Here is a 52,728-nt window from a genome sequence, read left to right as displayed (position 1 = left end):
CGCGTTGTCCGTAGCATTTGCTACGGACGCAAAAATTGGTAGGCTAAGCCTACCGGGCTGGCTGATTCACGTATGAAATACGGAGCTAATGACATTGAACCCCTTTGGGGTTGGCAAGTCTGTATTGAAGTGGCTCTTTCGGATTGGCAATCCGAAAGCGGTCTGGAAAGGATTTGTAATCCTGTGCATTACAAATCTGCAACAGCGAATGTAGCGAAGTAGGAGGGTGCCAGAGGCAAACGGGTAAAAACAAAAAGCCCTGACCAGATTATCCTGATCAGGGCTTTTCAAGAGGGATTGAAGCTTATTCGCCTACGATTACGAATTTCACTTTGTGCTTCACTTCTTTGTGGAGGTCAAGCGTAGCAGTGTATTCGCCGAGTGATTTTACTTCAGAATCCAGCGTGATTTTCTTACGATCTACGTCAAATCCTTTCGTTTTCAGCGTGTCAGAGATTTGCGTGTTCGTTACACGACCGAAGATGCGTCCGCTCTCACCTACTTTAGCAGGGATTTCCAGCGTCAGATCGCCGATTGCTGCGGCTAAATCTTCAGCATCTTTCTTCAGCTTTTCAGCTTTGTGAGCGGCTTGCTTGATGTTTTCAGCCAGTACTTTTTTGTTGGTTTCGCTGGCCATTACCGCGAAGCCTTGGGGAATCAGGTAGTTACGTCCGTAGCCAGGTTTAACCGTTACCAGATCGTTTTTATAACCCAATCCCGCGATATCGGTTTTGAGAATAACTTCCATTTCTTTCGTAAATGAGTTTAAATAAGTTTTCTGTTTACAGCTTTGAGTTGTTCGTTAAATCAGGAACGACAACCAAAAACGGAAACCTACTTCAGTGAATCGCCAACGTAAGGTAACAAGGCAATGTGACGAGCACGTTTCACAGCCTGAGCCACTTTGCGTTGATTTTTGAGCGAAGTACCCGTCAGACGGCGGGGAAGGATCTTACCTTGCTCGTTCAATAACTTGAGAAGGAAGTTAGGATCTTTGTAATCGATGTATTTAATGCCGGCTTTCTTGAAGCGGTCATATTTTTTGCGGTTCTGGTTTTTATCCAGAGGTTCGTTCTGCAATGACATAGTCGTGAATGTTTGAGTTTTCAGTGTTTGGTTTACTGTTTTCAGTTTAACTGACAACTGAAGACGGTAAACTGTAAACTACTAAATTATTCAGCGGGAGCTTCTTGTTTCTTGCCCACCAGACCTTTACGCTTGCGTTCGTTGTACGCAATGGCATGCTTGTCCAGAGCAATCGTCAGAAAACGCATTACCCGCTCATCACGACGGTATTCCGTTTCAAGCGTAGCGATTACGTCCGGGTTCGCTGTGAATTCTACCAGGTGATAGAAGCCCGTTCCTTTTCCCTGAATCGGGTAGGCCAGTTTTTTCAGACCCCAAGATTCTTCGTGGATCAGTTCAGAACCGTTATCGGTCAGAATTTTTTTGAATTTGTCGACAGCATCCTTCGTCTGGACGTCAGACAAAACGGGAGTGAGGATGAATACTGTCTCGTACTGTTTTTGTGACATGTGTTAGTACGGAAAATGTGATAAAAAGGATAATACTCGAAAAATGAGCCGCAAAAGTACGTAAATTCTATGATATGCAAAAACATTCCCTGGAAAAAAGCAGCACTGGATACAAAAAAAGCGTCCTGACCTCTACGGTCAGGACGCCTCAGGTTGAGCAGTAAAACGCGGGTTACCTAAAATAAACCAGAACGGACCTCAAAGATTCCATCGCCAATTTTCACACCCTCGGCGTACAGCTCAATCGTATGCTTTCCTTTCTTAAAAGGAATATTACGTTTATAGATCACGTCTACTTGCTGATTATTCCCCTGGTAAGTAATATCCTTTTTAACGGTATAGATCATTTCCTTACTCTGGTACATAAACGTTCCCGAACCGGTGGCCATATCGGAGATAACCGCTCCGGTAGGGTCAAGGACGCGAACGAAAATTTCCTTGCCATTACGTTCAGTCAGGGTATTATCGCCCAGCCCGAAAGCAATTCGAATCTGATCAATTTTGTCGGCTTTGATTTTTTCACGCTCTTTACCTTTCGAATTAATGGCGTATACCATGACATTCTGAGCTTTCAGAGCCGCCGCTACGCTGATCCGATCGTTTAATTCTTTGTTGTTGACTTTAAGAGCATTAACGGAATCGTCGTACGCCTGTCTGGCCGAATTTAGCTCCGTTTTTAGTCCCTCATTACTGGTAGCTAGCTCCTGATTCTGAGTCGTTAACGAGCCGTTTTCTTCTTTCAAACGAACAATATCCCGGTCTTTCTGCTTCAGTAAATCTTTATACTGTTCCAGTTTGGCTTCAAACTTTTTGACTTCATCGGCCGTTGCGTTTACCAGTCGCTGCTTGTCAATTTCCAACTGCGTTTTTAACTGCATCAATTCGTCGATATTGCCGCCAAGCATACGTATTTCGGCAATTTTGGCGTCGAGCTGGGTTGCAATGGAATCGAGTTTAGTATTCGCCTTTAAAATCTCTCGTTTCTGAACTACTGAGCGAGAAGATAATGTTTCACGTTCATTACGTTCTTTAAAGTACAAAAAGCCTAATACTGCGACCAGTCCGGCCATCACGACGAGAGCTGCAATGAAGTAACCTTTCTTGTCAGAATCTTTTTTCGGTGTTGATCGGGTGTAATCGTATGGTTCCATATAGAGTAATAATGATGGAGGTACGGGCAGACAAAACTACGCCTAAGCGTGGAGAAGTCAACCACTTACCAGAGAATTAGGCGGACAATCACTCGTAAAAGTAGTACATAGCCTAGATAAGCACTACTTTTGTATAAACGTTTTACGAATGAACATCGTTGAAAATCTGAATAAAATTACCAAAAACATGGCTGGCTACCCGGCCCGTTTGATTGCCGTTACCAAGACTCACCCCGTAGAAGTACTTCAGGAAGCGTACGATGCCGGATGCAAAACCTTCGGCGAAAATAAAGTACAGGACATGGTAGCGAAGTGGGAAGTGTTGCCGAAAGACATTGAGTGGCACATGATTGGCCATTTGCAAACCAATAAGGTAAAACCCATTGCTCCGTTTGTATCGTTGATCCATTCCGTTGATAGCTTTAAACTACTGCTTGAAATCAACAAGCAGGCAGCCAAGGCGAAGCGGGTGATTGATTGTCTGCTGCAAATTCACATTGCTCAGGAAGAGACCAAATTTGGTTTCAGCCAGCAGGAAGCCGAAGCAGCCCTCCACTCCGAAGCCCTGGCTGGATTAAAAAATATCCGCATCGTGGGTTTAATGGGTATGGCTTCTAATACCGATGATCTAATTCAGGTTCGGCTTGAATTTCGGGGATTGAAGCAATTTTTCGAACGCATGAAAGCTACCGTTCCCGTATCCGAGCGTTGTGAACTCAAAGAATTGTCGATGGGCATGAGCAGCGATTACGAGACGGCTTTGCAGGAAGGTAGTACCTTGTTCGCGTAGGCAGTGCTATTTTTGGAGCTCGCGAATACGCCTAAGATCCAGGGATTCGGCGTTTAAACCGGACGCCGAATCCCTGAAAATGTAAAACGGCATGCACTTTCGCACCGAATTTTCCATTCCTCCTTCTTCCTGGAAACTAGGTTTACAATCCCGGGTCGTTTCGATGGGTTCCTGCTTTGCTGAAGTACTCGGAAAGCGGTTACAGGCTCATAAAATCGAAGGGATGTACCAACCTTTTGGTACCTTATTCAGTCCGCTGGCTCTGTACCGAATTTTGCAGTATGCTCTGGCCAAGGAGCCCGTGGATGATCGTTTATTTCTGGAACGAGACGGCCGCTGGCTGCATTACGATACGCATTCCTGCGTAGCCGCTGCGAGTCAGCAGGAATTGCGAGTACGGATGCAACGGGAGCTGGATCAATTAGCCGAAGAACTCCGTCGGGCCGATTTACTGGTACTAACCCTGGGGTCAGCCTGGGCGTATCGATTGCTGGAACCGCCTGCGTACGTGGCGAACTGCCATAAGCAACCCGGCCGCATCTTTGATCGCGATTTATTGAGTGTCAAGACCATTTGCAAAGAGTTTGGCACCGTGTATGCCTTATTAAAGGCGGTAAATCCTGGTTTACGTGTACTTCTAACCGTCAGTCCGGTACGTCATGCCAAGGATGGGATGATGGATAATTCAGTGAGTAAGTCCATTCTCCGGGCGGCCTGTCATTACCTGGTAAGCGATTATGCCGATGTCATGTATTTTCCGGCGTATGAATTCCTGCTGGATGATTTACGGGACTACCGATTTTACGCGAGTGATTTAGTTCATCCCAGTGAAATGGCCGAAGCGTATATCTTCGAAAAATTTCAGCAGACGTATTTCGATGTCTCGCTTCAACAGTTTACAAAAGACTGGGAGAAGATTACCAAAGCCCTCAATCATCGTCCCTTTCAGGAAAATTCAGTGGTTCATCTTCAGTTTCTTACTAAACTGCTGACCGATCTTGAACGGATGCCCGTAAATGTAAGTCCGGAACGGGCGGAAGTAAGCGAGCGAATACAACGCATTACGCAGGCTCTGGGCCACTGAACCAATCGATTACAAAGAGATTGCGATAAGCTGGGTCGATAAGAAACTTACTAGTTACCTTTGTGGTTAGCAAGGAACGGTCGGTAACGCGGAATTAGCCCGTTCACTCCCGTTTGATTATCACTATGGGCGAATTACGAATCAAAAAAGAAGATATTATACGGGCTCTGAGTACCGTAGAAGAACCGGACTTGAAGAAAGACCTGGTTACGTTAAACATGATTAAAGACGTAGAACTGGGCGTTGGTGAGGTCCGGTTTACGGTTGTTTTAACGACTCCAGCCTGTCCCCTGAAAGAACTCATTCGTCAACGTTGTGAGGATGCCATTCATACCCTGGTGGATCCGGAACTACGCATCGTGGTAAACATGACGGCGGATGTAACGACTACGGCTTTCGGTAACAAAACCATTTTAGCGTCGGTTAAAAACGTCATTGCCATTGCTTCGGGTAAGGGCGGTGTGGGTAAATCAACGGTTACGGCAAATCTGGCCATTGCCCTGAAAAATGCAGGTGCTCAGGTCGGAATCCTGGATGCGGACATCTACGGACCTTCCATTCCGGTCATGTTCGGAGCGGAAGATCTCCAACCGACTGTAACCGTAATAGACGGAAAGAATATGATTAATCCCATTTTGCAGTACGGGATTAAGATGATTTCCATGGGCTTTTTAGTACCGGCGGACAGTCCGATGGTATGGCGGGGCCCGATGGCGAGTCAGGCACTTAAACAGTTGATGGGCGACGTAAACTGGGGCGAATTGGATTACTTGCTGATTGACTTACCTCCGGGAACGGGCGACGTGCACCTAACGCTGGTACAATCGGCTCCGGTCACGGGGGCAGTAATCGTAACCACACCGCAAAAAGTAGCCCTGGCGGATGCCAAAAAAGGATTGCAGATGTTTATGCAACCGCAAATTAATGTGCCGGTATTGGGAATCGTCGAGAATATGGCCTATTTTACACCCGCCGAGCTACCCGAAAATCGATACTATCTGTTTGGTAAAGGGGGTGGCAAATGGCTGGCTGAACACTACGAATTGCCTTTTCTGGGAGAAATTCCGTTAGTACAGGGCATTCGCGAAGCCGGAGACGAAGGTCGCCCCGCCGCTACGTATACCGATTCGCTAACGGCTCTGGCCTTCCAGAAAACCGCCGAAGCACTGGCTCAGCAGGTAGCCATTCGGAATGCAACGCTTGAAAAAACGAAACCGGTTGAAATGACCGTCTAAGAGCAAAGAGCAGGAGTATTTATACAATTATTCGAACACACTGTTCCTGGCGGTATTTTAACGCAGGCAGATTAAAAGCATGATCACACACGCATGGAAACGAATCTCGAACATCCCTTGATGGAAAAAGTCGAACAGGCTTTGAATAGCATTCGTCCCTACCTCGAAGCGGATGGAGGCAATGTTCGTATCATCGAAATTACGGACGATAAGGTAGTGAAGCTGGAGTTGATGGGAGCCTGCGGTTCCTGCACGATGTCAGCCATGACCTTCCGCGGAGGCATCGAAGACGCCATCCGTCGGCAGGTTCCTGAAGTAAGTAGTATTGTAGCGATTAACTTATAGTCGCTTAGTATAAAATTGCTGAAGGTACGACTTCGACTGAAGTCTCCAGAGCAGATTCGGCAGGTCCGGTATACGTTCCGTGTACCGGACTTATCATTTCCGGGAAGGCCGAAACGGCCAGTACCAAATGAGAATCAGCGGCCAGACAATTCTGCGTCGGATCAAAGCCTCGCCAACCCGCTCCGGGCAAATACACTTCCGCCCAGGCGTGCAGGTACTGCGTTTCATCCGCATTACCAAAATAATAGCCACTTACAAAGCGAGCCGCCAAGCCCAGGCACTGGCAACAGGTTACGTACAACGTAGCGTAGTCCCGGCAGGAACCCCGTCGGTTTTGCAAGGTGTAATCCGGCGTTTGCGGAAATCCTTCTTCGCGAATTTCGTACGAAAATTCTTCGTGAATGCACTCATTCAAACGAATGAGAAACTGCAGCGTATCCCAGCGGGATTCCGTAGCGATGAGTCTCGTAAACTGTTCAACGGCCGGCGTAATGCCTTCCTTTTCCAGATACAGTGTCAGGAGTCGACGTTCTTCGTCACTATACTTGATGGGCAATTTTTGATGTTCAAAGGGATAAAGAATGAAATCAAAAGGATTGGACAGCTTAGACTCAATTTCACTTTCAGCCAGAATCTGCAATTGTGTGGTAGGCGTACTGAAAAACAAGAGATGTTGGGTATTTCCTTCGCTGTCGGTAATGCCAATCATTTTGTCCGGCTCGGGACTCACCTGTATTTTAATGCTTTTAATCTGCTGGTAGGAACTGGAACGAGCCTGAAGATACAGGCGATGCGGACTCAAAGTAACAGCATTCGAATAGTTGTACGTAAGCTGATGACGGACACGATATTGCATTGATTTTAAATGGTTTTAAGGCAGAGCCAATGAAGAAAAAACCAATCTTACGCGGGGGAGAGCGACGAACAAAAACGGGCGAATTGGCCCACCTTGTTTATGCAATGTATGGAAAAAGGGCAAAATTTCCAAAACTTATACCGTATCGGAGGCCAGTAAAAGGTGAAAAAAGAAACGGTTTCGATGCTTTACCACGGGCGTCAATAAGCAAAAAAGCCGCTACCGGTAGCGGGCTTTTTTGCTTATTGATCAGTTAAGATTTGCTGTTCGTGATTTTCAAAAACGGGCTTCATCCAGTCACTGGGAAGTCGTTGTACCGACGACACCAGCAGGGCTCCCCACTGGTGAGCAATCTGTTCGACGTCTTCTTTTTCAAAGCGATGTTCCGTGATATGAAAACTATCGCGTTCATACACGGCAATGTCAATGGGGAAATCGACGTCATTGGCACTCACCCGCGTTGAATCAAAGGAAAGGAAACCAATTTTCAGGGCATCCTTCAGCGGAGTTTCATACCGTAAGCTACGTCGTAGAATGGGCGTACCGTAACCCGTATTGCCAATAATAAAAAAAGGCGTATTTGGGCCTACTTCAATCCAGTTACCTTCGGGGTACAGCATGTAGAGTTTATGCTCATCGTCATCCTGTAACTGACCGCCCACAATGGCATACAGGTTAAAGGAAAGTCCGGCTTCTGCCAGAGCACTTTTATCTTCCAGAGCTACCCGTCGAACCTGTTCACCAAAGGCATTCACAGCCTTATAAAGCTTATTGAAATTGGCATCCCGTTCGGCGATCACTTCCCGGAAATAGGTTATGGCTTTGTCCCGGACCGATCGTAACCCGGAGGTCATGATAAACAGGGAATGGTGCTCTACCTGGTGAATGGAAATTTTCTTGTTCGTAGTCACTTCCGAACCCGAGGTAAGGCGGGTATCTGCCAGAGCGATTAAGCCGGTCTTTGTTTTGATGCCAAGGCAATACGTCATGTGTAATAGAATTGGATTGGGGAGAATGAATCGAATAGCTTCCCCTGCAAATGTAAAAAAATAGCTATATGCTAAGGGCTTAGAGCTATGATCCTTTCCTAATTATTTGAAAAAGGGCGTTCATGTGGTCCGCAAGGGGATGAGTAATGCTCTCTAAATGACGGGTTTCAAGTCGAAATAGGTCTCAAAAATGGCTGCTCCTGCGGCGTTGTTTTTGGACTGGAAATTGTCCAGAAATTCGTGCAGACCCGTACTGAAGATGTCTTCAATCGTCATGAACTCAATTTCGCTTCGCAGTTTGCTCAGGACGCGTTCGGCCTTGTTTGTATAGCTATTGCCGATGAAACCGCCAGAAATTTCGTACAGGGAAAGTTCCGCCCGCTTCAGGGAATGCATAACCGAACGGGGAAAGTTCTTTTCGAGAATCAGGAACTCCACAATATGAGCCGGGGACATATTCCGGAACCGCTGGCGATACATGTTGTAGGCCGATACGGACTTCAGAACCGATGACCACAGCAATAAATCCAGGGGCGAACCAACGGCACCGACGTCGGGTAGGAGGGTGAAATACTTTACATCCAGAAAACGCGTGGTCTTGTCGGCCCGCTCCAGCATCCGGCCCAGCCGGGCGAAGTGCCAGCCTTCATTCCGGCTAATGGTCGATTCTATGATACCGTAAAAAGTCTGACACCCGAGTTTGATTTCTTCGTAAAAATCCTGGAAATGCCGCATTTCCCAGTGCTTCGACTGCGAGGCTGCTTCCTTGACTTTCCAGTACAGGGCATTAAGCTGTTCCCACATTTCCCGCGAGATGGTTTCCCGAATGGTACGGGCGTTTTCGCGGGCATACTGTAAGGTACTGAGGATAGAGTTGGGGTTACGGGAGTCAAAAGTCATGAAGAAGATAATATTCTCCCGACTTGGTTCCTGAAAGTGCTCGTAAAAGAGTTTGTTATCGGCAGTCGCAATAATCAGGGGTTCCCATTGTTCTTCTACATCCGGCGGTAAATCCAGCATTAAGTTAAAGTTCACATCCACAAACCGCGAATAATTTTCGGCTCGTTCCACATACCGATTCATCCAGTAGATTGAATTTGCAACGCGACTCAGCATACTTTATACAGCTTAAATGGGAATAATATTTGCTAAAAATAAAAAATAATGCTTCAATATGGGGTAAAGTATTTAACGAACAAAATTTCGTTTGGAATAACTTTGGAATGTATCAATACGAAATGTTGATGGATGGACAAGTTAGATGAATACCCTAATAAAAAACCCTCATTCCCGAAAGAATGAGGGTGCAAAGGGGAAAATCAATGGGTATTAATTGCCAGCAAGGGCTTCCGCACCTGCTACAATTTCAAGAATTTCCGTTGTAATCGCAGCCTGACGTGAGCGGTTGTATTCAATCCGCAGGTTTTTCAACAGTTCACCCGCGTTGTCCGTTGCTTTATCCATGGCCGTCATACGGGCTCCGTGTTCGGATGCGTTGGATTCCAGAACAGCCCGGTACAACTGAATTTTCAACGATTTAGGAATCAGCTCCTTAATGATTTCTTCTTCCGAAGGCTCAAAAATGTAGTCGCCGGGAGTAGCCGATTCCTGCGTCATATTTTCAACGATAGGCAGAAACTGCTCCACGCGAACAATCTGCGTAGCTACGTTTTTGAATTCGTTGTAAACAATCTCTACGATGTCGTATTGATTATTTAGAAAAGCGTTCATGATTTCGTCGGCAGCCTGACGAACGACACCGAAGCTCAGGCGAGTAAAGGTATCTTCATACAGAGCGTTGACTTTATAGCCACGGCGGGTAAAAAATTCGCCGCCTTTTTTGCCGATGGAAAGAATATGAACGTTGCCCGCCCGTTTCTGGGCGGCGTATTTCTCATTGATTACCGCCGTTGCCGCTTTGCTTACGTTGGCATTGAATGCACCGCAAAGACCGCGATCGGAGGTAATCACCACCATGAGAACTTTCTCGATGGGGCGTTCCTGTTTGAAAGGATTTTCCTGGGCCGCTTCTGCTCCCGCCGATACGGTCCGAAGCATTTCGCCCAGTTTCTGAGCGTAAGGCCGCATTTGAAGGATGTTATCCTGTGCTCTCCGCAATTTAGCCGCGGCCACCATTTTCATGGCCTTGGTAATTTGCTGGGTAGAGTTCACGGAGGCAATCCGGTTACGAACTTCTTTTAAGTTAGCCATGGTGTTGGATGATGAGATGTTCGATCATGAGCGAAAAAGGCCCGCTGCCTAAGGCAGCAGCGGGCTACCGAACATCAGATCAGGCGACAGCCAGGTTGTACTTGATGGCTACTTCTTTCGCTACTTTCTCAAGCGTAGAGGTAATCGTATCGTCGTACTTCCCTGCTTTCAATTGTTTTAATACGTCCGCGTGTTGAGCACGGAGTAAGTTGATAAAGTCAGCTTCGAACTGGCGAACCTGATTTACCGGAACCGTATCGATCAAGCCCTTGGTAGAAACGTGGATCATGGCCACTTGCTCTTCTACGCGTTGGGGAGCTCCTTGTTTCTGAATCAGAATTTCCAGGTTACGACGACCCCGTTCGATGGTCAGTTTCGTAGCGGCGTCCAGGTCTGAACCGAACTTCGCAAAAGCTTCCAGCTCACGGAACTGAGCCTGATCGAGTTTCAGCGTACCGGCTACTTTCTTCATCGACTTGATCTGGGCGTTACCACCTACGCGGCTTACCGAGATACCTACGTTGATGGCAGGACGGATACCAGCGTTGAACAAGTTGGATTCGAGGAAGATCTGACCGTCCGTAATCGAAATTACGTTCGTTGGGATATACGCCGAAACGTCACCAGCCTGGGTTTCGATGATGGGAAGAGCCGTTAATGAACCCCCACCTTTCACGATCGGCTTGAGGCTTTCGGGAAGGTCGTTCATGTTCGCTGCAATCTCATCATTGGCGATAACCTTGGCAGCACGCTCCAATAAGCGGCTGTGCAGGTAGAATACGTCACCAGGATAGGCTTCGCGTCCGGGCGGACGACGGAGCAGCAGAGACACCGTACGGTACGCTACGGCTTGTTTGGACAAGTCATCGTAAACTACCAGGGCGGGGCGGCCCGTATCCCGGAAATATTCGCCGATCGCTGCTCCCGTAAACGGAGCGTAGAATTGCATCGGAGCAGAGTCAGAAGCAGCGGCTGCCACGATTACAGTGTAGTCCATCGCTCCAGCTTTACGCAGGGCTTGTTCTACTTGCTTAATCGTAGAAGCTTTCTGACCGCAGGCTACGTAGATACAATACACAGGCTGACCAGCGTCGTAAAATTCTTTCTGGTTAATAATGGTATCGATCGCAACGGTGGTTTTACCCGTTTGACGGTCACCGATGATCAATTCCCGCTGACCACGGCCAACAGGGATCATGGCGTCGATAGCCTTGATACCGGATTGCAGAGGCTCGGTTACGGGCTGACGATAGATTACCCCCGGAGCTTTACGCTCGATGGGCATATCGTACAGGGTTCCACTAATCGGGCCGTTGCCATCGATAGGCTCGCCCAGGGTATTGACTACCCGGCCAAGCATGCCTTCACCTACGCGGATGGAGGCAATTTGACGCGTCCGTTTTACGGTGTCACCTTCCTTAATATCGGAAAATTCACCTAGTAATACGGCCCCGACATTATCTTCTTCGAGGTTTAGGGCCAGGGCTTTTACGCCATTTTCAAAGGCGAGCAGCTCACCGGCTTGAACGTTGGATAGTCCATAAATACGGGCCACACCGTCACCGATCTGGAGAACCGTACCCACTTCTTCGAGCTCGGCGGCTGACTTTGCTCCGGAAAGTTGCTCCCGTAGTATTGCCGATACCTCGTCGGGTCTAACTGATGCCATACAGCAGTCTTGGAAAGTTATATTGAATTCAGAGTAATACTAATGCGAAAAATTCAGAGCTGGAAAGCGAACGTACTCTGAAAATTTTCCCGCAAAATTAGCGACGAAATTTGATTTTCCGTAGGTATTTGCAACTTTTTCCTGTTAGTTTTTATACTATTTTCAGAAAGGCTGTCTTACGTGTCTTTTTGTCCCACAAGAGTCTGATGGGATCAATTGGAGAACAATTTGAATAAATCCAATACCGTGAATTAATTAAAGAATTCTTAACCTATCTTCATAAAAACCGCCTTTTCTTCTTTCCTAGTTTTGTAAGTCTTTTTTGTTTTTTCATCTCAAACATTTGTATGAAGCACTTTCTACAAACTCTATGCTGCATAAGTTTGCTCTGTGTCCTTTGGATAGGACCTGCATTCGGGCAGATTTCCATTACAAGTTCGCTCACGTACACGGAAAATTTCAATTTTCTGCCGACTAGTGGAACAGCCCCCTGGTTAAATAATGCGAATGGCAGCGGTTCTTCGTATGGCAAGACAGGGATCTACGGCGTTCGTACCGGAACCGGAACAACGATTGTGGCAGGTACTGGATCCAGTAATGCTGGAGGACTGTATAGCTTTGGGAACACTACCACTGACCGGGCCTTAGGTTCTCTTGGCTCCAGTAATGCGGCAGTTGGTAGCTTCGCTTATGGGATCCGTTTTGTCAACAATACGGGAAAAACCATCACGGGCTTTACCCTCTCGTACGCAGGTGAGCAATGGCGGGTTGCTTCGCCTACTCCTAATACGGTTGCTTTCTCGTATCACACCGGCGATAGTACTGCTCTATCACCCAATGTAGAGTTGCCCGGCGGATTTATCCCAGTCCAGGACCTGGATTTCACTTCACCTGTTGTGACTTCTGCTCAGGTTGCAGCTGGACTTTTAGATGGAAATGCTGAGGCCAATCGGAAAGTTCTCGCTAAATCGGTGGCCAATTTAACCGTATTGCCCGGAAAGGAAATTCTGCTTCGCTGGTATGATCCTGACCATTCGGGAACGGATCACGGGATGTCTATCGATGATGTATCCATAACGTTCGTGACGCAGGATTCGAACACGCCTTTAGTCTCCACTTCAAAAACGACGTTGACTGGCTTTACTTACGTTGAAAACACCACAACCAGCCCTTCGCAAAACTTTACCGTAAGTGGAGCAAATCTGACGGGTATTCCTGGCGAAATTTCGGTGACGGCTCCGACCAACTTTGAAGTATCGCTGGATAATGCAACGTTTGCTAATCAGGTAGCTCTTACCTATACCGATTCGATCCTGACGGCTACACCCGTCTATGTTCGCCTGAAAAGCGGTTTGGCTGCGGGTCAATATCCTGCTACTGGGACGAGTACTATCGCAATTGCCGGATCGGGACAATCTACTTCTGTGACCGTAAGCGGCTCGGTAAGTCCTGCCCCAACAGGCAATGAACCCTGCTCGGCACCTTCTGCCACGATTTCATCCGTTCGTAGCGGTATTGTTGGAAATGCTTTTACGGTAACAGGACGAGTTACGGGAATTTATTCCGGAACGAACATCTACATCCAGGATGCAACGGGCGGTATTCTGATTTACGATCAGGCGGGTATTCAGCCGGAAGAACTTCAGATCGGCGACGAGGTGCAAGTGACGGGTACGCTGACCTTGTACAACACTGAAAAAGAATTAGCAACGCTGACCTGTTTTCAGAAGACTACGGCGGGCAATAGTCCCGTAACGCCACTCGTCATTGCCAGCAGTGACCTGTGCAACCATCAGGGAGAACTGGTAATGATCAACGAAGACGTAACCATTACGAGCCCGGCGGGGGCGACCTTCGCTGGAGCCAATACGAACTATACGCTGAGCAACGGCCTGATCATGCGGGTATTGTCTTCCACCAATCTGTCCGGTGCAACTCGCCCTACGACTGCTTTTAAACCCACTGGAGTGGTTACCATTTTTAATAATGGCTGTCAGATTCTGCCCCGTTCTACAGATGACGTGCCCGGTTCAACACCTTTGCAGGGCGGCAGTTGTGGTACAGCTTCGGCACCCACGGATGAAGCAAAGCTGGAAGTTACCAACTGGAACGTAGAGTGGTTGGGTAATACCGGTTACGGGCCTACCAACGAAGCCTTACAACTGGCTAATGTAAAGACGGTATTGAACGGTATTGGTTCGGACGTCTTTATGTTACAGGAAGTCTGTAGCTATAACGCCAGTAACCCTGCCGACCCCGCAACGTCTTTTGGTTCCATTATTCAGGGACTGAACCAGACGTATCCTTCCCGTCAGTACGCGGGTGAGTGTTCGTCGCGTTATTCGTATTCGGAGGTTGCCAATCCCGATCCGGCAGGGCAACGGGTGTGTATCATTTATCGTACCGATCAGATTACGAAGATTTCTTCCCGCCCGATGCTGACGCAGGCTCCCGTGACGGGCTATCCGACGGGCAATAATTCACAGTTCTGGGCCTCTGGCCGTCTGCCTTTCCTGTTAACGGCTGATGTAAAACTGAACGGAGCTACGGAAGCTACGCGGATGCATTTCATTGGCCTGCACGCTAAATCGGGTTCGGATGTACCTTCGTACAATCGTCGGGTTTACGACTATAAAGTACTGTATGATACGCTGCAGAGTCAGTTTACCAACGAGCGAATCGTGATGGCGGGTGACTTCAATGACGACGTCGATCAGTCCATCACCGGTACCGGCCAGATCAGTAGTGTGAAGGCTTTTCTTTACGCCAATCCCAATACAACCAATATCAGCGATACGCGTCCGAATGCGAACTGGAACAGCGTGACCCAGATTTTCAGCAATTCAGGTTGTTCAAGTACGGCAAGCTATCCTGATTTCATCGATCACGTATTTGTGTCGAACGAGATTCTGTTGCCCGTAAGCAGCGGTCGTGCCATGGCTACTTCAGTAGCAGTTGCTGGTGTCTATTCCTTACGCCCCAGCATTAGTGGCTATCGGAACAATACCTCTGATCACTACCCCACGTTTACCCAGCTTTCAATCGTAGAAGAAACGCCTACGCCCGTAACCTGGCTGGATTTCAAAGGCAAGACTACGGAACTGTCTCAGGTGGAACTGATCTGGTCGACAGCCAGCGAGAAGAACAATGCCTATTTTGAAATTCAACGCAGTGCAAATGCTCAGGACTTCGAAACGATTGGTACCGTAAAAGGTCAAATCAACGCTACGCAGCAGACGGCTTACGTATTCACGGACGTTACCCCTGCCGAAGGCCTGAACTACTACCGGTTAAAGCAAATGGATAACGACGGAAAATATAGCTTCTCCCGTTCCATTGCCGTTGAACTATTTGGGGTGATCAAGGTAGGCCCAAACCCAACGTCGGGCTCCTTGAAGATCGATGGCAAACAGGTACAGAGCATTCAGTTACGTACACTGACGGGCCAGTTACTGAAAAAGAGCAGTGTAAATGAGCTAGAACTCGGGGATTTACCCGCAGGAACGTACCTGCTTGAGATTCAAACGAAAGGTCATTCTACGGTCCGTAGAATGATCATTAAGCAGTAAGGGTAATTACTCACCGTTTAGCTGGATTACAGCAGTTCACTTGCTGAAGGGTTGGTTGACCAGGGGACGGTTAGTCGATTGAGCATCAGATTTATAGTTTACGTAAGCCGTACTACAGCATTTATTGCATGGGTACGGCTTATTTTTTTTAAATAATTCAGCAGAGATTAGGTTTTATAGTAAAATTCCTCGTATCCTTGTGTATTAACTCCATCTTGCATTTAAAGCTATATACTAGTGAATTACCCTTTTTAATGCGATTATTGAGAGCATAAAAGGTACGGTTGCCGCCAAAATTTTACCTTATCATATTATCAATGAAGAACTTTTGCCCGTTCCTCAAAGGATTTCTGTTGACTGCCACAATGGGAATCACTTCATTTGCACATGCTCAGATTAGTGTTTCTTTTCCGGTCACACGTACCGTCATCCAACGCGATAACGCCAATCAGGCCGACCTGTACATAACAGGTAAAATCAGCCAGGCCGTTAGTGCGGTGCAGGCTCGCCTGGTGCCTCGTTCAGGCGAAGGAGGTACAGCTACCAATTGGCAGACGATTCAAAACAACCCGCAAAATGGCGTATTTAGTGGAGCCCTGAAGGGATCTGGCGGTCGCTATGATCTTGAAATTCGTGGGGTACAGGGACAAACACAAGTAGGTTCCATCGCTAAAGTCGAAAAAGTAGGGATTGGAGAAGTCTTTCTTGTGGTAGGTCACTCCAATGCACAGGGAGGGGATGGGTATAGCCCTTCCATTCCGTACGAAGAGTCAAACCAGGTATTTCGTGATCAGGTAAATACGATTGATTTTCGGGAAACGTCTCCCAACTGGAATGCATACTGGTATCAGACGGCCAGTGCAGACCTGTTACCGCCTCTGGCTCCTTCGCAGCTTTGCGAACAGTGTGGAATGGCTCCCGGAGCTCCTCGCTGGTTCTGGGGACGACTGGGCGAAATGCTGGTTCAACGCCTGCAAGTACCCGTACTTTTTTACAACGCAGCTATCGGGGGAACTAATATTGAACTGACCTATAAAGCAGCTTACAACATTCCCTTCCAACACGGTTTTATCAATTACAATCTTCGGCATCCGTACATTAATATCCGCAACACCCTGAAAAAGTATGTTCCGCAATCCGGTATCCGGGCTATTCTATCCGGACATGGGGTGAATGACCGGAGTAGCGTGGGTAAATCGTTTGAAGATGATTACATTAAACTCATTGCAAAAACCCGGGAGGAAGTAGGCGAGGGTCGCCTAGCCTGGCTGGTTGCTCAGGATTGCTGGATAGGGGGCAAATGTTACGGGAGGTACAATCCGGGAGATGCTGATAACTCGTCAGAACACATTACGCGGGCTCAGCTTAACCTGGTGGCCACGGTCAGTGACGTATACGCGGGCCCCGATCTGAATACCATCGAAAGTGATGGACGTATGGATAACCTGCACTTCAATCAGAATGGTCAGAAAAGAGCCGCTGAAGGCTGGGTAAGTGCCATTACGGAACCGCAGAAAAATATTTCGTTCCTGACCAAATCGACTCCAGTCATGGCTAAAGCTCCGGTTTCAGCAACGCCTGATCCGGTAAATGTGACTTCCCTTAAAAGCGGTGCCTGGTCAGATCCCTCAACCTGGAATTGCAACTGTATACCCGCGTACAGTTCTGAAGTTACCATTCAGAAGGATCATCGGGTTTCGGTCAGTGGCCTGTTTTATGCAAAAACCATCAAAAACCAGGGTGAACTGGTACACTTGATAAACTAGAGCTATCAATGAGTCCGAAAAGCCGTGCTGGTCATACCAGTACGGCTTTTTTTATGGAAGCTATCAAAGGGCCTGAAAGGGGCGTAAACGTATTTTTTGTCCGTTCATCTCATAATTTTTGCCGTTGATTTGCGTTTAAGGAAATAATAGAAAGTAATTTATATCTTCGTTCATTCTAATCATTTCAAATCCTCATCCTTTTCAGGAATTCGGATGTTTTCCCCGAAAGTATTCTTTCATGAAAAAAAGTAGTATTGCAATTCTGCTGGTGTCATGTTCCATGACGGCCTTTGCCCAAGCTAAGAAGCCCGCCCCTAAACCTGCCGTGAAAAAGCCCGTCCCCGCGGCGGCTGCCGCCGTAGGCTTGAAGACGCCGATGGATTCGGTGAGTTATGCCATCGGTATGGACATGGCCCGCAGTTTGAAAAACCCGATGCTGAAAGGTCTTAATCTGGATCTGGTAGCGAAAGCTATCCGGGATTCCAAAGACGAGAAATTTACCCTTACCCAGGATCAATACCAGGCTACCTTATCAAATTTCAGTCAGCAGATGCAGTCCAAGCAAGCCGAGGCACAGGCACAAACGCAGGCTGAAAACGCTAAGAAATACGAACCAAATCGCTTGGCTGGTGAAAAATTCCTGGCAGAGAACAAAACGAAAGATAGTGTTGTTACTACAGCTAGTGGACTGGAATACAAAATATTGAAATTAGGTACGGGACCCAAACCGGCCCTGACGGATAAAGTAAAAACCCATTACCACGGAACTCTCATTGACGGAACCGTATTCGATAGCTCCGTTGATCGGGGTGAGCCCATCAGCTTCCCGCTTAATGGCGTCATTCAGGGATGGCAGGAAGGGTTGCAACTAATGCCGGTTGGTTCAAAATTCCGCCTGTTTGTTCCGTATCAACTTGCGTACGGAGAACGGAATGCCGGTCAGATTCAGCCGTATTCAGCTTTAATTTTTGATGTTGAATTATTAGAAATTGAAAAGTAAAAATCGTTGGGCCCAACGCCGACTTTCTATTCTGACGAAAAAAGAGGAGCCAAGGCTAGAGTGACGATGTAGGCATTATTTTTTTTCAGGAATACGTACTTGAAAAGTCCACGAATGTCCCGCATCTCCGACGATTAACGCCTCAAGATAACATGTCTATGAAAAGCTATTTGCTCGCCTTTGTGCCGCTGGTGTTACTGGGGTTTCAGCCTGAACGTCCTTCAGTAGCTCAGAAGCTTAGTACCGATCAGCCCGTTGTTTTAGCTCCCACTGCTTCTCAGAAAGAGGTCGAAAAGATTGTGACTACCATTCTTTCGTCCTACCACTATCGTCGGGTACCGCTGGATGATTCGCTTTCGACCAAAGTTTGGGATAACTACCTGAAAGAAGTTGATAATGGTAAAGCCTATCTGCTGGCTTCGGACGTAGCCTCGTTTGAAAAGTATCGCTACCAGATGGATGATTACCTGCAAAGCGGTAATCTAACGCCCGCGTATGATCTCTTCAATCTGTTCCTGAAGCGTTTTCACGAACGGATGCAGTTCGTAACTAAACTGACGGATAAACCTTTCGATTTTACCAAGGACGAATCGTACGAAACCAATCGCGATAAAGTATCCTGGGCCAAAACACCTGCCGAATTGGATGAACTTTGGCAGAAAATCGTGAAAAGCCAGGCTCTGGATTATAAGCTTCAGGGTAAGAAGGATACGGCTATTTATCGTCTGTTAAAAGAACGCTATACCAATCTGGACAAACAGACCAGCAAGGTAAAAGGCGACTACGTTTTCCAGACATTTATGAATTCATTCGCCGAAGTGATTGACCCGCACACGAGCTACATGGCTCCGCCGGATGCTTCGCGTTTTAAGGATGAAATGGCTCAGTCTTTCGAAGGCATTGGTGCTACGCTAACGCCCGAGAATGATTATACGAAAGTACGTGAACTGGTACCGGGCGGACCCGCCATGAAGAGTGGTCTGATCCACGAAAATGATCGTATCGTGGGTGTAGGGCAGGGAGCTTCGGGTCAGATGGTCGACGTAGTGGGCTGGAGTCTGGACGATGTAGTGAAACTGATTCGTGGTCCGAAAGGAACGACGGTTCGACTGAATATTCTGAAGTCGGATGCGTTGCCGGGTAGTATGCCTCGCGAGATTAAAATCGTGCGGGATAAGGTAAAGCTGGAAGAAGGCGTGGCAAAAGCCGAGGTAGTACCGATGACGTTCGAGAAGAAAGAGTACCGCATCGGAATCATTACGCTGCCGGGCTTTTATCAGAACTTCGAAGAAATGCGGAAGGGCGACAAGGACTATAACTCAACCAGTCGCGACGTACAGCGTTTCCTGGAACAGTTTAAGCAGGCTAAAGTAGACGGTGTGGTACTGGACTTACGCTACAACGGCGGTGGTTCACTGGATGAAGCTATCAAGTTGACGGGTCTATTTATTAAAGACGGTCCAGTCGTACAGGTAAAAGATGCCATGGGCCGGATTGATGCGGACGATGATCCGGATCCGCAACAGGTATACGCTGGGCCGCTGGCCGTACTGGTAAACCGCTTCAGTGCTTCTGCTTCCGAGATTTTTGCCGGAGCTATTCAGGATTACAAACGCGGTATCATCATTGGTGGTACGACCTACGGAAAAGGTACCGTACAGCAGCTGCTGGATCTGAATCAGTTCCTGCCGAAGGAAACGGATAAGGTAGGTTTACTGAAAATGACCCGGGCTAAATTCTACCGGATTACGGGTAGCAGTACGCAACATAAAGGGGTAACGCCTGATATTGAGCTGCCTTCTCGTTTCAGTGCCGAAGAGTTTGGCGAAAGCTCACAACCTACGGCTTTGCCCTGGGATCAGATCAAGCCGAGCGTATTCACGGAATACACGAGCCTGACGCCGAATGTACTGGATAAACTCCGGGGTCGGTATAACGAACGTTTCAAAGCTGATCCTGACTTGTTACGCCTTTCGGCAGAGGTTGGAGATTTCCTGAAAAACAAGGATAAATCAATGATTTCTCTTAATGAAGCCACTCGGCGGAAGGAACTGGAAGAAGCTAAGAAACGGAAAGAGGAACTGGCGAAGCTAGGAACGGACAAGCAAAACCCTTACGAAGTAGTATTGCTCAACGACAAGATTGCTCAGTTGGGAGCTTCGGGTGGAGGAATGCCTGGTCAGGATGTAGCCTCGGCAGATACCCGCCAGAAGATGAAAGAAAATTTCATCAGCAAATTTAAAGAAGATGCCGAGTTAAAAGAAACCACGCGTATTCTGGCTGACTGGATTTCGTTGAAGTAAACTTCGTATAGATCGTATAGTTAAGAGAGCAGAACGTTAAAATTCTGCTCTCTTTTTTTATGATCGTACGCATCTAATTACGGATTTCAGCAGACCTTTGTCTGCTTTCTTTCTTATTTAACCTCTAACGTCATGCGTTCTGCTGTACTTCTGCTTTGTTGCGTAGGTTTATTTGCTGCTTTTATTCAACCCAATACGCCAGCTCCTTTGGATACCCGTCTGTACGAAATGCGGGTCTATTACTCACCCGAAGGTAAACAGCCCGACCTGATGGCCCGTTTCCGTAATCACACCATGCGGATTTTCGAAAAACATGGCATGACGAACGTGGGTTATTTCGTACCCCAGCACAAGCCGGATAGCTGTTTGATTTACTTCCTGTCGTACCCAAACCGGGCAGCTCGGGATTCGAGCTGGAAAGCGTTTGGCAGTGATCCGGAATGGAAGAAGGTCTCTTCCGAGTCCGAAAAAAATGGCCGTATTGTTTCAAAAGTGATCAGTAAGTTTTTCCATACGACTGATTTCTCTCCCCAGCTTCAGATTGATCAGAAGGGCAATCGGGTGTTCCAATTACGAACCTACAAAACGACGTCCTATAACTTGCCCCTGTTGCTGGCTCGCTTCCGGAATCATACCACCAAACTATTTGAAAAGCATGGGATGACGAATCTGGTGTACTGGACCGAAGACAATACCGACAACATCCTGATGTACCTGCTTACCCAAAAGAGTAAGGAGGCCGGAGAAGCGGCTTTCAAAGCCTTTCGGGAGGATCCCGAGTGGGTATCGGTACGGACGGCCTCGGAGAAGCTAGCCAACGGCTCACTGACCGAGTCTGTAACATCGGTATACCTCGTCCCAACGGACTTTTCACCTTTGAAATAAACGGCTTAGATCTCTGAAAAAAAGAGCGGCTTCCATTTGGGGAAGCCGCTCTTTTTTATTCCTTGATTTGTAAACGACGTTCTTTAATCTCCCGCCAGGTTGTCAATATAATCTGGTTGTCCTCAATGTAGCGTCGGAGTTCCGGGTTTAGCATTGCCAGTAAGTCACCTTTCCGCGTAGGCCCCGAATCCGAGATCCGATTGAATACAACCGTGGGATCGGTACAGTGCATGATAATCATGGTGAGGCCAGGTCGGCAGGACTTCAGCAGCTCCACGTATTTCTGCGTTTTGAAAGCTCTCAGATTTTGATCAGAAGGTTGCTGACCAGCGGGTAAATTCCACCCATACGTATCGCTGAACAAATCGTCAAGGACGGGTAATTTAGCCGCCCACAGTTTTTGTCCAATGGCTTTAGTCAGGTTAGCATCCAGACTCCGACTAGCATTGATGAGCGTGTTGTGGCCGCCAGGAAACATGACCGGAATTTTTTCCTCAATTCCCACTTTGATGTACCGTTCTATAAACTTGGGCTGAAACAGCGTACCCATGTGTGAGTCAAGGTGCGAAGGCTCCAGACCAAAAGCCCGGAACTGGGCAATCTGGGCTCGTATTTCGGCTTCTACTTCGTCGGCCATTGCGTGGCGATCTACTTCTTCCACACTCGGATAAAAACATCCCTGGGTGTCGTACAGGCCCGGAGCCTTTTCTTTACCTACCAGCGGTTGCCAGCGATAACCCGCCCATTCGGACGTAAGCGTCAGGTGTACGCCTACGTCCCAGGTAGGGTTTTGACGGGCCAGATTCATGAAATGCGGTACCCAGCTACAAGGCATCATTACACTCGTGGAATTGGCTACACCTGTGGTAAGGGCCTTACGGGTACCTTCGTTCGAGTCGTAACTCATTCCGGCGTCATCCACGTGTAAAATGATGACTTTTCGGTCTTTGGGAAATCCGAGTTTTTCAGCGTAAGTCTGGGCGTGAGTACCTTGATGAAGGCCAATAAGACCTATTGCAAGCAAAAGTGAACGATACAGCATAGCAGGAGAGAGGTGAAAATAGTTGACTGTACTTGAATCCGTTAAGTTAAGCATCCTTTAAAAACAAAAAGCCGGTAACCCTTAGGCACCGGCTTTTATTACCATTCGTTGATTACAGACGTATAATTTCTGCACCGATGGCATTCAGTCGCGTATCAATGTGCTGATAGCCACGATCAATCTGCTCAATGTTATCAATAATGGAAACGCCATTGGCTGACATGGCAGCAATGAGCAACGATACGCCCGCCCGGATGTCCGGTGAAGTCATGCGGATGCCGCGTAACTGAATATGCCGGTTCATGCCCACGACTGTAGCCCGGTGGGGATCGCAGAGGATGATTTGAGCCCCCATTTCAATGAGTTTGTCCACGAAGAACAGGCGGCTTTCGAACATTTTCTGGTGAATGAGTACCGTTCCTTTCGCCTGGATGGCCGTTACGAGCACAATACTCAGCAAGTCGGGCGTGAAGCCGGGCCAGGGAGCATCGGCTACCGTTAGCATGGAACCATCGATGAAGGTTTCAATCTCGTAATGATCCTGAGCGGGTACGAAAATATCGTCACCACGAATTTCCAGTTTAATGCCCAGCTTCTGAAATACGGCCGGAATAACTCCCAGATCAGGTACGGAGCAGTTCTTGATGGTCAGCTCCGACTGCGTCATGGCAGCCATCCCAATAAAGGAACCAATTTCAATCATGTCTGGTAACATCGTGTGTTCCGTACCATTCAGTTCGGATACGCCTTCGATGGTTAACAGGTTAGAACCAATGCCGGAGATGTTCGCACCCATGCGTACCAGCATTTTGCATAACTGCTGTAAATAGGGCTCACAGGCGGCATTATAAATGGTGGTGGTGCCTTCTGCCAGTACGGCAGCCATCAGAACGTTGGCCGTACCCGTAACAGACGCTTCGTCCAGCAGCATGTACGTACCCTTGAGGTTGGAGGCATCCACTTTATAGAAACCGCCGTCTTCGGGATCAAAGTCAAATTTTGCACCCAGGCGTTCGAAACCCAGGAAGTGCGTATCCAGGCGACGGCGGCCGATCTTATCACCACCGGGCCGGGGGATTCTTCCTTTTTTGAAACGAGCCAGCAGCGGTCCGAGCATCATCACGGAACCCCGCAGCGAGGCTGCTTTGGTTTTATACGATTCCGTTTCGAGGTACGACAGATTGACGTCATCGGCCTGAAAGCGTACGGACGTTTCGCTCAAATGCGTAAGCTTCACACCCATATCACCCAGGAGGTCAATCAGGGCGATGACATCACGAATGGCGGGGATATTGTGAATCGTGACGGTTTCTTTCGTGAGAAGTACCGCACAGATAATCTGAAGTGCTTCGTTTTTTGCACCCTGCGGGATGATCTCGCCCTGCAGTTTTTTTCCTCCTGTTACTTTAAATGAAGCCATTAGCTGATGAACCGTTTATGGGGTGAACAGTCTCAGGCAAAAGGCTACGTACAGCCCTTGCTGAGGAACGGTATCCTATAAACTATTTTTTGCGGTTATTACGATTGAAGTGACTGTTATTGTTATTGCGATTGTTGCTCGGCGGTCCGTTGCGGCGTTGGAACGACGAAGAGCGTTCATTTCGCTCATTTCGATCCGGCCGTTCGTTTCGCTCATTGCGATGCGGACGATTATGAGGCGTATGCGAGTAGGAGTGGTGATGACCGCCACCGCTGTTTCCACCGCCCGTATTGCTTGAATACCGGTCGCGGGGAGCAATATCGAGGTAGCCTTCTTTTTTAATACGATCAATTTCGGCGTTCAGGCCGCCTTTAGAGATGATACGCAGGTGTTCCCATACCGTCGAATCGTCGGCATTGTCCTTGTTCCAGGCCGTATAGAAACTCTTCATCATTTTGGCGATGTAACTGGCGAAAGCCCAACGCTCGTACTCATTCGTCAGCGAAATGGCCTTTTCGACCATCACTTCCAGGTTACGGCCGTAATGACGGAATTGTAAATTATGCGTATTATAAGGAACACTGTTCGGTTTCTTTCCAATGGCCTCGGGCGACGGCGGAGGGAACGGACTGTCTACATCGAGGCGGAAACCCGACATGATGTACAAGTCGTCCCAGAGCTTATTGGTATAATCCTGCCCCTCTTTCATATTAGGGTGAATTTGCCGCATCAGCTCAATAAGAACGTAAGCTTGTTTGGTGCGTTTCTCGCGTTCCTGAATCGTTACGAGATAGTCCACCAGTTTTTGGATATTACTTCCGTATTCTTTCAATCGAATGTGTTGTTTTCAGTGGACGAGGTAGATGGGTTGTAGAATGTGGCAAAGCCCTGACCAAGCGTCTGGCGTAACCGAGCGAAGAGTCAACCCAATGTACTCGTGAAGTTTTGCAAATGTAAAAAGAAGGATACAAGTTCCAAGGTTATTTCACCTCTGAACTGGTAAAATAATTACGCTTTAAAAGCAGAAAAATACCACTAACCGGTATCCCTGAATCAACCGGACGCTTTTGACTACACAAGTAATGTACCAGAAGTCTTAGTGAATTAAAAACGCTTTACGGGGACAATACTTTCCAGTCGTACGTAAAAAACCATACGAGCCGAAAGATAAAAGCACGCATTTACGCCATTTACCAAACGTCCTCACTGGATTGACTATTCCAGAGATCACGCAAGCATCTTTCTACCGTTCATGGGTACTTTCCAACGATTCTTCCCCCGCATTTACCTCTAATACTTTCGGAGCATCGTGACTTTCAGTTTTGCTCAAAAAGTGATAGTATTGTAATATCATTTTAATATCAATATACTATGGAAGAAAAAGTTATACGACCGTTGTCCGGGGCAATCATGGCTCTGGTAGTACTGCTCCTCGTGGGGGTATTTCTGGTATTTATGCAAACGAATGAGGTCATGGGCATTGGGGCTTTGATTCTGGCGGTTCTTTTGTCGCCGGGGTTCTTCATCGTAAACCCTAATGAGGCGAAATTGCTGGTTTTGTTCGGTAATTACGTAGGTACAGTCAAGGAATCAGGCTTTAAATGGTCGAATCCGCTGTACACCAAAATCAAAATTTCCCTGCGAGCCCGGAGTCTGGAAGGTGATAAAATTAAAGTAAACGATCATCTGGGTAATCCCATTGTCATTGGAGCCGTAGTCGTTTGGCAGGTGGCAAACGCGGTGCAGGCTAAATTTGAAGTAGACAATTTCGAGCACTACGTCAAGCTACAGAGCGATACCGCCCTGCGGCATCTGGCGGGCAGTTACGCCTATGATCATTTCGACGACGATCAGCAGGAAATTACGCTTCGCTCGGGTGGCGATTTGATCAACGAAAAGCTGGAAGCTGAACTCCGCGAACGGCTGGCCCGGGCGGGCGTACGCGTACTGGAAGCCCGCATTACGCACCTGGCTTATGCCGAAGAGATTGCCCACGCCATGTTACAGCGGCAACAGGCAACGGCGATGGTCGCTGCCCGTACGAAAATTGTGGAAGGTGCCGTAGGAATGGTAGATTTGGCCCTGAAACGCCTGACCGAGGATCAGATTGTCATGCTTGATGAAGAGAAAAAAGCCGCCATGGTCAGTAATTTGCTGGTGGTGTTGTGCTCGGACAAGTCGGCAAATCCGGTGATCAATGCGGGTACCTTGTATCATTAATGCGAGAAGCACGGGAGGCAAGGAAGAGGGTAGGTTTTCCCAGAATGATAACATGGCAAAAGAAAAAGAAGCGAAGAAAGCATTTGTACTGCGGATGGCTCCGAATGAACTGGAGGCCTTACAACGCTGGGCCGACGATGAATTTCGCAGTTTGAACGGACAAATTGAATATTTACTACACGAAGCTTTAAAAGCAAAAAATCGCCTTCCCAGAGAGAAAGGGGGACAGAGCGACTGAGCCGATTTCCAGACATTAAATCATCTTATACGGCAACCTCTAATGGCTCACGTTTGCTTGACTACCAATAAAAAAGACCCGAACGGATGAGCCGTTCGGGTCTTTTTTATCGATAGCCAACACTTCCGAAAGCTACACCGCTGATTGATCCAGTCCTTCGTATTACTTCGCTGAAAGCATTTTAGTTTTTACGTAGAAGTTGGGATCGACTGCAATAGAAGTCGCGTCTTTTACTTTTAGCTTCTGCCAGTTTGGGCTTGGTTTCAGTAGCGTTAGCGTTTCTGATTCGCCGATTTTTACCTTGACGGGCATATCAAAACCAGCTACGCAATCTTCCCAGCGGTATTCCAGCTGATGATCTTTAATGCGGTATACCAGCGTCGGGATACGGATGTCGCGGAGGTACTGGTCAAACACTTTGGTTAAATTCAAACCTAATGATTGACCCACGAACGCTTCTACCTGAGCACCCGTTACGGTTTTGTGGTAAAACGTTTTATTCAGGCCCAGCAACATCTGATGCCAGCGTTCATCGTTGTTGACGATCTGACGAATGGTATGTAACAGGCTTCCACCTTTGTAGTACATATCTCCCGAACCGGAATGGTTTACGTTATACGTACCTACGACCGGCCGATCATTCCGGATGAGTTTCCGGCAACCAATGATGTAGGCGGCGGCAGCCTCTTTGCCGTGATAGTATTCAATAAACAGTGATTCAGAATAGTTGGTAAAACTTTCATGAATCCACATATCGGCGACGTCGTAATTGGTGATGCTATTCGCAAACCACTCATGTCCCGACTCGTGGACAATGATAAATCCCACTTGGAACCCCAGCCTGTACCCGACAAATCGCGACCCAAATAGCCGTTTTTAAAGCCATTTCCGTACGTAACCGAACTCTGGTGTTCCATACCCAGGTACGGCACTTCCACGAGTTTGTACCCATCTTCGTAAAAAGGATAGGGGCCAAACCAGTATTCAAAGGCTTTCAGCATTTGTGGAACCTGCTGAAATTGCTTTTTAGCGACCTCCAGATGTTCCGGTAACACGTAAAAATTCAAAGCCAGCGGGCCTTTCAAGCCCTGATAGGTCTCAGACCAGTGACTGTAATTGGCCACATTCAGGTTTACGCCATAGTTGTTGATGGGGTTAACGACGGCCCACTCAAAGGTTCTGGTTTGATCAGAATTGTCAATCACCCTTCTGAGCTGTCCGTTGGAAACGTCCATCAGGGGCTTGGGAACCGTAATGCTGATCATCATGCTGTCCGGTTCGTCGTAGGGGTGATCTTTGTTGGGCCACCACGAGCTGGCTCCCAGTCCCTGACAGGCCGTTGCAATGTAAGGTTGGCCGGCTTTGTCTCTGGAAAAAACAAAACCGCCATCCCAGGGAGCATTCCGGGCTACATGCGGCTTGCCCTCGTAATAAACCGTAAGGGATTCCGTACGATTGACAACCTGTGGTTTGGTAAGTTTGATAAAGTAAGCATCCCCGTCCTGACGGTAGGTTAGGGGCTTTCCATCCTGTTCAACGCGGGTAATGGTCATTGCCCGCTGAAGATCAATTTGCAGTACCTGAGCGGGTTTGAGTACCCGGTACAAAACCTGGTTACTGCCTTTGATGGAACTGTCAGAAGGGTTGAATCGAACGTTTAACCGATAGAAATTCAGATCCCACCAGGAACGTTCGGGTGTGATTGTACCCCGAAGGGTGTCATTGCGGGTAAATTCATACGTCTGGGCATGGGCTGGGTACATTAACCCTACAAGCAACAAGGTAAATAAGGTAAATCGCATAGAAAATTTACAAAACGTATAGCGTATTGGGTAAGGGAGTAAGACGTAATTTACTCGAAAGATAAGGCTATGGAAGGTAAAATAGCTACTGGGTAAGGCATAATTCCTATAGCATAACGGTTGATAAGCCTATAACGTCAAAGTATAAAAATGAGATACATAAATTTCTGACTTTTAAAAATTTATGTATCTCATTAGCTGGTCTTAAGCTCCGATCAGTCGGGTAAGCGGCGTACCTGAATATCTTTAAAATATACCACACTCTTCGGATCATGGCCCTGTAAGGCAAACGTCCCCGAACTAATCACCCGGCCTTTCATGTCGGCGGGTCGATCGGCATTATCGGGTTCGGTATAATCAACGACCGTTTTATCGTTAATCTTGATGGTTACGTGTTTACCCTCTACGGTAATTTGTTCCGTGTACCACTCCCCATCTTTGACGTACACTTCCTTCACATCCTGTACGTTGTACAAACTACCCGTGCGTTTCCAGTCGGTGTGTGAATTGTTGACCTGCACTTCGTAGCCTTTAGCTGGCCAGCCCGATTCCTGGTAATCCGTATGAAAGTAAATACCGGAATTGGAACCCGGCATCGTTTTTACTTTGGCCTTGAATTCAAAATTTTTGAAGGGTTGTTCAGGCCCTTCGTAGAACAGGTGAGCCACTGGTCCGGCTACTTTGATGGTACCGTCTTCGACGTGAAAAGTTTCAGCGTTTTTACCGACTTTCCAGCCATTAAGGGTTTTTCCATCAAACAATGAAATCCATTTGGGTTTGGGAGGCGTAAAGGCCGTACTCAGGCCAGCGAGTATCGCCAGGCCTAGCAGTTGTTTTTTCATACGATTATGAAAGAAAAATAGAGGTTTATGAACTCAGAACTGTAAAGCTAATCGTTTGTTGAAACAAACGGATGCCTTACATACGTAAAACCAATGCCGGTTGGCTGAATCGCTAGTGAATACTGGCATACATTATTTACAATACTGGCACAAAACGACGAAACAACCTATGGATTCTTTAGCAGCAACTACCAGCGGGTTTGTGGGGGCCTGTACGCTCACACTCCTGCACGAAACCGCTCGTAAAACCGTTCCCAATGCTCCGCGTATTGATATACTGGGCAAACGGGCTTTGTCTAAACTTTTGCCTTCGGGTATTTCGCCTTCCGAGGAAACGCTTCACAAAGCATCCCTGGCGGGTGATATTGCTTCCAATGCTACCTATTACGGCCTTGTCAGTCTGGACTCGCCCAAAAATGGCGTTCGAAACGGAGCCATTTTAGGCTTAGCCGCTGGGTTAGGAGCCGTCTTTTTACCAGGTCCGCTGGGATTGGGTGAAAAACCCAGTAACCGCACAACGGCCACGCAACTGATGACCATCGGCTGGTACCTGGCTGGCGGACTCGCTGCGGGCCTGACTTACCGCTTGTTGGGAAAGAAATAGGAGGCAGAAATTCGTGCTTCCAAAGAGTTGCCAGCCTTTGCTGGCAATTTTTGTTTTCGGCCTACTAAGCTTCATACCATTGCTCGTAGACTTCATTTTTAATGAGCAAGGTATACGCCAGAAAATCAGCTTCATTGAGTAAGTGTGGGGCTGACATGATTTGTAAGGGGAACGTTTCCCCGCCTCGCTGGTACGGAGGCTGAAAATACGTGTGACGATTGAGGTGCAGGCCCAGTCGCTGGTAAAATCGAATTCGGGCCTGATTCGGGGCGTCCGTACCCGGTTGTACTTCCAGCAGGAAAGGTTTTTCTAAGGACGCCAGTAAGGCCTGCATTAGCGTGGTACCCAAGCCCTGGCCCCGCAGGCTGGGATCCACTGCCAGGTATTCCAGAAAATTAAATTCCCCGAATTTCCACAATACGGCTACTGCCTGTACCGATTCTCCCCAAACAAGCAAGTGCATTTGCTCTTCTAGTACGACTTGTTTCAGGGACGCCAGCGAGCGACGTTCGCCCGGATGGAAGGCCGTTTCCAGCAACTTCCAGATTTGTAAAAACTGAGGATGATGGCTATCCTGTACGCGAGAAAATGACATGACAGAAAAAATTAATGAACCGAACGTGCCTGAAAACAAGAATGAATGTGTTCGTACACCTGCCTTATTTTAATTCCAATTGAAGTCAATTGCATTGACGAACCAATTAATTAGAATATTTATAGAATTGGAAACGTTTTTTGTACTTTTTTAATTTAACTGGAATCATTTACTGAACTTTGTATCGTAATGATCAATCTATCCTACTGACTGTTTCTATCTATGAATCAGACCCTTGCTTTTATACTGGCTCGTCTGGCCCTGGCCATGAGTATGCTGGGCCATGGATTGGTACGAATACCTAAATTAAACGGTTTCAGTGCCTGGATGCTGGGGAAATTTAAAGATTCCATGTTACCCGAAGTACTGGTGCTGCCCTTTAGTTACGCGTTGCCAGTGGCTGAGTTGCTGGTAGGAGTGTTGCTGTTGATCGGCTGGATGACGCGTCAGGCTTTAGTGGCAGGTGCGGTAGTGATGATTTTATTGATTTTTGGTTCGTCGATGATTGAAGACTGGGGGGCCATTCCCAGCCAGCTCATTCACGCGGCGTATTGCTGTATTTTGCTGGTTTTTGTGGATACGCATAATGCTTATGCGGTCGACAAACGACTACGCTAATAGTTCCCCTTTGTATACGTTGGTTCGTATTCCCTTTTGAAAATTTTATGAAAAAAAGTTTGTTTTCACTCACCGTAGGCGGCTTTGGGATCGGAATGACCGAGTTCGTCATGATGGGAATTTTACCGGATATTTCCCGTACGCTTAACATTTCCATTCCCGTAGCCGGGCACCTGATTTCGGCGTATGCTCTGGGTGTCGTACTGGGAGCTCCCTTGCTGGTAGGCATCGCGGGCAATTACCCGCCCAAAAAGATCCTGTTGGGCTTGATGGCTATGTTTACCTTCTGTAATGCCTTGTCAGCCTTTGCCCCAAATTACGAAATCATGATGCTGACCCGTTTACTTTCGGGTCTACCGCACGGAGCCTTTTTTGGCGTAGGTGCCGTAGTGGCGAGTCGACTGGCTACGCCGGGAAAACAAGCTCAAGCGATTTCCATGATGTTTGCCGGACTGACCATTGCCAATATCATTGGCGTGCCGCTGGGTACGTACATTGGCCATACCATGAGCTGGCGGATTACCTTTCTGATTATCGCGGTCGTTGGACTGATTACGGTCCTGAGTATTCAACAGTTACTGCCGGCTATGCCACCCGTCAGTGAGTCTAGTATCCTGAAAGATCTGAAACTGTTTACCCGGGTTGAACCCTGGCTAATTCTCGGTATTACGGCAATTGGTACGGGCGGACTGTTTGCCTGGTTTAGCTATATCGCTCCGTTATTGACGGAAGTGGGCGGTTTCAGAAGCGATCAGATTACCTGGATTTTAGTACTGGCGGGCGTTGGAATGGCCGTAGGAAATCTCATCTCCGGGATGGCTGCCGATTCCATTTCACCGATCAAAGCTACGGCTTTATTCTTATCCTTAATGGTGGTTTGTTTGATCGTGGTATCCTTCGTAGCTCCCTTCAAAATACCATTACTGGTCATGACCTTCGTAACGGGAGCCATTTCGTTTACGCTTGGAGCACCCATCCAGATTCTAATGATTCGGGCCGCCAACGGTTCCGAAATGCTGGCTTCGTCGGTTAGTCAGGCGGGCTTTAATATTGGTAATGCTTTGGGTGCCTATCTGGGTGGCCTTCCCATTGCTGCGGGTCTGGGTTATACTTCGCCGCAGTGGGTAGGAGCGATGCTGGCCTTTACGGGCTTCCTGATGGCCGTGATGATGTATTTCCGTCAGAAAAGTGTAGCAAAAACCGAAGTATTGGCTTAACTCATACGAGTACAAGAAAAAGCCTCATCCATTCGGATGGGGCTTTTTCTTGTACAACGAAGGCATCTTAAAGTCAGTACTTAGGTCAGGTTTTCCCGAACCTGCCGTTTTAAATACGTACTGTAGTCGGTCAACTGCGATTCGTACTCCTGATGCATGAAGGGAGAAGTTAGCAGAAAATCGGCGGTAGCCCGGTTACAGGCCATGGGAATGTTCCACACGACGGCCAATCGTAAAAGAGCTTTCACATCCGGGTCGTGCGGCTGTGATTCCATGGGGTCCCAGAAGAAAATAATTGCATCAATTTTTTCCTCGGCAATCATGGCTCCAATCTGCTGATCACCTCCCAGCGGACCCGAAAGCAGTTTGATAATCGGGACCTTCAAGGTCTCTTCCAAAAGCCGGCCCGTAGTACCCGTTGCAAAAAGCTGGTGTTGACTTAAAAAATCACGGTTTTTAATCGCCCAGTCTAAGATTTCAGCCTTTTTATGGTCGTGAGCCACCAGGGCAATGCGTTTATGGGGGGTAAGGTGTCGGTTTGGCATTTCAAATTACTAGGTTAGGGCTGGCAGCAGGCCAGGTGAAAGGTTTAAAATCAAAAGTAGTTTTTAACTCCTGCAGGAAGGCATACTGATGAGCAATGGCATTGGCTCCCACGGAGTCGGGTCGTAGGTGATCTCGTTCCTGACAAACTTCCAGGGGTGGATCAAACAGTTTATATTGCATCTCAAAGGCCGGGACGTTACGCAATAACAAGGTTTTGTACGTGTCGAAATAAGCCTTTTTCAAATGTGTATTGTCCATGATGACTTGCCAGCCATCGCGTAAGGCATCCAGCAACAACCGCGTATGTAGTCGATCGACCAGCCGCTCAATCCGGTCCTGATCTTCTTTGGGCCAGTGCCAGTAGGCTCCCAGGGATACGGGGATCAAACTGCGGCGAAGTTCATCCCGACTGATCCGTAACCAGTTCGGTTCATTCTGACAGAATTCTTTGGCCCAGGTCGATTTCCCGCTTCCGCTGACGCCCACTAAAATAAGGACTTGTTTCATGGATCGGGTCACTAAAAATTTCGTGAAAGCAAAAATCTATAAAAAGCGAAAACCGTAAAGCAGAAGCCTTACGGTTTTTCATATCGGGAAAGCCTGCAAAAGTTTATTTCGCAAACGCGTCCGCCAGTTTATTCAGTTCGGCATCCGTGGGTTTACCCGAAGTAATCACCATGCGATAGCGAAAGACAACGGATTGACCTTTCTTGAGTTGATAATTCAGCTCTTTCTTTCCTTCGGTAAAGACCTTTTCACCTAGGGGATTCAGAGCAAACAGGCCGTAATCGCGGGCATGCCAGTAGGTCGGATAGCTTACGTTTTTCGGGTGATCGATCAGGACAATGGAAACATCTTCTTTACCAATCTTTCCCGTCAAATTCATCCAGCGACCGCGGGTACTCCAGACTTTGGCTCCTTCTACGCCCTCGCTCGAACGATAATTGCCGGTTACTCCGGTATTGTCAAGTTTGGGAACCGCAGTTACAACACCGTTGGCATCCGTATACTTTTCGGCTTTCGTCGAGGGAAGTTCCAGTTGCCGGGCTACCCGGATGGCAAACATACCATCTTTAACATCTTTGAAGTGGGCATCTTCCACGGCTTTCAATACCGTGATGCGATCGATGATGCGTTGTTTGTCCGAAGCCGTAAAGAAATAAGTAGTTGTTTCCTGTAGTACTTTTTTGCCTTTACCATTGTCTTCCACCCAATCGGCGGTTACCGTCAACTCGGCCCGTTTGCCGTCCTTTTTGGATTTAATGCCCGTATGACGGATGGTACCATATTTGGCATTCGGGTTGGGCGGCGTGTTGGAATTGTTCCAGTAATCGTAACCGTTGACGTCCTCGTAGTTGAACCAGACACCCACGTGGTGCGGATGGTCTACCCGTTCGCCCGGCCGGGGATCCAGCGGCCAGCCCCGGGTAATCAGATTGCCCTGGGGCGAGTATACAGGATACAATACCGCTTTTTTTAGTACTGCCTCGCCGGGGTAGAAATAACTGGTAAAAGGTTTGCCGTCCACGACTACATCTATTTTGTTAGCCTTTTCGTTGGACTTTAATTCAATCAATTTCTGGCCTGAAGCATACGTGCCCGTAAGCAGCAGGGCGGTGGTGATAAGTCTAGAGACGTGATTCATACCATCGGTTTTGTAAGTACTGGTCTAAAAAAGACCTTTTCCGGGCGTACGACCCCTCAAAGGTCTTTTTATTTTTTTGTTTTGAACCGATGATCTACTGCCTGACATAAGGGAATCCGTTAGTAATATACGTCTTTGACAGCGAAAGCTAAAATAGGAAAGATTCAAGAATTAACCGTAGGAACAAATACTCGTTCCTACGGTTAATTCTGAGTTTAAAAGTAGATTTAATAAGATAAGATCCAGGAAAACAAAAAATTAATTTGCATTTATTTAATAATGACATCTTTTCTAAACCCGCTTCTCCATTCACTATCCAAAATAGGTTCTTAACAGCCTGTACCGGCATGTTTACCTACATTTAGCTACTTTACACTTCCTGAAGCTATATACTTGCATCACTTTCTGACCGAAATTTCCGCCAAAAGGATTTCTGGCAAAGCAGCCTTAGTGATACAGAGCTCAATTGAGTATGTTTTGAATAAGAGCCTTGATTCCGGTTTGAATTAACCCATGCATGATACTCTGAGCGAAGGGGGGAGGTTTTTTATAAGAGGGCAAACGAGTAAGAAGCTGAACCCTTTCAATTAGAGTATGGTCCGTACAATTGGGGTCACAACCCGCATTCATCAGTAGCTATAGACTTCTGGTGAACGAGCCTTCGTAACAGTTCTACCCTGGTTACCTGATTTACTGTTTAAATGCTTGCCTATGACCGCCACCACCACCCGTTGTCCGTATTGCAAGGCTACTGAAATCGAACGTCGTCGTCGCCCTGCCCTGGTTCGCACTGTACTTTTTTTCATACCAATTAAATGGTTCCTGTGTTTAAGGTGCCGCCGTTTTTTTACCCGCCTATAGTAAAGATTATTTTTGTAATATTATGTGCACGAAACGGGGCCCCTTCGGTCCCGTTTATTAGTTTTACACCTTTAAGAAACCACCAATAATTTAAACTTAACCTGTAGAAATTCAATTTTATTCAGATAGATTCGTAGATGCTTAAGCGATAGAAATATTAAGTAGTAGTAAATACCTAAATTCAAGTCTTATTTGACATTTGTTTAGTAAAAATTGACGAGTATGTCAGAGAATCAAATCCGTGTATTGATTATTGAAGATGAGGCAGTACTGGCGATGGATTTGTGTGATACCCTTGAGGCTGAGGGTTATGAAGTAGTAGGAATGGCCAACAATGGTCGGAGAGCCCTGGAAATCTATCAGAAAAATCAGGTTGATTTAGTGCTTTGTGATATTAATATCAAAGGTGAGTGGGATGGCATCGAAACCATTAATCATCTATTGGCTTTTCGTCCGGTTGCTGTTATTTACATTACTGCTTTAGCGGATAAAGAAACCCGCGATCGGGCTAAACTTACCTTTCCAGCAGCGTATCTTTTTAAGCCTGTTAATACGGCAAATTTGAATATTGCTATTGAACTGGCCATTCAAAACTTCTCCGTTCGTGAAGGAAATAATTCGCTCAAAGATGCCGTTAAAGCATCGGAAAAAGACACCCTGTCCCGCGAAGTTATTCTGAAAATAGATCAGTCTATTTTTATCAAACATAATTATCAGTTTGTGCGAATTGATGCCGCAGATATTCTGTACCTGGAAGCGGATAATACGCATACCACCATTGTAACGAATGAGCGAAAATATTCCATTCGATTAACGCTAAGTATGACGCTACACCGATTAGCCATCGAAAAGCTTATTCGGGTTCATCGCTCGTACGCTCTGAACATTCGTAAAATCAAGAGTTTTAATGAACGCGAAGTGATGGTGGATATGATTGCTATTCCGCTGGGAAGGCAATACAAAGATGAATTTATGCGGATTTTTCAGATTCAGTAAGTTTCTACACCCCTATCTACCCGCCAGGAAAATGTCCCTTTTGAAAGTAGTATTACTTTTTTGCCTCGGAAGTGTATCGCTTGCCGGGTGGGCCCAGTCGTCCGTTGATCAATCCTACAACGAATACTTAAAAACGGTTGAGAATTTACCAGCGAAAGCTCAGTTTGACTCGCTTTCTGAGTACGAAAGCAGAATGCGAAATCGTACGCAATTCGCGGAAGCAAAAATGGCGATTGAAGCATTAGTACGCATTGCTGAAAAAACGAAAGATTCTGTTCAGCTGGCACGTGCCTATTTCTCTTTTGGTATGCTTGAAATGGATAAAAGCAATCCTGCTGAAGCTATTTTGTATTATCAAAAAGCACTGGAGATTAGCCAGCAAATGAAACAGGTAAAAAAGCAAACCATTATGCTGGACTATATTGGGTTTGCTTACGTTTCACTGAAAGAATATCCCTCGGCTGAAAACTATTTCAAGAAAGGGCTGAAACTGGCTGAGCAGATCAAAGATAAAGAAATGATTGGTCAGTTTAATATGGAGCTGGCAACGGTAGAGGACATGCGTAAAAACTTTGCCAAGGCTCTTCAATATAATCAGAAAGCCCTGGATTACAGTGAAGGGGAAGCGAAGAAGAGTACCATTTTGTTAAACAGAGCCATTATCTATAAAAATGCGGGTCAATTTGAGCAATCTGAACAAACGTATCAGGAATGTTTACGGCTCGCCGATAAATTGAACATGGATTATTTAAGAGGCTATGTTTACATTAACTATCCCAATACACTGATTAAATTAAACCGCATTGACGAAGCAGAAAAATACGCACATAAAGCCTTAGCCTGGTCTAAAAATCAGCCGGAAAAATATCGATTCTACGTTGAGGTTTACGATATATTGACGCGTATTGCAGAACACCGGAATCAATATAAGGAAGCCCTGAATTATCATAAGGAATGGGTAGTCGCCCGTGACAGTGTAACCAGTTTCGATAAGAAGCAGCAACTGATAGAAGCGGAAACCCGCTTTCGTACGGAAGAAAAAGAGTTGGAAATCAAGCGATTGGATGATGAAAATGAATTAAAGTCCCGGCAGTTCTGGTGGTTATTGGGAGGAATGAGTATTCTGGTATTGTTGCTGGGCGTGGCGGTCGTTCAGTACCGAACGATTCGACGGGGTAATCAACAGTTAGAGCGAACGAACCGGGCCTTGTCGGAGCGAAACACGATGGTCAGCGAACAGTCGGAACAACTCAAAAACCTGATGAAGGAACTGCACCACCGGGTTAAGAATAACCTCGCTATTATTTCCAGTTTGTTACGTCTGCAATCAACCCGACTGGAAGATGAAGGAGCCGTCCGAGCCGTTCGGGAAGGGCAGCAGCGGGTAGAGGCGATGTCATTAATTCACCAGCGTTTATACGAAAGTGATAACGTAACGAAGGTCAATATGAAAGAGTACATTCATGACCTCGTACAGGGCCTCTTTTACGCGTATGGATTCAAGGAAGAAAACTTTGATCTGGAAGTAGATATTGTATCGGTAGAGCTGGACGTGGAAGTAGCAGTACCCCTGGGTCTGATCATGAACGAAATCATTACCAATGCTTTCAAACACGCCTTTGATCAGATTTCAAAACCCAGTTTGAGTATCATTCTCAACGAAACCGATCAATTACACCTGGAGATTAAAGATAATGGTCCGGGTATCGATATGAATGCCTGGAAGAAACCTACCGGATCGTTTGGTAAGCGGTTGATTTTGTTACTGAGCGAACAAATTGGGGCGATTCTCAATGTACGCAACGAGAATGGTACCCGTTTTGATTTAATCATGCCGGTACAAGGCTGAAAAGGAACGTCCCTACCCGGGTAAATTACCCAAGCAGGGACGTTTTATTTTTAATCCTCCAGCCGTTTTCCAGCGGTCTCTTTAATGTAAATCATTCCGACAATAAAGGTCATAGCGGTCAGGAAAATAGGGTAATAAACACCGGCAAATTTTGAGCCAGTTAAACTACCCAACCAAGTCGCAACAAAAGGAGAACAGCCACCAAAAATACCGTTTGCAACGTTATACGGAATGGAAAGCGACGTGTACCGGATTTTAGTTGGAAATAACTCTACCAGAAATGCGGCAATCGGTCCGTAAGCCATGGTGGCAAATAATACCTGAATGAACACCAACAAGCCTAATAACCAGAGAGTTTGCGTGGGGAGACGAACTTCCGTTCGTTCATCTACTTGTTGATTAGGTAGTTTTACAGTAGTCTGCGTAATCACTTTGCCATCTTCAAAGGTGGTTACTTTCGAAGTATCCTTAATTACGGTCTGAAGTATGGTACCGCCATTTACAAGTCGATCCATACCTTGGTAGAGAGGGTACAAAAACAGACTAGCCCCCAACAGTCCGGCCATCATCACTTTCTTTCGGCCAATTTTATCCGATAAAGCACCAAAGATGACGAAGAAAGGCGTAGCACAGGTAACGGCAATGGCCATGACGGTTTGAGCCGACCCGTACTCGACATTCAAAATTTTTGTAATAAAGATCTGAGCGTAAAACTGACTCGTATGCCAGATGGCACCCTGTCCAATGATCGCCCCGAACATCGCAATCAGCATGAGTTTGACGTTGTCGCGGCTCTTGAAACTATCGCGGAGGGGTGTTTTGGATAGATTTCCTTCTTTTTTAAGTTTAGCAAACGCGGGCGACTCATCCATGTTTCGCCGGATGAAGTAGGAGAGTACTACTAAAGCTCCCGATAAAGCGAAAGGCAATCGCCAGCCCCAGTCATTGAAAGCTGATTTACCGAGGGCATACTGACAACCCAAAATCACCAGAATGGAAACGAAGAAGCCAATGGAAGCCGTCGTTTGAATGAAACTGGTATAGCGTCCCCGTTGGTTATCGGGCGAATGTTCGGCTACATAGGTCGCCGCTCCGCCGTATTCACCACCTAAGGCCAGTCCTTGTAAAACGCGTAAAACCAGCAATAAAACGGGAGCCATCAAGCCAATGGAACCATACTGAGGAATGAAGGCAATGGCAAACGTACTGCCCCCCATGAGTACCAGCGTCACTAGAAACGTGTACTTGCGGCCAATCATATCGCCTAATCGACCAAATACGACCGCTCCAAAGGGGCGGGCCACAAAACCGGCTCCATGCGTAGCCAGCGTACTCAAGAAAGCGGCGGTAGGGTTATCCGGTGGGAAAAACTTAGTGGAAATAATAGCGGCCAGACTGCCAAAAATGTAGAAATCGTACCATTCGATGACTGTACCGGCCGAAGAGGCAAAAATAACTTCCCACAATCGACGCTTTGTAACGTTTGGGCCGTTTGGTAAACTTTTGGTTTGCATGAATAGAGGTTTAAGAAATACGGGAGGCTGCGTTTTTCCCAAAATAATGTTATTTCGTTGAATATTGGATGTAAAAGCCCCGATTGGTCGCTGATTTACGTCTGCTTTTTATCTTATGTCACTGATTACCACTCTTGCCCGACCCGAAGTTCAGGCATTCATTCAGCAACACCAGAATGACGACTGGCAGAAATTACTGCTCGGGGCTTCCCGGTACCCGGATCTGCCCATTCGGGAAATAGCCCAGCAGATTCAATGCGGCCAGAAAGCCCGGACAAAATTGCCCCACTGGGCCGCTCAACCGGGGGTTCTTTTTCCGAGTATACTTTCACTGGAACAATCTTCTTCCGAACGAACCGCTCGCTGGAAGGCAAGTCTCATGCAGGGCGATCGGTACGCCGATTTAACAGGGGGCATGGGCGTCGATTTCTGGGCGGCCAGTGCCCGATTCAAGCGGGCTACGTACTGCGAACAACAAACGGAATTAGCCGAGTTGACGGAATACAATTTTAGGCAGTTAAGTAGGACTGAGGGTATTATGTGGGTAAGGGGAAACGGAATGGACTGGCTCGAACAAAGTACCGAAACCTTCGACTGGCTTTATCTGGATCCGGCTCGTCGAGACCGCAGTAGTCAGAAGGTAGTCCAGTTAGCCGATTGTGAACCGAATGTACTGGAACATAAAGATTTATTACTGGGGAAAGCAGCCGATGTATTGGTGAAAGTGTCACCCATGCTGGACATCGATCTGGCAGTGAAACAATTGGATTGCGTAGCCCACGTCTACGTGGTAGCCGTGGATGATGAAGTGAAAGAATTATTACTACACTTGCGGAGGGTACCGCAGGAACCTGAAATTACGGCGGTACACCTGCTACGAAATGGGCAGGAGCAGCGGTTCTCCTTCCGACGATCGGAAGAGCAGTCGTATACCGCTCCCTTTTCCGAACCACTGACGTATCTCTATGAACCCAATGCGGCTCTGTTGAAAGTCGGAGCTTTTAAACGAATCGCTCAGGGAGGCTTGTATAAATTGGCTCCGAGTAGTCACCTGTATACTTCGGAGGCACTCGTACCCGGTTTTCCCGGTCGAACGTTTCGAATAACGGCTGTAACGAAAGCTGATAAAAAAGAGATTCGGCGATGGGTGCCTGAAGGGAAAGCGAACCTGACGGTACGTAACTTTCCCATGAGTGTCGCGGATCTCCGTAAAAAGCTTAACCTGAATGAAGGGGGGAACCAGTACTTATTTGCCACCAGTGATCAGCGGCAAAATAAGCTTATCCTGATCACGGAAAAAGTACAGACCGTACCCTAAGTATTTTTATTTAATTTTTTCGCATCAATTGTTTTTTAGCATACATTCGATGGGACGATAATCCAGCTAACGCAGGCTCTGTCCTTTGTTCTATTCCATCTTAGTTTTATAAAAAATGATACGTAAGACCATGAAAATGTTACCTGTATTGGGCTTGTTATTGCTGGGATCAGTAGTCTCCGCTCAGGTTTCGGTGAAACCCGTTGAACAGGAAATTGCCAAAGTAAAGCGGACGGGTTATGTGACGACATCGTCGGTTGCGGAGAAAATTATTGAAGAAGCCTGGAAGAAGAAACTCAGTCAATATGGACGGGTACTGAGTGAACGGGGAGGGGTGTACAAAGTGGAATATGCCAAGGTTCCGTTTTACGATAAAAACGTACTGATCGTCAGTCAGCTGGATACCCGGCGGGGCAGTACGTCAATCTTCATGTCCGTTGATCTCGGCAATTATGAATACGCTTCGAGTACCAACAATTACGGACGGGAGGTAGAGGATATTCTGCGGGATTTCCACAAAGACATTGATTACCAGTCGCAGGTAGCCGAGGCGGATAAAGGCCTCAAAGAAGCCAGCGACAAACAACGGGAGGTCGTACGGAAATCAGATCGGAACCTTCGTAATCTGAAAGATAATCACTCCGAGAAAATCAAATTACTAAAGCGACTCGAAGACAATGAAAAAGAGCTGATTCAACTCCGGGCCGATAGTGTGCAGTTATACAGCGATGTACAACAGGTAAACCAGCAGGTAGAAGATCAAAAGAAGAACGTAGATACGGTGAAGAACCGAAAACCTTAACGAGCTAAAAGCGAAGGCCCCCGGCAATGTTGCCGGGGGCCTTCGCTTTTAATTACCTTCCCGGTAGAAAACCCGGCTGACCCGCTCGCCTACGTTTGTCAGAATTTCGTAGGGAATGGTACCACTCCAGGAAGCCAGATCACGAATGGAGGGGTAATCCCCAAAGATGATCACTTCGTCCCCTTCCGAGCAGTCAATGTCCGTAACATCCACCATACTCATATCCATGCAGATATTGCCGACGATAGGGCATAACTGACCCTGAATCAATACCTTACCGGTACCCCGACTGAATTTACGATCAAAGCCGTCGGCGTAGCCAATGGCAATGGTGGCAATCCGGGAATCCCGGGATAATACGCCCCGGCGACCGTAGCCAACCGTTTCGGTTTGGGGGACTTCCTTAATCTGCGAAATCACCGTTTTAAGCGTACCTACGTTTTCAGGTTTTCCTGATCCTCCGGTAAGACCGCCGTACCGTACAACCCTTTGCCAAGCCGAATCATGTCGAAGCGGGCTTCGGGAAAACGGGCCAGTCCCGGCGAATTCGCCAGGTGCCGAATGGGCTGGTAGGGGAGAACAGCCGTAATGCGGTCGGCCATAAACGTATACCGGGCAATTTGCTGATGCGTGAAAGCATCGTGCTCGGCTTCGTCGGCGGCCGCCAGGTGGCTAAAAATGGAAGCAATGCGAATTTCCGGATGCTGACTGATTTGATCGGTTAGCCAGTCCAGATGTTTTTCTTCAAAACCCAGTCGGTGCATCCCCGTATCCACTTTGATGTGAACGGAAGTGGAAAGCTGACGGTCGCCGAGAAAATCAACAAATTCCTGCCAGTGGCGGGGACTGTAAATTTCCGGTTCCAGCTGGTAATCGAGTACCTGCTGAAAATTTTCCGGCGAGGTATTCAAAACCAGAATGGGCAGCTGAATACCAGCTTTACGCAAACGAACGCCTTCGTCCGGATACGCTACGGCAAGGTAATCGACGCGGTGGAATTGTAAGAGATTCGCCACTTCCTCGATACCGCTTCCGTAGGCAAAGGCCTTCACCATGACCATGATTTTGGTCTGACGACCAATTTTTTCCCGGAAATAATTCAGGTTATGGGATAAAGCATCCAGGTTTACTTCCAGAATGGTTCCGTGCGTTCGCAGCGAAAGCTTCCGAATAATATCTTCAAAATGGAAGGTACGGGCCCCTTTGACCAGCACGACACTGTCACTGAAATCAGAAGTACGGTATTTCGCCAGAAAGGCTTCGGTACTTTCAAAAAACTTCGCGGGCAGAGCAAAGGCCATCTGGTTGCGTTGCAGGGCTTCGCCGATGCCAATCAGCTGATTTACGCCTTTGTCTTTCAGCAACTGGGCAATCTGCGTATACAACTCGCTCTCGTTTACCCCGCTTTGCAGGAGGTCGGAAAGTATGACCACTTTGTGCGGACGTTCGTGCTGATTCGACAGAAAATCCAGGGCCATTTTCAGACCAGCCAGATCATTATTGTAACTGTCATCAATCAGATAACAATCGTTGATGCCTTCTTTCAACTCCAGCCGCATCGATACGGGACGCAGGGCGTAAATGCGTCGCTGAATTTCATCTTCTGAAATTCCAAAATGCCGTAAGAGGACAATGCAGTGGTTAAGGTTTTCCCACCAGGCCTGACTGATGTTACTCTGGGTAGTGAAGGAATGCCAGGCTTCGGTTTTCGACCAGCCGAGAATCTGGCAATCCGCGGGCAGAAAGTCGGGCAATTCCGCCTTGATTTCCGTAAAGTCGCGGCAGTACACGAAAGTTTTGACGTGACGGAATAACTCCAGCTTTTCCCGGATTTTCTGTCGGCGATCCTGAAATGCTTCGTCGTGGGCCGTACCAATGTTGGTGAAAATGCCAATGGTAGGCTGGATTACCGCTTCCAGATGAGCCATTTCACCGGGCTGTGAAATACCCGCTTCGAAAATGCCCAGCGTATGATGAGCGTCAAGCGACCACACGGACAGCGGTACGCCCAACTGGGAATTATAACTCTTGGGACTTCGGCAAATCACAAAGTCCGGACTAAGCAACTGAGCCAACCATTCTTTTACGATGGTTTTGCCGTTAGAACCCGTAATGCCAATCACGGGAATAGAAAAAGCCCGACGATGCCCGGCAGCTACTTTCTGCAAAGCATGAATGGCATTGGGTACTACATGAAACTGAGCCTCCGGAAAAGCCTGCGTCTGAAATTGGGCCTCTTCAATAACGAATTCCCGAACGCCCTTTCGGTACAACTCAGGAATAAAGGTATGTCCATCGTGGTGCGGCCCCCGAATGGCGAAAAATACAGAATCAGCGGGACTGGTAATCTGACGGCTGTCGGTAAGTAAATAGCGAGCAGAAATGGTCATGTACTGCGAATAAAAACGATACGATAATGAAATTCCGGCGTTACTACGGGTCCGTAATGTATAAAGAAAGCAACGAAGGAACCAACAAAAACGTTGCTACAACCAGCGTTTTCGCCGGAACCAGAGTAGCATGATCACGACCATCACCGCCATCAGACCCATCGCGAAGGGATAGCCGTACCGCCAGTGTAATTCCGGCATGTATTCAAAATTCATCCCATAGATACCGGCTACGAAGGTCAATGGCATGAAGATGACCGAGATGATGGTCAGTACTTTCATTACATTGTTCAGCCGGTTACTAATGGTCGAATTGTAGAGGTCCATCAAACTGGTCATCTGGTCGCGGTAGAGTTCTACAGTTTCGTTTACCTGATTGATGTGATCGTACAAATCCCGCAGATAAATTTCCGTATTGGCTGAAATCAGCGACTGCCCGTTCAGGGGAGCTTCCCGCGAAAGACTCAGGGTAATTTCCCGTAGTGGCGTAACCACTTTCCGCATCACGCCCAGTTCGCGTTTGACAGTATAAATCTCTTCAAGGTGCTTCTGTTCGGCATTTTTAAACAGGGCCTCTTCGAGCCGATCCAGGTTTTCTTCCACGCAATCCAGTACCCGGAAATACTGATCTACCACCACATCTGCCAGGGCGTACAGCAGATAGTCCGCCCCATTTTGCCGCGTTTTGCCAGCACCGGCTTCAATCCGTTTTCGAATGACTTCAAAAATATCCCGGCTCCGTTCTTCCTGAAACGAAAGCACCCAGCGAGGACCCAGTACCAGGGCTACGTGTTCGGGTTCTACCTCACGCGTGTGAGGATTATATTCCAGCCACTTCAACACGATGAACAGAGTATTTTCCCCGAAAAACTCAAACTTGGGTTTTTGCAGCGTGTTTAGAATATCCTCCTGCATGAGCGGGTGAAGCTGATACAGGCGACCGATTTCAGCAATGACTTCGGGTTTATGAATGCCGTCGATATTCAGCCAGGTGATCCCCGTTGTCGAAGGGCTGGCTTCGGAATAGTTCTGTACAATTTTCTTTTGATGCCCTTCCAGCGTAAAATCAATCCGGGTAATTTTAATTTGATTATCAAGGGGCAATCCTATGTATTGAAGCGTACCGGGTGAAGTTCCCAGATTTTTACGCTCGATTTTATGCTTACGTGAAGACATGAAGATGCGATAGTGAGTGGACCGTTTCTCTAAAAGCGGTGTCCCATGGTACGGAACTATAAACGTAAAACTTCGGGCTAGGTTTAGTATGGGGAGGGATATTTCAGGGCATCAAAAAACTTACGCAGTCCCGAACGTTGCCCTATCGTTTAGGGTTTAAGTACTAAAGGCATAACATTTTTCTAAAACCGGCTATGAAAGCAACGCTGCTGAGTTTGTTTATGGTCTGTACCATGGTTGTTATGGGCAGTTGCCAATCTCAATCACAGGATAAGAAGCCCAAGAAAATGGACGTAAAAACGAAGAATCCCTATTATTCCCGCACCGATACCACGAAACTGAACGTATCCGATGCCGAATGGAAAAAAGTACTCGAACCCGAAGTATATGCCGTAGCCCGGGAAGCGGCCACTGAATGGGCCTTCCGGGGTAAGTACTGGAACTTTACGGGCCGTGGTACCTACTACTGTGCGGCTTGCGGCAATGCCCTGTTCAAGTCAGATGCGAAATTTGCCAGCAGTTGCGGATGGCCCAGCTTCTTCGAAACGATGCGGCCGCACAGCGTTGAGTACAAGGAAGATCGTTCCCACGGGATGAACCGCATTGAAGTTTTATGCGGACGTTGCGGCGGTCACCTGGGTCACCTGTTTGATGACGGTCCGGCTCCTACGCACAAACGCTATTGCATGAACTCCGTTGTGATGGATTTTGAACCGGATGATAAGAGTCAGCAGGCGGTGAAGTAGGGGGAAGGTTTGAACGTTTGAATAAGTAGAGCCTTCTGCGGATGATACTACCAACAAAAAGGGCGGTAAACCAGAGTTACCGCCCTTTTTGTTGGTATCGATCAGTACCGATTAACGCATGTTGTGATACACGTTCTGAACGTCGTCGTCTTCCTCGATACGTTCAATCAGTTTATCCATGTCAGCGGCTTCTTCTTCGGAGAGTTCTTTCGTATCGTTGGGAATACGCTCGAAATCGGCTCCCTGAATTTCGTAACCGTTCTCTTCTAAGAAATGTTGTAAGCCACCAAAAGCGGTAAATTCGCCGTAAATAATGACCTGATCCGTTTCTGGATCCAGAAATACTTCTTCTGCACCGAAATCAATCAGTTCGAGTTCCAGCTCTTCAATGTCCAGGCCCGGCCTATTGGCAATCTTGAATACGGATTTACGATCAAAGATAAAATCCAGCATCCCAGACGTACCCAGACTACCACCCAGCTTGTTGAAGTAGCTACGGATGTTGGCTACCGTCCGGTTGGTGTTGTCGGTCGTGCATTCAATCAAAACGGCGATACCGTGCGGGCCGTAGCCTTCGTATACTACCTCTTTGTAGTCTTCCTGATCTTTCGCCGTCGCTCGTTTAATGGCCCGATCTACGTTGTCTTTGGGCATGTTCGCCGCTTTCGCGTTTTGAATCATGGCCCGCAGGCGTGAGTTGGAGTTGGGATCAGAACCACCACTTTTTACCGCCAGCGTAATGTCTTTACCGATTCGGGTAAAGGTTTTGGCCATTTGGCCCCATCGTTTGAACTTACGGGCTTTTCGGAATTCAAAAGCTCTTCCCATACTAAGTAGTTAATCGTTATTGAGTTGTCCGTTACAAATTATTCCAGCGAACCTATTTTTTGCAAAAGTACAAAAGTAGCCTCACTTCCGAATGCATAGGGGCGGGAAGCTGGAATAGTCTTTTCGTTTTCTTAGGGAAACGAACTATTGATATTGTCATGAATACGAATCAGGAAGAAAATCCCCGCAAAGAACCCCAGCATGATCTGGAGTGGCAGGAAGATAATCAGCACAAGCATCATTACCAAGCTCTGGAAAAACGTGACCCGGAAAAAGGCTATAGCACCGACCCCGGTCAGGGTGATCCGGGCGTAAGCTATCCCCTTCGCGATGAGGACATGGACCGTCAGGTACAGGATCCGGTAGCTGAAGCCGAAAACCTCAAGGAAAGCTACGAAATGGCCCACGATGAGGGCGGCGAGGAGCAGGAAGTGAAAAATGAAGAACCCGTCCCGATTGCCGATACTGTAATGACCGATCGAAAGGAATCGGCTGACCGGAAGGAATAAAAAAAGAGGCTTCTAATTACTAGAAGCCTCTTTTTTTATGAGTCTGAACGCCCCTCAGAGCGTTGGCAGATATTCTTATAGGTTAACGTATTTCTAAGCAATCCCAGTCCAAAAGAAAGACCAAACAATTACTTATTCCCAATCAAGATCAATGTGACGTTGTAATCCTTCATTTTCGCTGAAAGGAAGGAATACTCGCCAACGTCCGTTGCGGTAACGAGCCGAAATATGTTCGACGTCTACGTCACTCGGAATCAACAGATCGCCCACCGTGTAAGGTAAGAAGCTTTCTACTTCTTCCTCTTCGTTTACTTTCAATACAGGGTGCAGGGTGTACAGCCATAAGTGGCCGTTTTCAATATCAACCTGTAAGTCATCAGGATCAACGCCTGGCATTTTTACAAATACTTCATAGCCCGCCTCGCCGCGGTTTACCCAGACTAATGATTCAGTCCGACCACCGTTCAACGTATTTGCAAAGTCTATATTAGCGAGAATTTCTTTCGGTACTGAGATTTGCGGTTTCATGGCTTTATGGGTTTTTCCCTTATATAGAAAAACACCTTTCCAGAAGAAGACTCAAGCCAAACTGGCAGAATTATGTAGACCTATTTCTACGATTTCTGTTATTTTGACAGGGAAAATGGAGCCTGTAGCGTCATAAACCTATTTTATAGCGGATTAGTACAAGAGCTGTTCAGGCGACTTACCAAAAGAAAAGACGAGTGAATTGGCGAATAAAGGTCTAAAAAAGGGAGGCTGATTCCACGAACCAGCCTCCCTAAAATATAGCTTCTTAAACCCTTAATTGTTTCGACGTTGTTGCCGGATGTATGAATCCCGGTTGGTATTCAGCGTAGGAGCGTCTTTGTAGATTTCCTTCCAGGAGTTGTCTTTCAGGGCTCCATCCTTCACTGATTTAATCCAGCTCGCCCAGGCCAGCGGATTGAAGAAAGGGATGGTACTCGCAAAACCTTTGTTGGCGTTGTAGTTGCTAATCTGATTCTGAGAAGCCTGGAAGCTAGAGTTTACACCTGAGCCCTGCATGGCTCCCATTCTGCGTAAGTAATCGGGATCCATGTTGCGAGCCAGTGCTTCGCGTTCCTGCTGATCGGGTAAGTTCATGGTCAGGAATTCCTTCTTGAACTCTTCGAAATTGCGGAAAGGATAAACTTTCACCTCCCGCAGGGTAATGGCATCCTCCCGTAACTGAATCTTGGCCGAGTAGGAGGGCTCGTTATAGTTTTTCGGAATGACCAGGTATTGTCTGCGATAACCCGTATAGCTAAAGATGATACTATCACCCGGAAAAACAGGAATGTTAAAGAAACCATTATTGGAGGTAACCGTACCCCGGCCCGTGTTGGCAATATTGATCGTAGCGGAGGGCAAAACTTCGGATTGCTTTCCACCCACAACTACGCCGGAGAACTGAATCGCTTTAACTTGCCCCTGGGCCATGCCGTGCTCTGCGGATAAACCCACAAGCAGAAGGGCCGAAAGTGCTATGATTAATCGTTTTGTCATGCAGAATAAAGAATTGCCCTTGGCAAATGTTACTGTAAACAAATGTATTGCTTTTCGACGAGTATTCATGGCTAGTATCAGATTTTAGAGGATGAAACCCCGTATTTCCTCTCCCAAAATCTACAATCGTACCAAACGCGTGCCATTGCTGAAACGCAGGCGGAGGCTCCGGGGGGCAGATGTAAAAAGACGCTCGCAGGTTGCATCCTACGGGCGTCTTTTTTATTCTTTTTATTTTCCTGAATAACGACTACTCTTTGTAAAAATTATAAATCAGCGAAATCTGAACGGCCTGATTGTAGAAATTTACACCGGGTTCGGTCGTAATCACATTATTAAAACCACGGCTATAGCGTAAGTTCAGGCTAATCTTGTCGGCAGCATCCATGAAGTCATACCGAAGACCAGCGGTAAATCCGTAGTCACTGCGGTTGTTAGGTCCACGGGGCGTACTTTCCGGGCCGTTGATGGCGTAGGCATACTCCGGACCCGCTTCCAGGGTCAATCCTTCGGTGATAACGTAGCCAAATACGGCGGCTCCGGTGGCATAGTAGAAGGAGTTACGGGTGACGACATTATTGGCTTTCAGAGCACCGCCACGTTGCGTTAAAACCACTTCTGGTTGAATCACAAATTTATTGAAACGCTGGCGGTAAAACCCACCAAGGTGCAGGCCTGAATTAAAGCGGGAAACAACGTCGCCTTTCGGACTGCGAATGGTATAACCTGAAGTAAGCCCGGCTTTTAAACCATAGTGAGGCTTGAGGTGTAGCACCTGAGCAGAAGCTTCTGTACCAAGCAACGTAATGAAAATCAGGGACAAAAGGGGGAGAATTCGTCGAAGCATCGGCCGATGTATGTTCTAAATTTATTCACAAAACAAAGCTAAAACGGCCAGACGGTCAAATTCTATATGAATGAGCCTTTCTTTCGATGGCTCGAGTTGGTATACTTCTTTCGTTTTCAGCGAATAGAATGGCAGGATCAGTATGAATATTTTATGGTTTCAGCGAGATTTACGATGGTCGGATCATCTTCCGCTACAGGCGGCTCTGGCAGAAGGACAGGCAGTAGTATTGCTGTTTTGTTATGAACCGCTCTTGCTAAAAGATCCGCATTTTGATAAACGCCACGGGCGATTTATCCGGGAGTCACTTCAGGAGTTGTCGGCGGCTTTTCAGCAGCAGCATCACACCCTGCACATTATTCGGAATGACTTCCTGGCCGTACTGCAGCGGCTGCACCGCCGGTACGGCGTAGAAACTATTTTCTCGTATGAAGAAACCGGACTGCCGGTGCTTCACCAACGCAACCAGGCCATTCAGGAATATTGTCACAACGAAGGAGTAGAGTGGGTACGCTTCCCGAAAGTCTCGGGAGCGGACCTTCAGGAAGCCGACGGCAAACGCCGCTGGCAGCAGGTGATGCGAAAACCCATACCACCGCTCGACTTATCGCAACTGAAAACCGTATCACTCGGGGCTGGCTTTACGGAACATCTGTCCGCCGTGGATGACTTGCATCCCTTTCATATTCGCGACTTCCATTTCCAACGTGGCGGCTTTACGCAGGCTCGGGAGTGGCTGACGAGTTTTATCAAAATCCGGTCGGTGCAATACAGCCGGGCGGAAGATAACCCGTACCTGAGTCGGTATAATGCCAGCCGGTTGTCCGCTTATTTGTCCTGGGGAAACCTTTCGGTTCGGGAAGTGTATCAGGCGTCGTCCAAAGCCATTAAGGAGGGCTTTTACAGCCATGACCTGAAACTGTTTCAGCAAAACTCTGGCTACACGATCGGTTACAGGCTCGCTGGTACGAACCTGCTGTTGCTTCCCTTCCGGAGCGACGGGAGGATGACGACCGGTTCGAAGCCTGGAAAACAGGGCAGACAGGTCTGCCGCTGGTAGACGCCGCGATGCGTTGTTTGCTCGAAACGGGTTATCTCATTCCCCGGTTACGAGAGCTATTGACTTCGGTACTGCGGCAACGCCTGCCTGAGTTCGAAGCCGAAGGCTGGCAGTGGATGGCCCGGCAATCCCTTGACTTTGATCCGATGCTTATGGATGCCTATCGAAGTAGGCGTGCGAATAGGAAATTTCTAAATCCAGTAAAAGAGGCTCGTACCTTACCGGATGTCATACACTTTCTGCGGATCTGGTTGCCGGAACTGGCTCATCTGCCGCCACGTTTTCTGTACGAACCCTGGCGAATGCGACCTGCCGAGCAGCGACAGTACGGCGTGTATTTGGGCAGATCGTACCCAGTACCGCCCAGGAGTTGGATTCCACGCACGGTGCGGAAGCAAAGCATTGCTTCTAAAATTTCCCGGTAACGCCAGATACGAGTAACTGACTATGAAAACATTAGCGTTTGTTAACGACAATAACGCTTGATTTTTAGGAAAACAAAGCCCTTTTGAGGCACGATTGGTACAAATTTTTCTGTGTCTGAAGAAAAAATAAGGCATATGGCAGAACGAACACCAATGATACTGGAAGAATCGGCTCAGCGATTTGGCTTCAGTTTGCCGGTCGTACAACATATCTGGGATGGATTAGTACGCTCGCAGGGCAAACAGGTACAATTTAGCTCACCCGAACTGGGCGGTCAGGGTCAATGGCAACATGGAATGCTCATGATCGGTGACTGGAACAATCATACGCTGAAAGCCCGCGTAACCGAATTAATCGAACAACTGGCTCCACTGGCGGCTCAGTCGTCCGCCTATGCCGAAGTGCCTGCCGCTCAGGCCTACGCCCGCCAGGAACAACCCCTGAGAGCAACGGAAGAGGCAGAGACAACCGAGCCCGAAAAGACACTCACGGGTGGCTGGCAAGGAACACAAAACGGAATTTCCTACGTATTTTATCCTGAACAATCCTTACTGGCTCTGAACTCCGGTGAACGATATAGTACCGCACCCTATTTTGTGCTGGGGATGGGACAGAGTCAGCAGCAGGGTCGTAATACGTTAGTGCTCCTTACCGATCAGGGGGAAATTGCCGTAGACCAGCTTACTCGCATCGAATAAATTATCAACTTTCTAAACATACACAGCTATGATTAATCCTAATGAGGCCATCGAAGAAGACGTTCGAGCGTCCCTGGCTCCCGATCCAGACGAAGATGAACTGGACGAAAATGTTGAAGATCTGGACGATGAGGAGTACGAAGAGGAAGATCTGACAGTATACGATGATGAGGACGAAGAGCTTACGGAAGAGCAAGAGCCCGTCATCGACGAGGATTTTTCAACCGATTCGGATATTGTCATCGGCGATGACGAACTCGACGAAATTCAGCAACTGGATACGCGTGAAAATGGAATCATGAAGCCGTATCCGTCGCATGAGATGTACGGAGACAACACACGTACAAACACCAATTAGTCTGACGTACGTACAGGCGACTACGGTAGTGCAAAATCCGGTCTGGCGGCCGGATTTTATTTTTGTACGCTTCCTAAACAGTTTTGTGCAGCGATTAGTTAAAATTCCACTGGTGCCCTTTTTATGGATCGATAGGGGATGACTAGCGAATCAGCGATCCTTTCCGCATGAAAAAACCTCTGGATTTCGTTCTGCTGATGGCAGATGACGATTCCGACGATCAGGATTTATTTAAAGATGCTCTGGAAGAGTACTATCATCCTGTTAAACTACGATTTGTGGCGGATGGAGAAGAATGTTGCGATTATCTCAAACGAAGAGGTCGATACGCAGATCCTGAATCAAGTCCTCGGCCTGGGTTGATTCTGCTGGATCTGAATATGCCTCGCAAGAATGGGAAGGAGGTTTTGTCCGAAATAAAAGCGGATGATTCGTTAAAATCCATTCCAGTAATTGTCTTTACTACCTCACGTTCGCCTTTTGATATTCAGGAATCCTACCAGCTTGGCTCCAACTCATATCTGGTGAAACCCAATACGTACCGCGAAACGCTTGCCCTGATCCAACAACTGGCCGGTTTCTGGTTTAACGCCGCCGAATTACCCGAGTAACCAAAACGGGGAGTACGATTCGAATCGTACTCCCC

The 52,728-nt window shown here is 47.4% G+C and carries 48 protein-coding genes and 3 pseudogenes; 25 read left to right on the top strand and 26 right to left on the bottom strand.

Annotated features, from left to right (window positions below):
- Positions 1–304: 304 nt before the first annotated feature.
- The 4 genes from rplI to BWI93_RS10010 form a co-directional block, all read right to left on the bottom strand.
- Positions 305–748, bottom strand: a complete 444-nt coding sequence (rplI, locus tag BWI93_RS10025; protein WP_094810765.1) for a 50S ribosomal protein L9 — start codon at positions 746–748, stop codon at positions 305–307.
- 86 nt (positions 749–834) lie between these two features.
- Complete coding sequence (gene rpsR / locus BWI93_RS10020; RefSeq protein ID WP_094810763.1) at positions 835–1,086, bottom strand: 30S ribosomal protein S18; 252 nt, start codon at positions 1,084–1,086, stop codon at positions 835–837.
- Between the two features lie 86 nt (positions 1,087–1,172).
- Positions 1,173–1,535: a 30S ribosomal protein S6 gene (gene rpsF, locus BWI93_RS10015; protein ID WP_094810761.1), complete on the bottom strand. Its 363-nt coding sequence runs from the start codon at positions 1,533–1,535 to the stop codon at positions 1,173–1,175.
- Between the two features lie 176 nt (positions 1,536–1,711).
- On the bottom strand, positions 1,712–2,686 hold the full coding sequence (locus tag BWI93_RS10010) for a hypothetical protein (RefSeq protein WP_094810759.1): 975 nt from the start codon (positions 2,684–2,686) through the stop codon (positions 1,712–1,714).
- Between the two features lie 148 nt (positions 2,687–2,834).
- On the opposite strand from BWI93_RS10010, the pseudogene BWI93_RS10005 reads away from it, so the two are divergent.
- The 4 genes and pseudogenes from BWI93_RS10005 (at position 2,835) to BWI93_RS09990 (ending at position 6,140) form a co-directional block, all read left to right on the top strand.
- Positions 2,835–3,511 (top strand): annotated as a pseudogene (locus tag BWI93_RS10005) (YggS family pyridoxal phosphate-dependent enzyme).
- Between the two features lie 56 nt (positions 3,512–3,567).
- Entirely contained in the window at positions 3,568–4,560 is a 993-nt protein-coding gene (locus BWI93_RS10000; protein WP_094810757.1) for a GSCFA domain-containing protein, read from the top strand.
- A gap of 125 nt (positions 4,561–4,685) precedes the next feature.
- Positions 4,686–5,795 (top strand): Mrp/NBP35 family ATP-binding protein, encoded by a 1,110-nt coding sequence (locus BWI93_RS09995; protein WP_094810755.1) that lies wholly within the window; start codon positions 4,686–4,688, stop codon positions 5,793–5,795.
- A gap of 93 nt (positions 5,796–5,888) precedes the next feature.
- The gene (locus tag BWI93_RS09990; protein WP_094810753.1) at positions 5,889–6,140 is read left to right on the top strand and encodes a NifU family protein; all 252 of its coding nucleotides are present in this window, start codon (positions 5,889–5,891) and stop codon (positions 6,138–6,140) included.
- 4 nt (positions 6,141–6,144) lie between these two features.
- Here BWI93_RS09990 and BWI93_RS09985 read toward each other — a convergent pair whose 3' ends face one another.
- The 5 genes from BWI93_RS09985 to atpA form a co-directional block, all read right to left on the bottom strand.
- Positions 6,145–6,996 carry a transglutaminase family protein gene (locus tag BWI93_RS09985; protein ID WP_094810751.1) on the bottom strand — a complete coding sequence of 284 codons (852 nt, stop codon included), beginning with the start codon at positions 6,994–6,996 and terminating at the stop codon, positions 6,145–6,147.
- Between the two features lie 242 nt (positions 6,997–7,238).
- Positions 7,239–7,985 (bottom strand): peptidase, encoded by a 747-nt coding sequence (locus tag BWI93_RS09980; protein ID WP_094810749.1) that lies wholly within the window; start codon positions 7,983–7,985, stop codon positions 7,239–7,241.
- 153 nt (positions 7,986–8,138) lie between these two features.
- On the bottom strand, positions 8,139–9,101 hold the full coding sequence (locus BWI93_RS09975; RefSeq protein WP_094810747.1) for an alpha-E domain-containing protein: 963 nt from the start codon (positions 9,099–9,101) through the stop codon (positions 8,139–8,141).
- 213 nt (positions 9,102–9,314) lie between these two features.
- Entirely contained in the window at positions 9,315–10,196 is an 882-nt protein-coding gene (atpG, locus tag BWI93_RS09970) for an ATP synthase F1 subunit gamma (protein WP_094810745.1), read from the bottom strand.
- 79 nt (positions 10,197–10,275) lie between these two features.
- A complete protein-coding gene (gene atpA, locus BWI93_RS09965; RefSeq protein WP_094810743.1) occupies positions 10,276–11,865 on the bottom strand; it encodes a F0F1 ATP synthase subunit alpha in 1,590 nt (529 codons plus the stop codon).
- Between the two features lie 383 nt (positions 11,866–12,248).
- Between atpA and BWI93_RS09960 the strand changes: the two genes are divergently transcribed.
- The 5 genes from BWI93_RS09960 to BWI93_RS09940 all read left to right on the top strand — a co-directional run bounded on the left by BWI93_RS09960 (position 12,249) and on the right by BWI93_RS09940 (position 21,388).
- Complete coding sequence (locus BWI93_RS09960; protein ID WP_176454187.1) at positions 12,249–15,434, top strand: DUF5689 domain-containing protein; 3,186 nt, start codon at positions 12,249–12,251, stop codon at positions 15,432–15,434.
- A 365-nt stretch (positions 15,435–15,799) separates the two neighbouring features.
- On the top strand, positions 15,800–17,200 hold the full coding sequence (locus BWI93_RS09955; RefSeq protein ID WP_094810739.1) for a hypothetical protein: 1,401 nt from the start codon (positions 15,800–15,802) through the stop codon (positions 17,198–17,200).
- A 238-nt stretch (positions 17,201–17,438) separates the two neighbouring features.
- Complete coding sequence (locus tag BWI93_RS09950; protein WP_094810737.1) at positions 17,439–18,200, top strand: FKBP-type peptidyl-prolyl cis-trans isomerase; 762 nt, start codon at positions 17,439–17,441, stop codon at positions 18,198–18,200.
- Positions 18,201–18,358: 158 nt separating this feature from the next.
- The gene (locus BWI93_RS09945; RefSeq protein WP_158242714.1) at positions 18,359–20,503 is read left to right on the top strand and encodes a carboxy terminal-processing peptidase; all 2,145 of its coding nucleotides are present in this window, start codon (positions 18,359–18,361) and stop codon (positions 20,501–20,503) included.
- A gap of 132 nt (positions 20,504–20,635) precedes the next feature.
- Positions 20,636–21,388: an NIPSNAP family protein gene (locus tag BWI93_RS09940; RefSeq protein ID WP_094810733.1), complete on the top strand. Its 753-nt coding sequence runs from the start codon at positions 20,636–20,638 to the stop codon at positions 21,386–21,388.
- Between the two features lie 55 nt (positions 21,389–21,443).
- Here the strand turns inward: BWI93_RS09940 and BWI93_RS09935 are convergent, their stop codons facing one another.
- The 3 genes from BWI93_RS09935 to BWI93_RS09925 all read right to left on the bottom strand — a co-directional run bounded on the left by BWI93_RS09935 (position 21,444) and on the right by BWI93_RS09925 (position 24,688).
- Positions 21,444–22,412, bottom strand: coding sequence for a polysaccharide deacetylase family protein (locus BWI93_RS09935; protein ID WP_255157792.1), 969 nt, complete (start codon positions 22,410–22,412; stop codon positions 21,444–21,446).
- 130 nt (positions 22,413–22,542) lie between these two features.
- Positions 22,543–23,850 carry a UDP-N-acetylglucosamine 1-carboxyvinyltransferase gene (murA, locus tag BWI93_RS09930; RefSeq protein ID WP_094810731.1) on the bottom strand — a complete coding sequence of 436 codons (1,308 nt, stop codon included), beginning with the start codon at positions 23,848–23,850 and terminating at the stop codon, positions 22,543–22,545.
- An 82-nt stretch (positions 23,851–23,932) separates the two neighbouring features.
- The gene (locus BWI93_RS09925) at positions 23,933–24,688 is read right to left on the bottom strand and encodes a DUF4290 domain-containing protein (protein WP_303396364.1); all 756 of its coding nucleotides are present in this window, start codon (positions 24,686–24,688) and stop codon (positions 23,933–23,935) included.
- A 533-nt stretch (positions 24,689–25,221) separates the two neighbouring features.
- Here BWI93_RS09925 and BWI93_RS09920 point away from each other — a divergent pair.
- Complete coding sequence (locus tag BWI93_RS09920) at positions 25,222–26,070, top strand: SPFH domain-containing protein (RefSeq protein ID WP_094810727.1); 849 nt, start codon at positions 25,222–25,224, stop codon at positions 26,068–26,070.
- Between the two features lie 52 nt (positions 26,071–26,122).
- Positions 26,123–26,308 carry a hypothetical protein gene (locus tag BWI93_RS09915; RefSeq protein ID WP_094810725.1) on the top strand — a complete coding sequence of 62 codons (186 nt, stop codon included), beginning with the start codon at positions 26,123–26,125 and terminating at the stop codon, positions 26,306–26,308.
- A gap of 162 nt (positions 26,309–26,470) precedes the next feature.
- On the opposite strand, the pseudogene BWI93_RS09910 reads toward BWI93_RS09915, so the two are convergent.
- A pseudogene (locus BWI93_RS09910) lies at positions 26,471–28,110 on the bottom strand (M1 family metallopeptidase).
- A 215-nt stretch (positions 28,111–28,325) separates the two neighbouring features.
- Positions 28,326–28,952: a DUF1080 domain-containing protein gene (locus tag BWI93_RS09905; RefSeq protein ID WP_094810723.1), complete on the bottom strand. Its 627-nt coding sequence runs from the start codon at positions 28,950–28,952 to the stop codon at positions 28,326–28,328.
- Positions 28,953–29,121: 169 nt separating this feature from the next.
- On the opposite strand from BWI93_RS09905, the gene BWI93_RS09900 reads away from it, so the two are divergent.
- Positions 29,122–29,556 carry a hypothetical protein gene (locus tag BWI93_RS09900; RefSeq protein WP_094810721.1) on the top strand — a complete coding sequence of 145 codons (435 nt, stop codon included), beginning with the start codon at positions 29,122–29,124 and terminating at the stop codon, positions 29,554–29,556.
- 64 nt (positions 29,557–29,620) lie between these two features.
- Here BWI93_RS09900 and BWI93_RS09895 read toward each other — a convergent pair whose 3' ends face one another.
- Positions 29,621–30,151, bottom strand: a complete 531-nt coding sequence (locus tag BWI93_RS09895; protein ID WP_141217420.1) for a GNAT family N-acetyltransferase — start codon at positions 30,149–30,151, stop codon at positions 29,621–29,623.
- A gap of 222 nt (positions 30,152–30,373) precedes the next feature.
- Here BWI93_RS09895 and BWI93_RS09890 point away from each other — a divergent pair, with 222 nt between their 5' ends.
- Entirely contained in the window at positions 30,374–30,769 is a 396-nt protein-coding gene (locus tag BWI93_RS09890) for a DoxX family membrane protein (protein ID WP_094810717.1), read from the top strand.
- Between the two features lie 47 nt (positions 30,770–30,816).
- A complete protein-coding gene (locus tag BWI93_RS09885; RefSeq protein ID WP_094810715.1) occupies positions 30,817–31,986 on the top strand; it encodes an MFS transporter in 1,170 nt (389 codons plus the stop codon).
- Between the two features lie 80 nt (positions 31,987–32,066).
- Here BWI93_RS09885 and BWI93_RS09880 read toward each other — a convergent pair whose 3' ends face one another.
- The 3 genes from BWI93_RS09880 to BWI93_RS09870 all read right to left on the bottom strand — a co-directional run bounded on the left by BWI93_RS09880 (position 32,067) and on the right by BWI93_RS09870 (position 34,177).
- Complete coding sequence (locus tag BWI93_RS09880; protein ID WP_094810713.1) at positions 32,067–32,531, bottom strand: methylglyoxal synthase; 465 nt, start codon at positions 32,529–32,531, stop codon at positions 32,067–32,069.
- Between the two features lies 1 nt (position 32,532).
- Entirely contained in the window at positions 32,533–33,051 is a 519-nt protein-coding gene (locus BWI93_RS09875; protein WP_303396363.1) for an AAA family ATPase, read from the bottom strand.
- Positions 33,052–33,142: 91 nt separating this feature from the next.
- Complete coding sequence (locus tag BWI93_RS09870; protein ID WP_094810709.1) at positions 33,143–34,177, bottom strand: PmoA family protein; 1,035 nt, start codon at positions 34,175–34,177, stop codon at positions 33,143–33,145.
- A gap of 1,083 nt (positions 34,178–35,260) precedes the next feature.
- Between BWI93_RS09870 and BWI93_RS09865 the strand changes: the two genes are divergently transcribed.
- Both BWI93_RS09865 and BWI93_RS09860 read left to right on the top strand, forming a co-directional pair.
- Complete coding sequence (locus tag BWI93_RS09865; RefSeq protein WP_094810707.1) at positions 35,261–36,034, top strand: response regulator; 774 nt, start codon at positions 35,261–35,263, stop codon at positions 36,032–36,034.
- 193 nt (positions 36,035–36,227) lie between these two features.
- Positions 36,228–37,883, top strand: coding sequence for a sensor histidine kinase (locus tag BWI93_RS09860; protein ID WP_176454186.1), 1,656 nt, complete (start codon positions 36,228–36,230; stop codon positions 37,881–37,883).
- A 50-nt stretch (positions 37,884–37,933) separates the two neighbouring features.
- On the opposite strand, the gene BWI93_RS09855 is transcribed toward BWI93_RS09860, so the two are convergent.
- The gene (locus tag BWI93_RS09855) at positions 37,934–39,397 is read right to left on the bottom strand and encodes an MFS transporter (RefSeq protein WP_094810769.1); all 1,464 of its coding nucleotides are present in this window, start codon (positions 39,395–39,397) and stop codon (positions 37,934–37,936) included.
- Between the two features lie 115 nt (positions 39,398–39,512).
- Between BWI93_RS09855 and BWI93_RS09850 the strand changes: the two genes are divergently transcribed.
- Together BWI93_RS09850 and BWI93_RS09845 are read left to right on the top strand one after the other, a co-directional pair.
- Positions 39,513–40,715 (top strand): hypothetical protein, encoded by a 1,203-nt coding sequence (locus BWI93_RS09850; protein ID WP_255157791.1) that lies wholly within the window; start codon positions 39,513–39,515, stop codon positions 40,713–40,715.
- Positions 40,716–40,845: 130 nt separating this feature from the next.
- The gene (locus BWI93_RS09845; protein WP_094810703.1) at positions 40,846–41,517 is read left to right on the top strand and encodes a hypothetical protein; all 672 of its coding nucleotides are present in this window, start codon (positions 40,846–40,848) and stop codon (positions 41,515–41,517) included.
- A 48-nt stretch (positions 41,518–41,565) separates the two neighbouring features.
- On the opposite strand, the gene BWI93_RS29515 is transcribed toward BWI93_RS09845, so the two are convergent.
- From BWI93_RS29515 to corA, 3 genes are all read right to left on the bottom strand, one after another.
- Complete coding sequence (locus BWI93_RS29515; RefSeq protein ID WP_369679133.1) at positions 41,566–41,937, bottom strand: alanine racemase C-terminal domain-containing protein; 372 nt, start codon at positions 41,935–41,937, stop codon at positions 41,566–41,568.
- A gap of 14 nt (positions 41,938–41,951) precedes the next feature.
- Positions 41,952–43,907 carry an alanine racemase gene (gene alr, locus BWI93_RS09840; protein ID WP_369679132.1) on the bottom strand — a complete coding sequence of 652 codons (1,956 nt, stop codon included), beginning with the start codon at positions 43,905–43,907 and terminating at the stop codon, positions 41,952–41,954.
- Between the two features lie 96 nt (positions 43,908–44,003).
- The gene (corA, locus tag BWI93_RS09835) at positions 44,004–45,083 is read right to left on the bottom strand and encodes a magnesium/cobalt transporter CorA (RefSeq protein ID WP_094810701.1); all 1,080 of its coding nucleotides are present in this window, start codon (positions 45,081–45,083) and stop codon (positions 44,004–44,006) included.
- 194 nt (positions 45,084–45,277) lie between these two features.
- Here corA and msrB point away from each other — a divergent pair, with 194 nt between their 5' ends.
- Positions 45,278–45,829: a peptide-methionine (R)-S-oxide reductase MsrB gene (msrB, locus tag BWI93_RS09830; RefSeq protein WP_094810699.1), complete on the top strand. Its 552-nt coding sequence runs from the start codon at positions 45,278–45,280 to the stop codon at positions 45,827–45,829.
- Positions 45,830–45,940: 111 nt separating this feature from the next.
- Here msrB and BWI93_RS09825 read toward each other — a convergent pair whose 3' ends face one another.
- A complete protein-coding gene (locus tag BWI93_RS09825) occupies positions 45,941–46,657 on the bottom strand; it encodes a YebC/PmpR family DNA-binding transcriptional regulator (RefSeq protein ID WP_094810697.1) in 717 nt (238 codons plus the stop codon).
- 158 nt (positions 46,658–46,815) lie between these two features.
- Here BWI93_RS09825 and BWI93_RS09820 point away from each other — a divergent pair, with 158 nt between their 5' ends.
- On the top strand, positions 46,816–47,166 hold the full coding sequence (locus BWI93_RS09820) for a hypothetical protein (protein WP_094810695.1): 351 nt from the start codon (positions 46,816–46,818) through the stop codon (positions 47,164–47,166).
- A 132-nt stretch (positions 47,167–47,298) separates the two neighbouring features.
- Here BWI93_RS09820 and BWI93_RS09815 read toward each other — a convergent pair whose 3' ends face one another.
- The 3 genes from BWI93_RS09815 to BWI93_RS09805 all read right to left on the bottom strand — a co-directional run bounded on the left by BWI93_RS09815 (position 47,299) and on the right by BWI93_RS09805 (position 49,540).
- Positions 47,299–47,694, bottom strand: coding sequence for an Hsp20/alpha crystallin family protein (locus BWI93_RS09815; protein ID WP_094810693.1), 396 nt, complete (start codon positions 47,692–47,694; stop codon positions 47,299–47,301).
- Between the two features lie 276 nt (positions 47,695–47,970).
- Positions 47,971–48,693, bottom strand: coding sequence for a carboxypeptidase-like regulatory domain-containing protein (locus BWI93_RS09810; protein ID WP_176454185.1), 723 nt, complete (start codon positions 48,691–48,693; stop codon positions 47,971–47,973).
- Positions 48,694–48,943: 250 nt separating this feature from the next.
- A complete protein-coding gene (locus BWI93_RS09805; RefSeq protein ID WP_094810689.1) occupies positions 48,944–49,540 on the bottom strand; it encodes an outer membrane beta-barrel protein in 597 nt (198 codons plus the stop codon).
- Between the two features lie 142 nt (positions 49,541–49,682).
- Between BWI93_RS09805 and BWI93_RS09800 the strand changes: the two genes are divergently transcribed.
- The 5 genes and pseudogenes from BWI93_RS09800 to BWI93_RS09780 all read left to right on the top strand — a co-directional run bounded on the left by BWI93_RS09800 (position 49,683) and on the right by BWI93_RS09780 (position 52,693).
- Positions 49,683–50,600 carry a deoxyribodipyrimidine photo-lyase gene (locus tag BWI93_RS09800; RefSeq protein ID WP_094810687.1) on the top strand — a complete coding sequence of 306 codons (918 nt, stop codon included), beginning with the start codon at positions 49,683–49,685 and terminating at the stop codon, positions 50,598–50,600.
- Positions 50,528–51,025: pseudogene (locus BWI93_RS09795) on the top strand (FAD-binding domain-containing protein); the annotation flags it as partial. The gene BWI93_RS09800 and the pseudogene BWI93_RS09795, both read left to right, overlap by 73 nt.
- Before the next feature lie 153 nt (positions 51,026–51,178).
- Positions 51,179–51,724, top strand: a complete 546-nt coding sequence (locus BWI93_RS09790; protein ID WP_094810683.1) for a hypothetical protein — start codon at positions 51,179–51,181, stop codon at positions 51,722–51,724.
- A gap of 28 nt (positions 51,725–51,752) precedes the next feature.
- The gene (locus BWI93_RS27735) at positions 51,753–52,082 is read left to right on the top strand and encodes a hypothetical protein (protein ID WP_158242710.1); all 330 of its coding nucleotides are present in this window, start codon (positions 51,753–51,755) and stop codon (positions 52,080–52,082) included.
- 167 nt (positions 52,083–52,249) lie between these two features.
- Positions 52,250–52,693, top strand: a complete 444-nt coding sequence (locus tag BWI93_RS09780) for a response regulator (RefSeq protein ID WP_094810681.1) — start codon at positions 52,250–52,252, stop codon at positions 52,691–52,693.
- The last annotated feature ends 35 nt before the right edge of the window (positions 52,694–52,728 follow it).

Origin of the sequence: Siphonobacter sp. BAB-5385 (assembly GCF_002261125.1) — a bacterium.
GTDB lineage: Bacteria > Bacteroidota > Bacteroidia > Cytophagales > Spirosomataceae > Siphonobacter.
The sequence above is the reverse complement of the archived record's forward strand: the minus strand, read 5'-3'. Positions and strand labels throughout refer to the sequence as shown.

Bases quoted from the DNA above. Each gene is read 5' to 3' on its own strand.
- rplI (WP_094810765.1), bottom strand. From the start codon at position 748: ATGGAAGTTATTCTCAAAACCGATATCGCGGGATTGGGTTATAAAAAC.
- rpsR (WP_094810763.1), bottom strand. From the start codon at position 1,086: ATGTCATTGCAGAACGAACCTCTGGATAAAAACCAGAACCGCAAAAAA.
- rpsF (WP_094810761.1), bottom strand. From the start codon at position 1,535: ATGTCACAAAAACAGTACGAGACAGTATTCATCCTCACTCCCGTTTTG.
- BWI93_RS10010 (WP_094810759.1), bottom strand. From the start codon at position 2,686: ATGGAACCATACGATTACACCCGATCAACACCGAAAAAAGATTCTGAC.
- BWI93_RS10000 (WP_094810757.1), top strand. From the start codon at position 3,568: ATGCACTTTCGCACCGAATTTTCCATTCCTCCTTCTTCCTGGAAACTA.
- BWI93_RS09995 (WP_094810755.1), top strand. From the start codon at position 4,686: ATGGGCGAATTACGAATCAAAAAAGAAGATATTATACGGGCTCTGAGT.
- BWI93_RS09990 (WP_094810753.1), top strand. From the start codon at position 5,889: ATGGAAACGAATCTCGAACATCCCTTGATGGAAAAAGTCGAACAGGCT.
- BWI93_RS09985 (WP_094810751.1), bottom strand. From the start codon at position 6,996: ATGCAATATCGTGTCCGTCATCAGCTTACGTACAACTATTCGAATGCT.
- BWI93_RS09980 (WP_094810749.1), bottom strand. From the start codon at position 7,985: ATGACGTATTGCCTTGGCATCAAAACAAAGACCGGCTTAATCGCTCTG.
- BWI93_RS09975 (WP_094810747.1), bottom strand. From the start codon at position 9,101: ATGCTGAGTCGCGTTGCAAATTCAATCTACTGGATGAATCGGTATGTG.
- atpG (WP_094810745.1), bottom strand. From the start codon at position 10,196: ATGGCTAACTTAAAAGAAGTTCGTAACCGGATTGCCTCCGTGAACTCT.
- atpA (WP_094810743.1), bottom strand. From the start codon at position 11,865: ATGGCATCAGTTAGACCCGACGAGGTATCGGCAATACTACGGGAGCAA.
- BWI93_RS09955 (WP_094810739.1), top strand. From the start codon at position 15,800: ATGGGAATCACTTCATTTGCACATGCTCAGATTAGTGTTTCTTTTCCG.
- BWI93_RS09950 (WP_094810737.1), top strand. From the start codon at position 17,439: ATGAAAAAAAGTAGTATTGCAATTCTGCTGGTGTCATGTTCCATGACG.
- BWI93_RS09945 (WP_158242714.1), top strand. From the start codon at position 18,359: ATGAAAAGCTATTTGCTCGCCTTTGTGCCGCTGGTGTTACTGGGGTTT.
- BWI93_RS09940 (WP_094810733.1), top strand. From the start codon at position 20,636: ATGCGTTCTGCTGTACTTCTGCTTTGTTGCGTAGGTTTATTTGCTGCT.
- murA (WP_094810731.1), bottom strand. From the start codon at position 23,850: ATGGCTTCATTTAAAGTAACAGGAGGAAAAAAACTGCAGGGCGAGATC.
- BWI93_RS09920 (WP_094810727.1), top strand. From the start codon at position 25,222: ATGGAAGAAAAAGTTATACGACCGTTGTCCGGGGCAATCATGGCTCTG.
- BWI93_RS09915 (WP_094810725.1), top strand. From the start codon at position 26,123: ATGGCAAAAGAAAAAGAAGCGAAGAAAGCATTTGTACTGCGGATGGCT.
- BWI93_RS09905 (WP_094810723.1), bottom strand. From the start codon at position 28,952: ATGAAAAAACAACTGCTAGGCCTGGCGATACTCGCTGGCCTGAGTACG.
- BWI93_RS09900 (WP_094810721.1), top strand. From the start codon at position 29,122: ATGGATTCTTTAGCAGCAACTACCAGCGGGTTTGTGGGGGCCTGTACG.
- BWI93_RS09895 (WP_141217420.1), bottom strand. From the start codon at position 30,151: ATGTCATTTTCTCGCGTACAGGATAGCCATCATCCTCAGTTTTTACAA.
- BWI93_RS09890 (WP_094810717.1), top strand. From the start codon at position 30,374: ATGAATCAGACCCTTGCTTTTATACTGGCTCGTCTGGCCCTGGCCATG.
- BWI93_RS09885 (WP_094810715.1), top strand. From the start codon at position 30,817: ATGAAAAAAAGTTTGTTTTCACTCACCGTAGGCGGCTTTGGGATCGGA.
- BWI93_RS09880 (WP_094810713.1), bottom strand. From the start codon at position 32,531: ATGCCAAACCGACACCTTACCCCCCATAAACGCATTGCCCTGGTGGCT.
- BWI93_RS09870 (WP_094810709.1), bottom strand. From the start codon at position 34,177: ATGAATCACGTCTCTAGACTTATCACCACCGCCCTGCTGCTTACGGGC.
- BWI93_RS09865 (WP_094810707.1), top strand. From the start codon at position 35,261: ATGTCAGAGAATCAAATCCGTGTATTGATTATTGAAGATGAGGCAGTA.
- BWI93_RS09860 (WP_176454186.1), top strand. From the start codon at position 36,228: ATGCGAAATCGTACGCAATTCGCGGAAGCAAAAATGGCGATTGAAGCA.
- BWI93_RS09855 (WP_094810769.1), bottom strand. From the start codon at position 39,397: ATGCAAACCAAAAGTTTACCAAACGGCCCAAACGTTACAAAGCGTCGA.
- BWI93_RS09850 (WP_255157791.1), top strand. From the start codon at position 39,513: ATGTCACTGATTACCACTCTTGCCCGACCCGAAGTTCAGGCATTCATT.
- BWI93_RS09845 (WP_094810703.1), top strand. From the start codon at position 40,846: ATGAAAATGTTACCTGTATTGGGCTTGTTATTGCTGGGATCAGTAGTC.
- alr (WP_369679132.1), bottom strand. From the start codon at position 43,907: ATGACCATTTCTGCTCGCTATTTACTTACCGACAGCCGTCAGATTACC.
- corA (WP_094810701.1), bottom strand. From the start codon at position 45,083: ATGTCTTCACGTAAGCATAAAATCGAGCGTAAAAATCTGGGAACTTCA.
- msrB (WP_094810699.1), top strand. From the start codon at position 45,278: ATGAAAGCAACGCTGCTGAGTTTGTTTATGGTCTGTACCATGGTTGTT.
- BWI93_RS09825 (WP_094810697.1), bottom strand. From the start codon at position 46,657: ATGGGAAGAGCTTTTGAATTCCGAAAAGCCCGTAAGTTCAAACGATGG.
- BWI93_RS09820 (WP_094810695.1), top strand. From the start codon at position 46,816: ATGAATACGAATCAGGAAGAAAATCCCCGCAAAGAACCCCAGCATGAT.
- BWI93_RS09815 (WP_094810693.1), bottom strand. From the start codon at position 47,694: ATGAAACCGCAAATCTCAGTACCGAAAGAAATTCTCGCTAATATAGAC.
- BWI93_RS09810 (WP_176454185.1), bottom strand. From the start codon at position 48,693: ATGACAAAACGATTAATCATAGCACTTTCGGCCCTTCTGCTTGTGGGT.
- BWI93_RS09805 (WP_094810689.1), bottom strand. From the start codon at position 49,540: ATGCTTCGACGAATTCTCCCCCTTTTGTCCCTGATTTTCATTACGTTG.
- BWI93_RS09800 (WP_094810687.1), top strand. From the start codon at position 49,683: ATGAATATTTTATGGTTTCAGCGAGATTTACGATGGTCGGATCATCTT.
- BWI93_RS09790 (WP_094810683.1), top strand. From the start codon at position 51,179: ATGATACTGGAAGAATCGGCTCAGCGATTTGGCTTCAGTTTGCCGGTC.
- BWI93_RS27735 (WP_158242710.1), top strand. From the start codon at position 51,753: ATGATTAATCCTAATGAGGCCATCGAAGAAGACGTTCGAGCGTCCCTG.
- BWI93_RS09780 (WP_094810681.1), top strand. From the start codon at position 52,250: ATGAAAAAACCTCTGGATTTCGTTCTGCTGATGGCAGATGACGATTCC.